Origin of the sequence: Glutamicibacter sp. HZAU (assembly GCF_004100365.1) — a bacterium.
Classification (GTDB): Bacteria; Actinomycetota; Actinomycetes; order Actinomycetales; family Micrococcaceae; genus Glutamicibacter; species Glutamicibacter nicotianae.
Genome location: NZ_SCKZ01000004.1, coordinates 233,719 through 291,389, shown reverse-complemented (window position 1 = coordinate 291,389; position 57,671 = coordinate 233,719). Strand labels below are relative to the sequence as shown.

The 57,671-nt window shown below is 61.7% G+C and carries 54 protein-coding genes (2 of these 54 only partly in view); 34 read left to right on the top strand and 20 right to left on the bottom strand.

Going from position 1 to position 57,671, the window contains the following annotated elements; genetic code table 11:
- Both EKH49_RS08110 and EKH49_RS08105 read right to left on the bottom strand, forming a co-directional pair.
- Positions 1-94 carry the beginning of a cell wall-binding repeat-containing protein gene (locus EKH49_RS08110; RefSeq protein WP_161567477.1) on the bottom strand. The gene continues 1,886 nt to the left of window position 1, outside the view, so only the first 94 of its 1,980 coding nucleotides appear in the window; its start codon is at positions 92-94; the stop codon falls past the left edge of the window.
- A gap of 365 nt (positions 95-459) precedes the next feature.
- Positions 460-1,695: an MFS transporter gene (locus tag EKH49_RS08105; RefSeq protein WP_236641084.1), complete on the bottom strand. Its 1,236-nt coding sequence runs from the start codon at positions 1,693-1,695 to the stop codon at positions 460-462.
- Positions 1,696-1,869: 174 nt separating this feature from the next.
- Here EKH49_RS08105 and ftsY point away from each other — a divergent pair, with 174 nt between their 5' ends.
- The 4 genes from ftsY to EKH49_RS08085 all read left to right on the top strand — a co-directional run bounded on the left by ftsY (position 1,870) and on the right by EKH49_RS08085 (position 8,128).
- A complete protein-coding gene (gene ftsY, locus EKH49_RS08100) occupies positions 1,870-3,051 on the top strand; it encodes a signal recognition particle-docking protein FtsY (RefSeq protein WP_128470420.1) in 1,182 nt (393 codons plus the stop codon).
- Between the two features lie 225 nt (positions 3,052-3,276).
- Positions 3,277-4,875 carry an SH3 domain-containing protein gene (locus EKH49_RS08095; RefSeq protein WP_128470419.1) on the top strand — a complete coding sequence of 533 codons (1,599 nt, stop codon included), beginning with the start codon at positions 3,277-3,279 and terminating at the stop codon, positions 4,873-4,875.
- Between the two features lie 53 nt (positions 4,876-4,928).
- A complete protein-coding gene (locus EKH49_RS08090; protein WP_128470418.1) occupies positions 4,929-5,576 on the top strand; it encodes a hypothetical protein in 648 nt (215 codons plus the stop codon).
- A gap of 419 nt (positions 5,577-5,995) precedes the next feature.
- Positions 5,996-8,128, top strand: a complete 2,133-nt coding sequence (locus tag EKH49_RS08085) for an acyltransferase family protein (RefSeq protein WP_128470417.1) — start codon at positions 5,996-5,998, stop codon at positions 8,126-8,128.
- Positions 8,129-8,705: 577 nt separating this feature from the next.
- Here EKH49_RS08085 and EKH49_RS16870 read toward each other — a convergent pair.
- The 3 genes from EKH49_RS16870 to EKH49_RS08070 all read right to left on the bottom strand — a co-directional run bounded on the left by EKH49_RS16870 (position 8,706) and on the right by EKH49_RS08070 (position 11,563).
- Positions 8,706-9,590, bottom strand: coding sequence for a hypothetical protein (locus EKH49_RS16870; RefSeq protein ID WP_236641083.1), 885 nt, complete (start codon positions 9,588-9,590; stop codon positions 8,706-8,708).
- Positions 9,591-10,018: 428 nt separating this feature from the next.
- The gene (locus EKH49_RS08075; RefSeq protein ID WP_128470415.1) at positions 10,019-10,732 is read right to left on the bottom strand and encodes a DUF6270 domain-containing protein; all 714 of its coding nucleotides are present in this window, start codon (positions 10,730-10,732) and stop codon (positions 10,019-10,021) included.
- 240 nt (positions 10,733-10,972) lie between these two features.
- A complete protein-coding gene (locus tag EKH49_RS08070) occupies positions 10,973-11,563 on the bottom strand; it encodes a DNA-3-methyladenine glycosylase (RefSeq protein WP_128470414.1) in 591 nt (196 codons plus the stop codon).
- 109 nt (positions 11,564-11,672) lie between these two features.
- Here EKH49_RS08070 and EKH49_RS08065 point away from each other — a divergent pair, with 109 nt between their 5' ends.
- From EKH49_RS08065 to EKH49_RS08050, 4 genes are all read left to right on the top strand, one after another.
- Positions 11,673-12,332: a hypothetical protein gene (locus EKH49_RS08065; RefSeq protein ID WP_128470413.1), complete on the top strand. Its 660-nt coding sequence runs from the start codon at positions 11,673-11,675 to the stop codon at positions 12,330-12,332.
- 261 nt (positions 12,333-12,593) lie between these two features.
- The gene (locus EKH49_RS08060) at positions 12,594-13,814 is read left to right on the top strand and encodes an ammonium transporter (RefSeq protein ID WP_128470480.1); all 1,221 of its coding nucleotides are present in this window, start codon (positions 12,594-12,596) and stop codon (positions 13,812-13,814) included.
- 232 nt (positions 13,815-14,046) lie between these two features.
- Positions 14,047-16,149, top strand: a complete 2,103-nt coding sequence (locus tag EKH49_RS08055) for a catalase (protein ID WP_128470412.1) — start codon at positions 14,047-14,049, stop codon at positions 16,147-16,149.
- Between the two features lie 133 nt (positions 16,150-16,282).
- The gene (locus EKH49_RS08050; RefSeq protein WP_128470411.1) at positions 16,283-17,413 is read left to right on the top strand and encodes a YihY/virulence factor BrkB family protein; all 1,131 of its coding nucleotides are present in this window, start codon (positions 16,283-16,285) and stop codon (positions 17,411-17,413) included.
- A gap of 394 nt (positions 17,414-17,807) precedes the next feature.
- Here the strand turns inward: EKH49_RS08050 and EKH49_RS08040 are convergent, their stop codons facing one another.
- Positions 17,808-17,999 carry a CsbD family protein gene (locus EKH49_RS08040; protein WP_038991459.1) on the bottom strand — a complete coding sequence of 64 codons (192 nt, stop codon included), beginning with the start codon at positions 17,997-17,999 and terminating at the stop codon, positions 17,808-17,810.
- A gap of 382 nt (positions 18,000-18,381) precedes the next feature.
- Between EKH49_RS08040 and EKH49_RS08035 the strand changes: the two genes are divergently transcribed.
- The 3 genes from EKH49_RS08035 to EKH49_RS08025 are packed head-to-tail and all read left to right on the top strand — an operon-like array spanning position 18,382 to position 21,534.
- Positions 18,382-19,443 carry an acyl-CoA dehydrogenase family protein gene (locus EKH49_RS08035; RefSeq protein WP_128470410.1) on the top strand — a complete coding sequence of 354 codons (1,062 nt, stop codon included), beginning with the start codon at positions 18,382-18,384 and terminating at the stop codon, positions 19,441-19,443.
- Positions 19,440-20,807 (top strand): bifunctional PIG-L family deacetylase/class I SAM-dependent methyltransferase, encoded by a 1,368-nt coding sequence (locus EKH49_RS08030; RefSeq protein WP_161567476.1) that lies wholly within the window; start codon positions 19,440-19,442, stop codon positions 20,805-20,807. The genes EKH49_RS08035 and EKH49_RS08030 overlap by 4 nt, the downstream gene beginning before the upstream one ends.
- On the top strand, positions 20,800-21,534 hold the full coding sequence (locus EKH49_RS08025; RefSeq protein ID WP_128470408.1) for a glycosyltransferase: 735 nt from the start codon (positions 20,800-20,802) through the stop codon (positions 21,532-21,534). The genes EKH49_RS08030 and EKH49_RS08025 overlap by 8 nt, the downstream gene beginning before the upstream one ends.
- Positions 21,535-21,638: 104 nt before the next feature.
- Here EKH49_RS08025 and EKH49_RS08020 read toward each other — a convergent pair whose 3' ends face one another.
- The 7 genes from EKH49_RS08020 to EKH49_RS07990 all read right to left on the bottom strand — a co-directional run bounded on the left by EKH49_RS08020 (position 21,639) and on the right by EKH49_RS07990 (position 26,842).
- On the bottom strand, positions 21,639-21,965 hold the full coding sequence (locus EKH49_RS08020; RefSeq protein ID WP_236641082.1) for a hypothetical protein: 327 nt from the start codon (positions 21,963-21,965) through the stop codon (positions 21,639-21,641).
- Between the two features lie 428 nt (positions 21,966-22,393).
- Positions 22,394-23,821, bottom strand: a complete 1,428-nt coding sequence (locus EKH49_RS08015; RefSeq protein WP_128470406.1) for a phytoene desaturase family protein — start codon at positions 23,819-23,821, stop codon at positions 22,394-22,396.
- Positions 23,818-24,348 (bottom strand): hypothetical protein, encoded by a 531-nt coding sequence (locus tag EKH49_RS08010; protein WP_128470405.1) that lies wholly within the window; start codon positions 24,346-24,348, stop codon positions 23,818-23,820. Before EKH49_RS08010 ends, EKH49_RS08015 begins: the two co-directional genes overlap by 4 nt.
- Before the next feature lie 121 nt (positions 24,349-24,469).
- Complete coding sequence (locus tag EKH49_RS08005) at positions 24,470-25,048, bottom strand: flavodoxin family protein (protein WP_330857421.1); 579 nt, start codon at positions 25,046-25,048, stop codon at positions 24,470-24,472.
- An 86-nt stretch (positions 25,049-25,134) separates the two neighbouring features.
- On the bottom strand, positions 25,135-25,770 hold the full coding sequence (locus tag EKH49_RS08000) for a cyclodeaminase/cyclohydrolase family protein (RefSeq protein ID WP_128470404.1): 636 nt from the start codon (positions 25,768-25,770) through the stop codon (positions 25,135-25,137).
- Positions 25,760-25,975, bottom strand: coding sequence for a DUF6480 family protein (locus EKH49_RS07995; RefSeq protein ID WP_128470403.1), 216 nt, complete (start codon positions 25,973-25,975; stop codon positions 25,760-25,762). Before EKH49_RS07995 ends, EKH49_RS08000 begins: the two co-directional genes overlap by 11 nt.
- A gap of 141 nt (positions 25,976-26,116) precedes the next feature.
- Entirely contained in the window at positions 26,117-26,842 is a 726-nt protein-coding gene (locus tag EKH49_RS07990) for an esterase/lipase family protein (RefSeq protein WP_128470402.1), read from the bottom strand.
- Positions 26,843-27,391: 549 nt separating this feature from the next.
- Here EKH49_RS07990 and EKH49_RS07985 point away from each other — a divergent pair.
- The 3 genes from EKH49_RS07985 (at position 27,392) to EKH49_RS07975 (ending at position 32,318) form a co-directional block, all read left to right on the top strand.
- Entirely contained in the window at positions 27,392-29,227 is a 1,836-nt protein-coding gene (locus EKH49_RS07985; protein WP_161567475.1) for a M23 family metallopeptidase, read from the top strand.
- Between the two features lie 193 nt (positions 29,228-29,420).
- Entirely contained in the window at positions 29,421-30,983 is a 1,563-nt protein-coding gene (gene ffh / locus EKH49_RS07980) for a signal recognition particle protein (protein WP_128470400.1), read from the top strand.
- Between the two features lie 141 nt (positions 30,984-31,124).
- Positions 31,125-32,318 (top strand): hypothetical protein, encoded by a 1,194-nt coding sequence (locus EKH49_RS07975; protein ID WP_128470399.1) that lies wholly within the window; start codon positions 31,125-31,127, stop codon positions 32,316-32,318.
- Positions 32,319-32,395: 77 nt separating this feature from the next.
- Here the strand turns inward: EKH49_RS07975 and EKH49_RS07970 are convergent, their stop codons facing one another.
- Together EKH49_RS07970 and EKH49_RS07965 are read right to left on the bottom strand one after the other, a co-directional pair.
- Positions 32,396-34,108: an AMP-binding protein gene (locus EKH49_RS07970; protein WP_128470398.1), complete on the bottom strand. Its 1,713-nt coding sequence runs from the start codon at positions 34,106-34,108 to the stop codon at positions 32,396-32,398.
- 356 nt (positions 34,109-34,464) lie between these two features.
- Entirely contained in the window at positions 34,465-36,171 is a 1,707-nt protein-coding gene (locus tag EKH49_RS07965; protein WP_128470397.1) for an AMP-binding protein, read from the bottom strand.
- A gap of 148 nt (positions 36,172-36,319) precedes the next feature.
- Here EKH49_RS07965 and EKH49_RS07960 point away from each other — a divergent pair, with 148 nt between their 5' ends.
- Positions 36,320-37,180 (top strand): carbohydrate kinase family protein, encoded by an 861-nt coding sequence (locus EKH49_RS07960; RefSeq protein WP_128470396.1) that lies wholly within the window; start codon positions 36,320-36,322, stop codon positions 37,178-37,180.
- A gap of 128 nt (positions 37,181-37,308) precedes the next feature.
- Entirely contained in the window at positions 37,309-38,178 is an 870-nt protein-coding gene (locus tag EKH49_RS07955) for a VOC family protein (protein WP_128470395.1), read from the top strand.
- A 74-nt stretch (positions 38,179-38,252) separates the two neighbouring features.
- Here EKH49_RS07955 and EKH49_RS07950 read toward each other — a convergent pair whose 3' ends face one another.
- From EKH49_RS07950 to EKH49_RS17055, 3 genes are all read right to left on the bottom strand, one after another.
- Positions 38,253-39,044: a CatB-related O-acetyltransferase gene (locus EKH49_RS07950; protein ID WP_128470394.1), complete on the bottom strand. Its 792-nt coding sequence runs from the start codon at positions 39,042-39,044 to the stop codon at positions 38,253-38,255.
- Positions 39,045-39,111: 67 nt separating this feature from the next.
- Positions 39,112-40,917 (bottom strand): glycosyltransferase, encoded by a 1,806-nt coding sequence (locus EKH49_RS07945; RefSeq protein ID WP_128470393.1) that lies wholly within the window; start codon positions 40,915-40,917, stop codon positions 39,112-39,114.
- Between the two features lie 124 nt (positions 40,918-41,041).
- Complete coding sequence (locus EKH49_RS17055) at positions 41,042-41,164, bottom strand: hypothetical protein (RefSeq protein ID WP_269088428.1); 123 nt, start codon at positions 41,162-41,164, stop codon at positions 41,042-41,044.
- A gap of 60 nt (positions 41,165-41,224) precedes the next feature.
- Here EKH49_RS17055 and EKH49_RS17050 point away from each other — a divergent pair, with 60 nt between their 5' ends.
- Positions 41,225-41,353, top strand: coding sequence for a hypothetical protein (locus EKH49_RS17050; protein ID WP_255209554.1), 129 nt, complete (start codon positions 41,225-41,227; stop codon positions 41,351-41,353).
- Between the two features lie 120 nt (positions 41,354-41,473).
- Here EKH49_RS17050 and EKH49_RS07940 read toward each other — a convergent pair whose 3' ends face one another.
- Complete coding sequence (locus EKH49_RS07940) at positions 41,474-41,956, bottom strand: hypothetical protein (protein ID WP_236641081.1); 483 nt, start codon at positions 41,954-41,956, stop codon at positions 41,474-41,476.
- Between EKH49_RS07940 and EKH49_RS07935 the strand changes: the two genes are divergently transcribed.
- Positions 41,922-42,320: an iron chelate uptake ABC transporter family permease subunit gene (locus EKH49_RS07935; protein WP_161567474.1), complete on the top strand. Its 399-nt coding sequence runs from the start codon at positions 41,922-41,924 to the stop codon at positions 42,318-42,320. The genes EKH49_RS07940 and EKH49_RS07935 overlap by 35 nt on opposite strands.
- A gap of 64 nt (positions 42,321-42,384) precedes the next feature.
- On the top strand, positions 42,385-44,121 hold the full coding sequence (locus EKH49_RS07930) for an HNH endonuclease signature motif containing protein (RefSeq protein ID WP_128470391.1): 1,737 nt from the start codon (positions 42,385-42,387) through the stop codon (positions 44,119-44,121).
- A gap of 47 nt (positions 44,122-44,168) precedes the next feature.
- Here EKH49_RS07930 and EKH49_RS07925 read toward each other — a convergent pair whose 3' ends face one another.
- Positions 44,169-44,798, bottom strand: coding sequence for a LysE family translocator (locus EKH49_RS07925; RefSeq protein ID WP_073706331.1), 630 nt, complete (start codon positions 44,796-44,798; stop codon positions 44,169-44,171).
- A 250-nt stretch (positions 44,799-45,048) separates the two neighbouring features.
- Here EKH49_RS07925 and rpsP point away from each other — a divergent pair, with 250 nt between their 5' ends.
- From rpsP to EKH49_RS07850, 15 genes are all read left to right on the top strand, one after another.
- Positions 45,049-45,459 carry a 30S ribosomal protein S16 gene (rpsP, locus tag EKH49_RS07920; RefSeq protein ID WP_038991489.1) on the top strand — a complete coding sequence of 137 codons (411 nt, stop codon included), beginning with the start codon at positions 45,049-45,051 and terminating at the stop codon, positions 45,457-45,459.
- 2 nt (positions 45,460-45,461) lie between these two features.
- Entirely contained in the window at positions 45,462-45,704 is a 243-nt protein-coding gene (locus EKH49_RS07915; protein ID WP_038991490.1) for an RNA-binding protein, read from the top strand.
- Between the two features lie 154 nt (positions 45,705-45,858).
- A complete protein-coding gene (rimM, locus tag EKH49_RS07910; RefSeq protein WP_128470390.1) occupies positions 45,859-46,401 on the top strand; it encodes a ribosome maturation factor RimM in 543 nt (180 codons plus the stop codon).
- A 3-nt stretch (positions 46,402-46,404) separates the two neighbouring features.
- Positions 46,405-47,229, top strand: coding sequence for a tRNA (guanosine(37)-N1)-methyltransferase TrmD (gene trmD, locus EKH49_RS07905; RefSeq protein WP_128470389.1), 825 nt, complete (start codon positions 46,405-46,407; stop codon positions 47,227-47,229).
- A 250-nt stretch (positions 47,230-47,479) separates the two neighbouring features.
- Positions 47,480-47,839 carry a 50S ribosomal protein L19 gene (gene rplS / locus EKH49_RS07900; protein ID WP_038991493.1) on the top strand — a complete coding sequence of 120 codons (360 nt, stop codon included), beginning with the start codon at positions 47,480-47,482 and terminating at the stop codon, positions 47,837-47,839.
- 13 nt (positions 47,840-47,852) lie between these two features.
- The gene (gene lepB / locus EKH49_RS07895) at positions 47,853-48,500 is read left to right on the top strand and encodes a signal peptidase I (protein ID WP_128470388.1); all 648 of its coding nucleotides are present in this window, start codon (positions 47,853-47,855) and stop codon (positions 48,498-48,500) included.
- A 424-nt stretch (positions 48,501-48,924) separates the two neighbouring features.
- Positions 48,925-51,144, top strand: a complete 2,220-nt coding sequence (locus EKH49_RS07890) for an LPXTG cell wall anchor domain-containing protein (protein WP_128470387.1) — start codon at positions 48,925-48,927, stop codon at positions 51,142-51,144.
- 347 nt (positions 51,145-51,491) lie between these two features.
- Positions 51,492-51,905 carry a hypothetical protein gene (locus tag EKH49_RS07885; RefSeq protein ID WP_128470386.1) on the top strand — a complete coding sequence of 138 codons (414 nt, stop codon included), beginning with the start codon at positions 51,492-51,494 and terminating at the stop codon, positions 51,903-51,905.
- Between the two features lie 164 nt (positions 51,906-52,069).
- Positions 52,070-52,774 (top strand): signal peptidase I, encoded by a 705-nt coding sequence (gene lepB, locus EKH49_RS07880; protein ID WP_236641080.1) that lies wholly within the window; start codon positions 52,070-52,072, stop codon positions 52,772-52,774.
- An 11-nt stretch (positions 52,775-52,785) separates the two neighbouring features.
- Entirely contained in the window at positions 52,786-53,511 is a 726-nt protein-coding gene (locus EKH49_RS07875) for a ribonuclease HII (protein WP_128470384.1), read from the top strand.
- Positions 53,511-53,831: a DUF2469 domain-containing protein gene (locus tag EKH49_RS07870; RefSeq protein ID WP_128470383.1), complete on the top strand. Its 321-nt coding sequence runs from the start codon at positions 53,511-53,513 to the stop codon at positions 53,829-53,831. Before EKH49_RS07875 ends, EKH49_RS07870 begins: the two co-directional genes overlap by 1 nt.
- Before the next feature lie 161 nt (positions 53,832-53,992).
- Positions 53,993-54,355: a YraN family protein gene (locus EKH49_RS07865; protein WP_128470382.1), complete on the top strand. Its 363-nt coding sequence runs from the start codon at positions 53,993-53,995 to the stop codon at positions 54,353-54,355.
- The gene (locus tag EKH49_RS07860) at positions 54,352-55,905 is read left to right on the top strand and encodes a YifB family Mg chelatase-like AAA ATPase (RefSeq protein WP_128470381.1); all 1,554 of its coding nucleotides are present in this window, start codon (positions 54,352-54,354) and stop codon (positions 55,903-55,905) included. The genes EKH49_RS07865 and EKH49_RS07860 overlap by 4 nt, the downstream gene beginning before the upstream one ends.
- Before the next feature lie 8 nt (positions 55,906-55,913).
- Positions 55,914-57,158, top strand: coding sequence for a DNA-processing protein DprA (gene dprA, locus EKH49_RS07855; RefSeq protein WP_128470380.1), 1,245 nt, complete (start codon positions 55,914-55,916; stop codon positions 57,156-57,158).
- A gap of 33 nt (positions 57,159-57,191) precedes the next feature.
- Positions 57,192-57,671, top strand: the 5' end (the start) of a protein-coding gene (locus EKH49_RS07850; RefSeq protein WP_128470379.1) for a tyrosine recombinase XerC. The gene runs 516 nt beyond the window's last position; 480 of the gene's 996 nt are visible here — the first part of the coding sequence; it begins with the start codon at positions 57,192-57,194; its stop codon lies beyond the right edge, outside the window.

Below are 57,671 nucleotides of genomic sequence, written 5' to 3'. Positions count from 1 at the left end.
CACGCTCTTTGTTGGAAAGATCTTCACCCTTGGCCAGTGACTTGGAGATTTCCTCAGCAGCTGGCGTGGCCGCCACAGCAGATGTGCTCTGCATTGGCGCCGTGGACTCAGCAACGTTGGTGCCGGTCCCGGGGGTCTCCGGCGCATCAGATGGCGCAGAAGACGGTTCCGGCGCGTCTGTCGCGGTAGCCGTGGCAGCGGGAGACTGGCTTGCTTGAGCGGAGGGTTCTTCCGCTGGCGCAGCGAAACCCGGACCAGCAGAAAGCGGGATGGAAAGTGCGGCTACGACCGCAATGGATAGGGCTTTGGATCGTCGTGTCCGGAGTGCCGGCATGGATTCCCCTGAAAAATTGAGTGCAAGTGACATGGCAAAAGCCTTTGCCAGTATATCTACCCGATGTTTTCCGGCAAGATTCCGGGAATTAATATCAGCGTGAAGAACAGTGGAAACCAAGTTCCCTATTCAGCCAATTTCACCGGCTTTATGGTTTTCGGAACCAGAAGCCACGCAATCACCCCGACCAAGCCAACCACTGCCGAAATATTGAATGCCAATTGGAAACTGATCATATCCGCCATGGCACCGGCCAGCAGTGGACCGATAATTGAGCCGAGATCGGTGCACATCTGGAAACCGGCCAGGGCCTTGCCGCCGTTGCGTCCAGAACCAATCACGTCAGCCACGGATGCCTGCTGCGCTGGGCCAAGCAGCCCACCGCCAAGACCAGCCAGCACTGAGAAGACGATGAAGCCAACCAGGGACGTCGAATAGCCTATGGCGCCAATGGACAAGAGCAGGATGCTCATCCCGAGGACAATAGGAATCTTGCGGCCAATGCTATCGGTCAGGCGGCCGGAGAACATCAGCGCGCAACCGTTGCCGATGGCAAACACCGTCATGGAAATCCCGGCAGCAGTGGCGCCCATGCCTTGGCCGAAGACGGCCAAGGTGAAGAGCGGGATCATGCTGTTGCGTACGCCGAATGCCAACCAGCCGTAGCTGAATCCGGAAAACAACGCCGCGCGGTAGGCAGGGGAGCCCAACGCCTCACGTGTGGTCACTACCTCGATGTCTGTTTTCTTTGAACGCGGATTGGCGGCATCTGCATCCAGTTCACGGCGGCGGCCTAACGCCATGTAGACCACGCCCGCGGCAATCACCAAGGCGGTTCCATAGATCAGGAAGGGAACTCGCATGCCCAGCGGGGCGAGGAGGGTTCCAAGAACCGGGCCAAAGACATTGCCCAAGAGGAAGGAGCCGGCGTACAAGCCGGAGATGCGTCCGCGGGATTTTTCCGGAGCCAGGCGTGCAATCAGCGCCATGGCCGAAATGGTGAACATGGTTGAGCCGAATCCGCCCACACCGCGGGCAATCAACAGCTGGGTGTAGTCCTGCACCACCGCGCAGAGCAACGTGGATACCGCGACCAGCAGCACACCGGTGACGTAGATTCTTGGCTCGCCCAGCTTGCCTACCAGCACTCCGGCTACCGGTGCGAAAATCAAGCGGGTAAAGGCAAAAATGCTGACGATGATCGTGGCAGCCGCATTGCCGACATCAAAGCTCACCGCATACTGGGGCAGGATCGGGGCGATGAGCCCGAAACCCAGGGCGATGATGAAAGCCGCTACCAGCAGCACGCCAATCTCCTGGGGGATCGGCGGCCTGGTGGTACGGGTGGTTTTCAATGCCATGTCTATTGGAGAGATGGTTCTGCCGCCAAGCGGGAGCAACCGTCAGCCTTTCTGGAACGACGTGTAGGGCAAATCAGCCCACCTGCCAGTCTAGCCCGGATGCCAAATACGCTTTCGCTGGTGCTGAGTGCCACATGATCCATAAATCGTTGGAGATATGAGACGATTTAAAGCGTGTCTGATTCGCTTATATTAACCATCATCATTGTCGCGGTTGTTGCCGTGGTGGCCATTGGCGTCATTGCCTTCGTCACCAAGGGCCGCAAGCCCAAGACTCCGTATACGTCAGAGCGCGATGCAGACGATTTGCCAACCGGCCAGAGCGCTGAGGGCGATACTGGTGCCGCAGCGGGCACTGCCGGAGCAAGCGATGCGCCCATCGCAGTCCAGGAACCTGCCGCACCGGCTGCACCACAGCTCGATGTTCCTGAACCAGTGCAGGGCCGCCTGGCCCGCCTGCGTGCGCGACTGACCAAGTCCAACAACATGTTCTCCAAGGGCCTGCTGGCCCTGCTCAGCCAAGACTCGATTGACGAGGATGTCTGGGAAGAGATTGAAGAGAACCTGCTGATGGCAGACCTGGGTACCGAACCTGCCCTTGAGCTTGTCGACGCGCTGCGCGAACGAGTGAAGATTGAAGGCAGCAAGGACCCGGCCCGGGTCAAGGCCATGCTCCGCGAGGAACTGCTCAAGCTGGTCGACCCGAGCTTGGACCGCAGCTACCTGCCTGAACCGCACCCGGACCGCCCGAGCGTCATCATGGTTGTCGGTGTCAACGGCGTAGGCAAGACCACCACCATCGGCAAGATGGCCCGAGTTCTCGTCGCTGAAGACAAGGACGTCCTGCTGGGCGCGGCTGACACCTTCCGCGCTGCCGCTGCAGAGCAGCTTGCCACCTGGGGTGACCGTGTGGGCGTGCCAACCGTTCGCTCGGAGATTGACGGTGCCGACCCGGCATCCGTTGCCTTTGAAGCTGTTTCCGCCGGCATTGACCAGGAAGTCGACATTGTCATGATCGATACCGCCGGACGCTTGCAGAACAAGGTCGGCCTGATGGACGAGCTGGGCAAGATCAAGCGCGTGGTCGAGAAGAAGGCCACCATTGACGAAGTACTGCTGGTCCTCGACGCGACTACCGGCCAGAACGGCCTGCAGCAGGCCAAGGTCTTCTCCGAGGTCGTCAACGTTTCGGGCATCGTGCTGACCAAACTCGATGGCACCGCAAAGGGTGGCATCGTCGTGGCTATCCAGCGCCAGCTTGGCGTTCCGGTAAAGCTCGTCGGCTTGGGCGAGGGCCCGGACGACCTTGCTCCATTCAACCCCGAAGATTTCGTGGACGCACTGCTCGAGGGCTAATCGCCTAAACGAAAATTCCATATCTTCCAGGTCTCCCCGCTACTTAATATGGCGGGGAGATCTCGTTTAAATGAATTTTTGCCATCGATGCAAAAATTAAAGATACATATGTTGTACTAATGCTGTTGAAGTCCTACTCTTGAAGGCATATGCGCATGCGTTAAATGGTGCTTTCAACCAAGAATGTATGCATGAAGCTTTCGCAGGGGACCGAGGGGCTATCACATGGCGCACTCATACAGTAAGGTTTTGCGCGCATGCGCTATCTTGGCAACAGCTGCCGCAGTGTGTGCCGCTCCAATGGCACCGGCTGGAGCAGATGAATCATCGAGCATTGTGCTTGCAGGTAGCCGTGATGTTGGTGCTGCCCGGGCATACCAAGACGCCAAAGATGCTCCGCCGTCCAAGTACATAAAAAAGGTCCACGAGACCCGTACAACCGCCAATCTGAACTTGCGTTCCAAGGCGAGCACCAGCTCAAAATCCTACGGTGTCATGCCCAAGGGGACCGCAGTAGACCCTACAGGGAAAAAGTCGGGAACTTGGACGCAGGTTGTTTGGAAGAGGAAGACTGGTTGGGCTTCTTCCAAATACCTAAAGACGGCAACGTACACTGAGGACAACTCGGTTCGGTATATCAAAGGCTATACGCGAATCTATGCTGATGCGGACTACAACCGCAGCGTAGGCCATGTCCAATTCAGAACCAAAGTCACTCTGCTGGATATCAAAGGCTCATGGTCCCAAATCAAGTCAGCTTCCTACTACGGTTGGGTTCCATCCAGCTATGTCGCCAAGGAGCAACCGGCGAAACAGTACCGGTACGTCCAAAAGAGCGGACCCATCTACTCCCACTACGACAAATCCAAGTCAAGAACTGTCGGCCGAATTCGACACGGCGCGAAGTACGAGTACCGGCGTTGGGACAGCAAGAATCGGCGAGACGAAATTCTCGTCGGAGGGAAATGGGTATGGACGTCGATGACCAATCGACCCTATGTCGCGCCGCAGTACCGGTACGCGCAGAAAGACGGAGCCACCTACAGCTCTGCCAGTAAATCCACCTCAAAAAAGGTCGGCAAGATTGCCCGAGGCACGAAAGCGCGGTGGGCAGCCTGGGACAGCAAGAACCGCCGTGACGAGGTTCTGCTCAATGGCCGATGGATTTGGACCGACGTGACGAACCGGAATAAGCCGAAGGGGTACACGCCAAAAGTCGTGGCGGTGCAACCGTACTCGCGATTTGCTTCGCAAAATGCTCCCTTCCGCAAGAGTCCTCGCAGCAACCCCTATGACACGTCGATTCTGACCCTCCGCGATGGCGACAAAGTCACCGTCACAGGCAAGGCGGAAGGAGGTTGGGTCAGAGTCAAGTACGGCAAGCACACCGGTTACGTCATCGAGAAGAACGATCTTCGCAAGGATGGCCCATATTCTGTTGCCGTTTACGGCACACTGCGCACCGGGCAATCGGCGTACAACCTCATGTCCGGATATCAGCAGAAGGCTATGAACCAGCGTTTCGCCAAATCATCGCTGTACCAGATGTGGAATCCCAACTGGACATTCCTGACCAATGGATCGGGAACAGTTGTGAATGAGCAGTTCCAATACTCAAGATCCAAAGGGCCTGCAATGATGAAGAAACTCGATATCTACGAGAGTCAGCTGAAGTACAACGGCAAGCCGATCTATACCCGTCAAAGGGTGAGCATGGTTGATGGTTCACAATCGTGGACCTATAAGACGCACAGGGAATCGGAACAGCTCGTGAAGCGCTCGGGGCGGTACATCGGCTCCGGCGACTTCCTGAAGCGCTCCTGAACAGAACCGTCATCGTGCCGTCCGCGAATCGGCACCTAGCGAAAGGCTTCGACATGGAGAAGAAGCAGAAGTTGGTTGCTATCGGCACTGGCGCCTTGGTAGTGCTTGGGGCGGCAGTTGCGGTATCGATCGTTACAAATTCCCAGCCATCACCCGCGGCCAATGCAACTGGAAATCTTGAAGACAGGATTGGCGATGTAGCTGCCGCTGATCCGCAAACCGGAGACAAGGTCTACGTGGATTCGGAATACCAGGTAGTCAAGGAACTAGGTGAACCGGGCAAGCTCACGGTCGAAGGAGAAAAGACTCCGACTTTTGAGATCACTGTCAACAAAGTCCAGACGCTTGATAGCTGTACCTTGCGAGGTTTCGGAGACAAGATCACTCCGGAGAACGGAACCTTCCTGCTTCTTGACGTCTCGGCCACCCTGGCGGCGTCAGCCTCCGAGGCAGTGGATGAAGAGCTCGCCATCATGCCCCTGGATGCCTCGGTCTTCGGAGTCTCGCCTGGCGAAAACAGGAACGTCAACTATGACGTCAGCACTACAGCATCCTATTCTTGCGAACTCGAAAATGCCCTTGATATAGCCGTGGGAGCGGGGAACACGATCGAGGGCCAGGTGATGCTTGATTCGCCGTACAGCTCCGGACAAGTTGTTTATGACCCGGAGAAGACCGGCGGATGGACTTGGTCGTATTAGGCAGCTGGACTTTTTGACCGCAGGGTTGAGCTCCGACAGTGATCGGAACTCGACCCTGCGGTCTTCTCGTTTCCACGTGGATTGTGCATCCTGCCCGGTGACGGCAACCACCGCTGAAGTCTTGCCACGAATCCATGGTGGTGATCATCACATTGCGTGATGCTCTGGTTGGCGCCCATTTCCGGATCCTGGTCGCAATAAGTGCTTGTCAGTTGGTAAAATCTTCTTTTTCATTGCGTGGCAAGCATGGTGCTACCGAGGTATAGGTGACCGGCGCTACAGAAAACGTCCAGATTTCTTGGGTAAAGATATCTGCTGGGGAAGTGTGTCCCTTCAACCTGTACGCACTGCATGCACGGTACTCCTGTTGCTTCCGGATGCCCGTGCGGCCAGACCACCGGTAAAGGATCCATCCAGAAGTGTCGTCGAATCAAGACCTGCCCATGCCATCCAAGCAGGACCCGAAGCCCAAGGCTTTCCGCATGGACATCCAGGGCCTGCGTGCCATCGCCGTGGGTGTCGTGGTGCTCTACCACTTCTGGGGGCACTATCTACCCGGAGGGTTCGTCGGCGTCGACGTGTTCTTTGTGATCTCGGGATTCCTGATTACTTCGCATCTGCTGACCAAACCACCGAAGAACTTCGCTGACGTGGCCAAGTTCTGGATGCGACGGGTCAAGCGTCTCATCCCGGCCTCCTTCTTGGTGATCCTGGCCAGCGTCCTGGGCATTTGGCTTTTCGCACCGTCGACAGTCTGGCAAGACTGGGGACTGCAAGCCATGGCAGCGACGTTCTATTTCCAGAACTGGTACCTGGCGCTGACCAAGGTCGATTACCTGGCCGAAGGCGAAGCACCAAGCCCCTTCCAGCATTTCTGGTCCCTGTCTGCCGAAGAGCAGTTCTATTTCGTCTGGCCAATCATGATCGGCCTGCTGATCTTTGCCGCCATCAAGTTCGGCCTCAAACCGGCGACCATCGCGTTGGCCGGCATCAGTGCAGTCTTCTTGCTCTCCTTCGGATACTCGCTGTACGCGACAGCAACTGAACCGGGCAGCGCATACTTCTCAACCTTTACCCGAGTTTGGGAGTTCTCCGCCGGCGCATTGGTAGCGGCATTGGGCGCGCGTGCGCATTCGGCAAAGAATGACGTGATGAGCCTGATCGGGGCGTGGGGCGGTGTCCTGGCCATCGCATTCAGCGCATTGGCTTTCACCGGCGAGATGCCGTTCCCTGGATACATTGCTGCGATTCCGGTATTCGGCACCGCGCTGATCCTGCTCTGCCATTCGACGCATAAGTACTCGCCCAACGCATTCTTGAGCAGCAAACTGTTCCAATTCTTCGGGGATAATTCATACGCCATATATCTGTGGCACTGGCCGCTGCTGATTCTGATGCCGTTCATGGTGGAAGACTTCAAATGGCCCCAGAAGATCATTGCCTTGGTCCTCACCCTGGTTCTAGCGGTATTGACGCAGAAACTGGTCGAGGTCCGATTCCGCAAGTTCATTGACTCCTCCGCGCTGCTCACGGCTCCACGTTTCCTGGCCACTGGAAGTCTTGTCTTGGCTTTGGTGGCGGGTGCCTTCTACCTCAACACCGAACGCATCATCAACGATGCCCAAGACGTCGACAAGGCATTGGCGCAGGTCGAAAAGGAACTGGGTGAAGACTGCTTTGGCGCCGCATCATTCAGCGATTCGTGTGGCGAGTCGGTGAATACCGAAACTGCCTACCAGCCGGTGGCCCCGGCACCAGTCGTCGCGAAGACTGACAAGCCGGTCGTCTACAAGGATGACTGCTTCGCCAGCCAGGCTGCCAACTACAAGGACCGCCCGGTCTGCAGCTACGGCGATGGAAAAATCAAGGTTGCGCTGGTTGGAAACTCGCACGCTGGCCAGTGGATTCCCGCACTGGAACCTATGGCCAAGAAAAATGGCTGGACCATTGACACCTATCTCGCAAGCCGCTGTGCCGTCATGGGCGAGCCTCAGGTCTTCGCTTCCGAGGCAACTGAAAAGGGATGCGCTGATTTTGGCGGATGGGTCACCAAGCAGATCGAGAAGGAAGACTACGACCTGGTGATCAGTTCCAACCGCCAGTCCTTGCCGGTCTCCGGATACGAAATGGAGAACACAGCAGAGCCTGCCCAGAAGGCCTACGAAAAAATTCTGGAAGAGTGGGCTGGTACGGGTGCCGCTGTGGCGGTCATCAGGGATACTGCCTTCCCCGGAGAGACCGTGGACAATGTCCCAGACTGTGTGGCTTCCAATGCTGGAGAGTTCATCGACTGCAGCGGCGAAGCAAAGCAGTGGATACCGATGGACCCGCAGGCCGATGCCGTGAACGCGCTTGATAATCCGAACATCATCGACGTCGACATGAATGACCAGCTGTGCGAGGACGGCCGTTGCTTTGCAGTGGTTGGCGGCATCGTGGCCTATTGGGACCACTCGCATCTGACCGAAACTTTTGCGGGATCCTTGTCGCCGACCCTGGAATCCCGCCTGAAGAAGGCGCTGGATTCCAAGGAATTGTTCCATTCTAAGTGAGGAATACGCTTGATGGCTATCGCCTCCACACCAATGAGGTGGGGCGATAGCCATCACATCAAACTATGATTGTAAATGGAGGAATCTTGAAGAAACATTCATGAATCATCCACTTTCGGCCTGCAGAAGCGTTTGAAGGTACCTCTATTCCAGCGAGATGGTACCGCTCTCCCCAGCGAACTCGATTTGCGTCGCTGATGACATCGCAAGTCGTTTCGCCGAGGGAACCCTGTCGCAATGGTCGCACACAGCATGTTTCCGAGCTCTGTGTGGGCAGGCCCGAAGCGTGTTCCCACGCGCTGCCGTTGCGAGGGGCTGGGCCCAGCCCACGCGCCGCAGTAGGTTGATTGAATCTTCACGTCTGGGATCTGGAAGCACACCTGCTGAACAGCCCGGAAAACGGCGTGAAGTTGTCGGCCTGATCCGTGGTGGCGTTCATCAGACCGCCGGTAGTACCAGCAACGCGTAATCGGAGTACCCGATCGGAGGAAAGGGGCGGTGCCCAGTAGTCGGAACAGCCGTATCAACTGGCCTTATTCGGCACGGCCCATAGTCGACGGGAGTTTCACCGTACTCGTCACGACCAGATATGTTGTTTTGCAAGGAGCAAGTGCTCTTCGAATTCCTCTGGTCGTGGTGGGCCGTGTCCCTTCACCGAATCAACGATTACAGATTTGTACGAACCGGCTTCTCTAATTCCTTCTCTTTCAAGGAGTTCCATGGTCATTTTGAACGGTTCATAATGTTCGCGGACGTGGAAGGGGTCGTTCAAATTCTGGAAGTGGTAGATTCTATTAGCTGTCTCTGTTTCCTTGTAAATTACCGAAAGGTCTTCGCGTTCGGAAAACCTGCGACGAAAATCGGACATGGAAATTCTCGGAGGGTCGAATGGTCCATCTAATAGTTGGCGAACTAGACGGCCATGGTATTTAGAGACTCGCGTTTGCGGGGAAAAAGCAAAGACCCCGGAACCAGGCATTGCTGCCGAGAGCCTCATGGCTGCGAAGCCGCCTGCCGATCCGCCGATGAAAAGGACCTTTTTGGCGCCAACCTGAGATTTCACTTTCTGGATCACGTCAATTATGTGCTTTGTCGGATCCACTTGGCTATTTCCAAGGTACCACCCGATTCCGACACTGTCTGAATGAGGAAGAATGGGGTCCGCGAACGCTATGTAGGCGTCCTCTGATTGTAACGAGGTTCGCACGCGGTCAAAACGGGGTAAACGGTCTCTTTGGCGATTAACTGCTCCATGAAGTACGACACGCAAGGTGTCCGACTTACGTAATCCGACGTACCAATCCAGTATCCCTAGCCCGGGGATTGTAAATTGGTGTCTGCCATTTCTCTGAATGCCTGAAAATCTTAGAAACGTCGAGGAGCGTTGTCTGTAGATTGGCACGCGGTAGAGGGGATCAGTGCCGACTTTTTTAGGCCATTCGGGTAATTCGGTGCCAGTCATATGGTTGTCCTGTTCTACCTGTGAATACGTGTGAAAATTAGTACAAATCTAACATGTTGAAATTTGGCAACAAATCTTAGTCCGCGAGTATTGCGTTTTACTAATGGTGAGGATTAGTGAGCTGAGCTCGCAATATCCTGTTGTCTTTGCGCTGAGTCCACGTGGTGGCGTCCGCTGTTTTCATAAGTCTGCAAAGCGATGCCCCTGCCCAATGTTCATTAATACATGAAAACGACATTGCTGATCGTTATTGACGAGGTAAATAGACCGATCGGTTGTAGGCCAGCCTTCAAGTCTTATGGTAACTGTGAAATAGTCCTCTAGTTCGATTCCTGCGGTAACCGAACGATATTCGGATCAATGCTGATAGTTCGAAGTACGAATATACAAACTTTGGATCGCGGCATTCTGAGTGCATTTCAGAAGAGTCATAGAATAGCAGAAATAGTCTCAAGTTGAGCCTTGTAAGTTTGCGAAGCGTAGTGGAAATATGCCGGTCCCCATTTGTGATTCGGGTCCGCAATTACAAGTTCTTGACTAATCCGCGCGACTTTGATACCAGCGTCTTCGGCTAATGTCCAATACTTCTCCACATTCGAGTTAAACCAGTCTGCAGTCATAGGCGAGCGCGATCGGAACAAATTACCATTAGTGTCGTGTGTAGCCCATGGTGTGGCATTAATGACTACTTTCTCCTTTAGACCATTTTGCTCCAGCAATCTAACAAACTTTCCGAGGGCCCAGCTCCAAAGTCGTAAGTGATGCGTCGTTCCGAATTCGTAGGTCCCCCCAGACGGGGCAGTCCCAGGAGTCTTTTTAATTCCGTTTCGGGTTACGAATCCACCCGAACGGACTTTAGTCACGCCTACTCGTTCGATCATTAGATCCCAGACAAGTAGATTGGTGTTCTTGGCATTTCTACGAATTTGCGATGGCAGATTACCGACTATGTCTCCAGCGAGCATTCGCTTTTGAAACGCCCCAGCATCATGTGGGATCACAAATTCTTGCGGATCAGCGGGCATGAAGGCGCTGATAAGAGATTGGCGTGCCACGTAAGTGAGTAGTTCGAAATCGTAATCCTGATAGTACTCAACGGCATCTCGACTGGTACATCCACCATAAATAAACACCCGGGTCATATCAGATGACCTTAGTCGATTGTTTTGCTGAACAGAAAATAGGAAGGAATTTTCGGTCCGAATCGATGTCTCTAGTCCGTGCACTCGGCTTAGGCCGCTCCTTTCAAATGCCAGAATCGTCGGTTTCAGGGCTTTTCGCATGTATATGTACTCGTTGAAGCCATACGAAGAGGCGAAATTCGATGGGTTGAAAAAATTTTGGACTGTTACTCCTAATTTGAAAAAGTCATATGACACCACTTAGAAAGTGGAACCGCCTGGTTCGTAGGGGAGCCTGAACGGCCAGGGAAACCGCGGTCCGGTGCGGATCTCTGCCGGAGCGCTGGGCGCGGCGTGGATAGCAAATGAGGGAGAGAACAGGTCCGATCCATCGTGCGCCAATCTCGTGAGTCCCAGCGCGGCGGCCAAGTTCCCCGGTCCGCGGGCCAACTGGACTTCTGGGATGCGATTGCGCGCGTAGCGGGCTGGGCGTTTCTCCAGCCGGCGGGCCATTGCCAGTTCTGTCCCAGACGTAATTGCGCCTGAGCGTATCAGCACCCCGGACGCAATGCCCGGCGGCGAGCAAACGAAATTCAGGGCATAGTGCATGCCGTAGCTGAAATAAACATATGCATGTCCGGGGTCCAGGAACATGGATGCGTTGCGCTCGGTTTTCCGATCTTTCGAGTGGCTGCCGGGATCATAGGGGCCACCGGTGCCCAACCCCATGTATGCCTCGGTTTCCGTGATGCGCACGCTGACCGTTCCTTCGGCGGAATCCACCGTGAGCACTGCCCCGAGCAATTGCGGTGCAACGCTGAGCGCATCGGGCAAGAAGAAAGTGCGGTCCATATCTCCAGTGTGCCTGCTGAAGCCAAATTGTCCCCGGCGCATGCCACGATTCTTATTACTTGGAACTTGGGGGTTCAAGTAACTCGCACTCGTGAAATGGAGGTGGACCATGAAAAAGTCCATTCTGACGGCATTTGCACTTGCCGGAATTCTCTCGCTGGCCGCTTGCGGCGTCTCCACGGAAGATTTCGAGGCCGCGCAGGCCTCAAGCTCGGCCATGGCCGCTGAAGTAGAAACACTTCAAGCTCAGCTGACCGAAACTGAATCGCAATTGGCCTTGGCCCAGGACGAAGCTGCAGAGCTTCGCGCGGCCGAAGAAGAACGCGTCGCTGCCGAAGAAGCCGAGAAAGCCCGCAAGGCCAAGGAGAAGAAGGAGAAGGAAGCCGCGGCCAAGGCAGAGAAAGCCAAGGCCAACAAGGCCCGGAAAATCACCAAGCGCGAATTGGCGCAGATCGTGAAGAAGCCGGACGCGCACATCGACGAGAACGTGATCGTCTACGGGCAGGTCACGCAGTTCGACTCCGCGACCGGTCCCTGCACCTTCCGCGCTGATCTCAGCCACGCGCACGTCGGCAAATACGACTACGAGCACAATTCGATGTTCACCGCCGGCGACGGCCTGGTGGATTGCAAGGTGCTTGATGACATCGTGGCCGAGGATATCGTGCAAATCACCGCGACGGTTACCGGTTCGCTGAGCTACGACACCACCATCGGCGGCTCCACGACGGTGCCGAAGTTCCAGGACGTGAAGATCAAGCGCCTGTAGCCGCACGCGGCGTCAGCGCAACCAGTCCGGCATCGGCAGAAAGCATTTTCTGCCGATGCCGGGCTGCCCGTTTTAACCGGCTGCCAGCAAAACCGTGAACTGTTCGAAACGGCATGGAAACATTGCCGAGAAGCAACCGTTACCCCCGGCAAAAACTTGATACACAGCCGAAACGAAGCAGCGAGCATTCGGAAACATCGGGTTAGTTCAATAGTCATATCACCACCGATACACCGAATAACTTGAGGGGACGTGATCCAGATGGAGTTGGATGTTGCCAGCTTATGGATCCTGATAGCTGCCGCGCTCGTACTGCTGATGACACCGGCACTGGGACTTTTCTACGGCGGCATGACTCGCGCCACCGGAGTCGTGAACATGATGCTGATGAGCTTCTCCGCCGCGGCGATCACAGCAGTCGTCTGGGTGCTGTGGGGCTACTCGTTCTCCGCCGGAGAACCAGCCATCGCCGGGATTGTCGGCAACCCGATCAGCGACTTCGCCATGCACAACACCGAGCAGTCTGAGCTGCTCGCCGCCGGATTCGCCGGAACCTTCGCCATGATCTCCGTGGCCATCATCTCCGGAGCCATCGCCGACCGTGCGCGCTTCGCACCGTGGCTGTTCTTCGTGCCGCTGTGGGTCACCCTGGTCTACGCACCGGTGGCCTTCTGGGTCTGGGGCGGCGGCCTGCTCTCCGCCGACGGCTTCCTGGGCAGCATCTTCGGCGAGGCCATCGACTTCGCCGGCGGCGCAGTGGTCCACACCAACGCAGGTATCGCGGCCCTGGTCCTGGCCCTGAAGCTCGGCCAGCGCCACAACTTCCACGACCGTCCGCAGCCGCACAACACCCCGCTGGTGATGCTCGGTGCAGGCCTGCTGTGGTTCGGCTGGTTCGGCTTCAATGCCGGGGCGGCAACCACCGTCGAGCAGGCAGGGCTCATCTGGGTCAACACCCTGGCAGCTCCGGGTGCCGCAGTCCTTGGCTGGATCCTGGTCGAGAAGCTGCGCGGCTCGCGCCCCAGCTCGGTGGGCGTTGCCTCCGGCCTGGTGGCCGGCCTGGTAGCCATCACCCCATCCTGCGCCGACGTTGCCCCATGGGCCGCCATGCTGCTGGGCGTGCTGGCCGGAGCCGGTGCCGCCTGGGCCGTGAACCTGAAGTGGAAGCTCGGCTACGACGACTCGCTGGATGTTGTCGGCGTGCACCTGGTCGCCGGCCTGATCGGCACCCTGTTCCTCGGCTTCTTCGCACTGCCGACCGAGGAAAGCGCCGGCGGCCTGTTCTACGGCGGCGGAGTAGCCCAGCTGATCGCCCAGACTGCCACCCTGATCGTGGTCATGGTCTTCTCCGCGGTGATGACCTGGGTCATCGCAACGGCTATTGGAAAGTTCAGTCCATGGCGTGTCACGGCAGATATCGAGATTGCCGGGATCGACGAGGCTGAACACAACGAAAATGGATACCAGCTGGTTTCCAAGTAAGGAGTGGAATCTGGAAAATAACGCAGTACAAGCACGAGGGGCTGGACGTTTCTGAAACGTCCGACAAGACCGCCGGTGGGCCATGCAGCCACCGGCGGTCTTGGCATTTGCCGGTGCGCCAGCTGGCACATGTGCAAACCATGGGAATCAGCTTGCCCGGTGGCATCGGCACCGAGAAGGACCTTAGCGTGGCACTGACCAGCCGTTCATTCCTGCGAATAAGGAGAGTGCCATGACCAGCGAACCACAACAGCCATCAGCTCACGGGCAAAAGCCGGTGCTGTCCGGCCCCGGACAGGACAGCGAGTACCTGACCACGACCCAGGGCGCTGAAGTCAACGACACCGATCACTCGCTGAAAGCCGGCGAGCGGGGCCCCACCCTGCTGCAGGACCACCACCTGCGCGAGAAGATCATGCATTTCGATCACGAGCGGATTCCCGAGCGCGTTGTCCATGCGCGCGGTGCCGGCGCCCACGGCACATTCACCAGCTACGGCAATGCCGGCAAGCTGTGCCGTGCCGACTTCCTCAAGCCCGGACGCCAGACCCGGGTCTTCGTCCGCTTCTCCACCGTGGTCGGATCCCGCGGTTCCATGGACACCGCCCGCGATACCCGCGGCTTCGCCACGAAGTTCTACACCAACGAAGGCATCTTCGACCTGGTGGGCAACAACATCCCGGTGTTCTTCATCCAGGACGGGATCAAGTTCCCGGACCTCGTCCACGCCGCGAAGCCGCATCCCGATACGGAGATCCCGCAGGCGCAATCCGCCCACGACACCTTCTGGGATTTCGTCTCCCTGCATACCCCTGCCCAAGCGCATGTGATGTGGCAGATGAGCGACCGGGCGATACCCCGCTCGCTGCGCATGATGGAAGGCTTCGGCGTGCACACCTTCCGCATGGTCAACGAGGAGGGCGCTTCCTCCCTGGTGAAGTTCCATTGGAAGCCCAAGCTCGGGGTCCACTCGCTGGTCTGGGAGGAGTCCCAGCTGGCCGCCGGCGCGGATCCTGACTTCCACCGCCGCGATCTGGCCGAAGCCATCGATGCCGGGGCCTTGCCGGAATGGGAACTGGGCGTGCAGATCTTCCCCGATGACGGTTCGGCGGAATTCGAAGGAATCGATTTGCTCGATCCGACAAAATTCGTCCCCGAAGAGCTGGCCCCGGTGCAGCCGCTGGGCAAGATGGTGCTGGAACGTAACCCGGAGAACTATTTCGCGCAGACCGAGCAGGTGGCATTCCATCCCGGGCATCTGGTTCCCGGCATAGACATCAGCGACGACCCGCTGCTGCAGGCACGGCTTTTCTCCTACCTGGACACCCAGCTCACCCGCTTGGGCGGACCGAACTTCGCGCAGATCCCGGTCAATTCTCCGGATTCGCCGGTCAACGACATGTTCCGCGACGGATTGCACCAGCACCGCGTACCCGAGGGCATCGCCCCGTACAAGCCGAATTCGCTGGATGGCGGCTGCCCCTACATGTCCCAGGTGGTTTCCGGCCAGCAGCCGCCGCTGGACTTCCCGCAGCCAATTGATTCCGCCAAGAAGGTGCGTTCGGAGCCTGCCAGCTTCTCGGACCACTACAGCCAGGCCCGCTTGTTCTACATCAGCCTTTCGGCCGTTGAGCGCGCCCATGTGCAGCAGGCCTACTCCTTCGAGCTGGGCAAGTGCACCGATGCGGCGGTGCGCCAGCGGCAGGTGGAATGCCTGGCGAAGATCGATACCGAGCTGGCATCCGGTGTCGCCCAGGCACTGGGACTGCCGGCGCCGACGGTGCAGCCGCTGGGCCAGCCGGTGGCCAGCCCGTCGCTGTCGCAGATCGGCAACACCTGGCCGGTGGACGGGCGCAAGGTCGGGGTGGTGTTCAACAGCGGCAACCACCAGCACGTGCCGGCAATTGCCAAGGCCCTACGAGAGCGGGGGATGTCCCCGTTGCTCGTTTCGGCCTCCGGCGGCGAGGCGGCTCCGGGCCTGCCCATTGACCGCACCTACCTGACGGCGCGCTCCATCGAATTCGATGCGCTGGTGCTGATCGGCCCGCTGCCGCCAGCCCCGGATGCCGCGGTTTCCCTGGATGCCAAGGCCGGCGCCTCGGGAACCGGCGGGGTTCCCATCGACCCGCGGGTGGCGTTGCTGGTCGCTGAAGCCTACCGGCACAACAAGGCCATCATCACCTTGTCCGGGCTCTCCGACGGCCTGCTGCCAGCAATGGGCCTGGAGGATGACGCGCCGGGCATCGCCCTGGTCGAGATTCCGGCGGTTGCCGAGAGCGCGGAGCAGCTGCTTTCCACCCACCGCGCGTGGGAGCGCTTCCCAGTCGCCGAGTAGCAGCACGGCCAAGCTGCAACGGCGTGCGGCGCGGCAGGCTCAGGGTTCGCCGCGCCTGCCGCGCCGCCCTTGGCCTTCCCGCGTGGCCGGTGGCAACCAACTGGCACAGAGATCTGATGAGGAGAGTAGCAAGATGCCTTCAGGAACCGATAGCAATGACGAGAAGGGGCACGTGGCCGATACCGTTGCCAAAGCCCGGCACGCACCTGGACCGGATGCCGAGTCCAAGCCGGAATCCCCGCCGGACATGCACGCGCAGTCGTGGAAATACGCGGCCAAGCGCTCCATCAGCGAATTCTCCCGGAAGAAATGCACGGATATGGCGGCGTCGCTGACCTACTTCGCGATGCTCTCCCTGTTCCCGGCGCTGCTCGCGGTGGTCTCCCTGCTCGGAGTCGCCGGCCAGGCGGAAAACATGACCCGCAACATCCTCTCGCTGCTTGGGGAACTGGCCAGCCTGGAAGTCGTGGAAACCCTGAGGCAACCCATCGAGCAGCTGGCTTCGGCCCCGTCGGCAGGCCTCGCCCTGTTTGCCGGCCTGCTCGGTGCGTTGTGGAGCGCCTCGGGCTACGTCGGGGCGTTCGGCCGCGCCATGAACCAGATCTACGAGGTGGCCGAAGGCCGGCCGTTCTACAAGCTGCGCCCGCTGATGCTGCTGCTGACACTGGTGCTACTTGTTGCCACCAGCGTGCTGGGGCTGCTGCTGATTGTCTCCGGTCCGCTGGCGCAGGCGATTGGCGACGTCTTCGGGCTCGGCGAGCGCGCAGTGCTGGTCTGGAACATCGCCAAATGGCCGGTGATCGTGCTGTGCGCGATTGTGCTGGTTGCCGTGCTGTACTACGGGGCTCCCAATGTGAAGCAGCCGAAGTTCCGCTGGATCAGCCTCGGTTCGGCCATTGCGCTGTTCGTGCTCGCGGTGGCGACCGTGGGCTTCTTCTTCTACGTTTCGAACTTCGGGAACTACAACAAGACCTACGGGGCCATTGGCGGGGTCATCGTGCTGCTGCTGTGGCTGTGGATTGCCAACCTCGCGCTGCTGTTCGGCGCGGTCTTCGACGCGGAAGCCGAGCGCGGGCGCCAGCTGCAGGCGGGGATTGCCGCTGAGCGCTCGGTGCAGCTTCCGCCACGGGATACCAAGGCCAGCGTGAAGCAGGAGGAAAAAGAAGAGCAGGACATCAGCGACGGACGGCAGTTGCGTTTCGCCAGCGAGCTGCGCGCCGAGGAGCAATCGGATCCTCAGTCCAGGCGGAACCCGGGAAGCTGAGCACCGGCCGCACACCACGAGCGTGTACAACGGCCGGATCATCCCCAAGGCAAAGGTGTCCATCAGGTGGGTGCCGGTCGGCGGGCGCGCCGAGGTGGTGCTCGATGTGGCCAAGCAGCAGGTCCTGTGGAATGCCCCCGTGGAAACCTTCGCCGAATACCAGGAGAACCCCGGCGGGGCAGCAAGCCTGGTGGCCGGTTGGGCCAAGCAGGAGCTCACCGGGAAGCCGGCGGAGCCTGGCGGATCGAGCAGTGTCGGCGGGCAGGACCTTATGGATGGCGCTACGGCCGCTGTTCCTGGATTTCGGAGCAGCGGCCGTAGCGCTATTCAAGTTATCTGGCACAGAGCTGTGCCCCATGAATTCGCATTCATGGGGCACAGCTGGTTGCGCTGCTTAGGACAGGTCGTCCTTGACATCCTTGGCGGCGTCCTTGACGTGTTCGCCTGCCTGCTTGGCCTTGGCAGCGGCCTGGTCCTTCACGCCTTCGGCCTGCAGCTGCTCATTGTTGGTGGCATCGCCGATGGCTTCCTTGGCCTTGCCAGATGCTTCCTGAGCCTTGTTCTGGATCTTGTCTCCAATTCCCATGATTCTTACCTCCTGTGTGGATCTGGTGTACTGACAATTTGAACTCTAGGGCAGATTGCAAATCGGGGACCTGAAGCTGGGAATTTCCTTGTGGCGTACTTTGCAGATCATCACAGAGCCGCCTTCAGCGTGACGAATTCCGCAAGCTCTCTCGATGTTGTGCCTTGGGCCCTTGGTGCGATTGCCGGTGCGTCCCTGAACCATCCGCGTTGCGTTGCCAGGTTTGGCCAGCTGATCCGCAGCATCCCCGGATTCTTCCCGCGGAACACTTCAGGGGTGGGACTGTGGTTATTTGCGGTTATCAGGAGCCATTCAGCTGAGCCAAGCACGCAATGGACCTGACTTACACTTGTCAAAAGTTCCGACCAAGGAAAGAGGGCTGATGGACCAGAAGCCGGTGTCATTCAGTACGGGCGAACCACGATATGCAACCCGCAATGGCGAGCCGTGGTGGGGTGCCGAGCAAGCGGTGCGTGATGCCGCCGTGCGCTGCGAAGGCAACCCGGACGGGATGCTGCGCGTGCTGGAAGGCTCGGGGGAAGATCCTCCGGTCCCTGCCGCTGGCCAGACGCAGCGGCTCTGGGAGCTGCTGGCGTCCGTGGCCGCCACCGACCTGGTTGCGGCCAGGACGCTGGAACCGCATCTGGATGCAGCCGGAATCCTGAGCCAGGCGGGCATGCCGTGGCAAGCAGGTACCTCCTGGGGCGTCTTCGCCGCGCAGTCGCCCACCACCGCTCTGGAAGCTGTCCGCGAGTCCGGCGGAGGCTGGGTGCTGAACGGCACCAAGCCCTGGTGCTCCTTGGCCGCCGCGCTGACGCATGCATTGGTCACCGCCCGAACACCGGAGGGGAACCGGCTGTTCATGGTTTCCCTGCGCCACCCCTGCGTTGAACCTGCAACAGGTGGCTGGATCAGCCGAGGCATGGCCCAGCTGCCCAGCGGTTCCGTGGACTTCACCGGAGTGCCGGCCCAACCAGTGCAAGACGCCGGCTGGTACCTGTCCCGCCCGGGGTTCGCCGTTGGCGGCGTCGGTGTTGCCGCCTGCTGGTTCGGGGGAGCGGTGGGAATCTACCGCCATCTGCTGCGCAGCGCCCAAGCGCGCACCCCGGATCAGCTGGCCCTGGCCTGGCTCGGCGAAGCAGACCGCTTGCTCGCCGGTTCCGCCGCGCTATTGGAACATGCAGCCGGGCTGGCTGATGACGGAGAATTGGATGCCATTGCCGCCTATCGGATCCGCGGCCAGGTGGCCTGGGCCTGCACGCGCATCTTGCAGCTCAGCGGCGAGTCCACCGGGCCGGGACCGCTGACCGCCGATGAGGAGCATGCGCGGCGCGCAGCAGACCTGGGCATCTACCTTCGCCAGCACCACGCTGCCCGCGATGACGCGGCCCTGGGCCAGCTGCTTGCGGACCGCGCCGGGAAGGAAGGCAGGAGCACATGGTGAGCTTCACGCATCAGGACCAGGGAACAGCTGCAAGCTGCTGGCAGCAGGCCGGGCTTGGGCGAATCGCCGCACTGGACCCGGAGGACCTCTTCCGCGAAATATCATCGGTGATTGTCCTGGCCGCCCACCCGGACGACGAGACGCTGGGAGCCGGAGGACTGATCCGCATGGCGCTCTGCCGGGGGATCGATGTCCACGTGATCGTCTGCAGCTTCGGCGAAGCCTCCCACCCGCACTCCGCAACCCACACCGCCGCCCAGCTGGCCTCGCTGCGCAAGGAGGAGCTGGCCGAGGCGATGGGCACGCTGCGCGTGCAAGGACCGCAGGCAGGGACGCTGCACCTGCACTGCCTGGGCTTGGGCGACGGGAAACTTGAAACTCAGCAAGCACGGATCCGCGCGGCCTTGGAGCAGCACGCCGCCCAAGGCTGCCTGATCGCCAGCACCTACCGCGCAGACGGGCACCCCGATCACGAAATCCTGTCCCTGATCGCCGCGGACTGCGCCCTGGCGCACAATGCATGCCACCTGGAATTCCCCATCTGGTTCTGGCATTGGGCGCAACCGGACAGCCAGCGCAGCTTCAAGCACTGGCACCGGTTGGCCCTGGACGAATCCAGCGCCCAGGCCAAGGCCCGCGCCTTGGACGCCCACCGATCCCAGACCCGGCCGTTGTCCGCACTGCCCGGGGACGAAGTCCTGCTCGGGGAAAGCTTCCTGCAGCACTTTTCCCAGGGCGCAGAGATCTTCCGCGCCACCTGGCCCGGCCACAGGGACGCCGCGTCCGCTCCGGCAGTATTCGACGAGCTCTACGGGGAGCGCGAGGATCCGTGGGAATACCGCAGCAGCCGCTATGAGCGGCGCAAGCAGCAGATCCTGCTCGCCTGCCTGCCCCAGGAAAGGTATGCGGCGGTGATGGAGCTGGGCTGCTCCATCGGGGTGCAGAGCGCCGAACTGGCCCGCCGCAGCACGCGCCTGCTGGCGGTCGATGCCAGCGCCACCGCGTTGGCCCAGGCGAGGCGGGCCGTGGCCGGAATGGACCACGTCGAATTGCTGCAGGCCACCGTGCCCCGGCAATTTCCGCAACTGGAGCCGGGCAGCTTGCAGCTGGTGGTGCTCAGCGAGATGGGATACTTCCTGGCAGCCGACGAACTGGAGCAGGTGCTCGCCGCCAGCGCTGCCGCACTTCAAGCCGGCGGAGAGTTGGTGCTCTGCCATTGGCTGCATCCCATCGACGGCTGGCCGCTGGACGGGGAAGAAGTCCATCGCATGGCGGGCCAGCTGCGGTGGGAGCGCATCGTGGAGCATCGCGAAGCCGATTTCCTGCTTGAAATACTGCGCAAGCCAGCTGGTGCCCATGGGTAGGCAGCTGGCGGCCATGGCGGTCATCATCCCGGCCCGCGACGAGGAAGAACGCCTGGGCCGTTGTCTGGATTCGGTGCGCGTAGCCATGGACCGCCTGGCGCGTGCCCGCCCGCAGATCCAGGCCAGGGCCATCGTGGTTGCCGACAGCTGCACGGACGGCACGGCGCAGATCGCCGGGCGGCATGCCATCGAGGATTGTCGGATCAGCGTGCAGCAGGTCGGCTTCGGCAATGTCGGTGCGAGCCGGGCCGCCGGAGCACGCCATGCCCTTGATCTCCTCGCAACGGCCAGCGACCCGGGCGCCATCTGGCTGGCCAGCACCGACGCGGATACCTGCGTCCCAGAGCATTGGCTTCAGGGCTTTGCCCGCCTGCATAGCCACGGGGCAGATGCGGTAGCGGGAACCGTGGAACCGGACCGCAGCGAACTCGATGAGCACATCTTCGCCCTATGGCAGCAGGAATACCAGCCGGTGGAGGGGCATGGCCATATCCACGGCGCGAACTTCGGCGTGTGCGCTGCCGCCTATCTGGCTGTCGGAGGCTTCGAGCCGCTGGCGGCCCGGGAGGATGTGGCACTGGTGGAAGCCTTGCGCCAAGCCGGCTACCGGGTCCAGGCCACGGCCCGGCTGCAGGCAACCACCTCTGGGCGCCTGCGCGGCCGGCTGGGCGAAGGCTTCGCGGACTATCTGGCAGCGCTGGAACACCGGATGCTCAACACCGGCTAGCATCCAGCAAGCAGCCCTGGTCCCTGGCATGGAAACAGCCCCCTGGTGAACTGCGCGGTGCGCAGATTACCAGGGGGCTGTGCCAGTGGCAGCGTTGCCAGCTGTCATGAGCTGCTGCCGGACTCCTGTGCGGCGTACCTGTGTACTGGCGCATTCGCGTCGAAATGGGGCACCGCGTGGGCGACCGCACTGTACTGCCAATACTTCACCCGGAATGCTGCCATGCCGCTGTGCTCGGCCTGCGCGAACAAATCCTTGATCGTGCTGCGTGGCGCGCTGGCCGGAACCACTTCCAAGACTGGAGAAGGCTCGGAAATGTGCAAGAATTTCAGCTCCCCGGTCTGCTTTCCAAGCATCGCGACCAGCACCGGCCGCTTGTGCACTGACACGAGGCCCATGACATCGTCGAGCGATTCCTCAGGCTGCGTCATGACCACTGGCATTCCCTGGGTCCAGCCATAATTGCCCAAATGTCTTCTGCCCTCGCGTGATCCCAGCAACTCAGCAACGCGCACCGCAGTCTGGGATCTGACTAGCCTTCCTGGCATGTGAACTACCCTCCACTTCTAGACGATACTTCTCACTTCAACTATGCAGTTTTCCGGCCCCTGAGGCGGCGGCATGGCCTTCAGTGACGCTGCCGACCATACGCCAAGCGGTGGGGGACTTGGTATGAAATTATCATTGGCCCACCAAGTTCTTGTGAACCCGTCTCGATTCTGAGGAAATTCCCAGACTTTATTTTTTACTAGTCAAAAGCCTTATTGCAGGAATTGGCTTGGGCTGCGCGGGCTCGGTTCGCCCATGTAGTTGCATGCCGCTGATCCATCGCCGGCAACCAAGGAAGCTGATTATCGGCTCAGGTGCGCCCAAGCTCGCGCAGTGCCCGATGCGCCGCATGCCAGCCGGCCATGCCATGCACCCCGCCACCCGGCGGCGTGGAAGAGGAGCACAGGTACAGTCCCGGAACGCCGAGGGAATAGGGATTGGGCGAAGCGGAGGGGCGGAAGAATTGCTGGGTGCCGGACAGTGATCCGCCGCCGATATCGCCGCCGACCAGGTTGGGATCCCAAGCCTGCAGCTGTGCCGGGGAAGTGTTCACCCGCTGCACGATCCGGTCCCTGAAGCCCGGCGCGAACCGCTCGATCTGCGCATCGATGAGCGCACCGGCATCCCCGGCATAGCCCTGGGGCACGTGGGCGTAGGACCAGATGACGTGGCGGCCGGCCGGGGCGCGCGAGGCATCGGCGCTCGAAGGCTGGACCACCATCACGAAGGGGCGGTCGGGCATTTTCCCGGAGGCGACCTGGTGCTCGGCGGCGGCCAGCTCGGCGGCATCGCCGATCACATGCACGGTGCCAGCCCGTGCGGTGCGCGCATCCTGCCAGGGGATCGGGCCATCGAGCAGGTAGTCCACCTTGTAGGCGGCGGTGCCGTAGCGCCAGCGTTCGAACCGGCGGCGCAGGCGTGGCGGAAGCTGTCCGCCGGCGATCTGCAGCACCTGGCGGGGCGTGGCATCCAGGAAGGTGAGCTCGGCAGCGGGAAGCTGGGCGAGGCTGGTGATCTGGTGCCCGGTGTGGATCTGCACGCCCAGCCCATCGAGCACCCGCAGCAGCGCGTCGATGATGCTGCCGGTGCCGCCGTGCGCCACCGGCCACCCCCAGGACTGGCCCAGGGCACCGAAAAGCACGCCGAATCCCGAGGTGAACGGGTGGGCGAGCGGCAGCATGGAATGCGCGCTGGAGCCGGCGAAGAGCGCCGCGGCCTGCCGGGTGCGGAATGCCGTTGAGGCGAGGAGCTTCGCCGGCGGCAGCGAGCGCAGCCCGAAGCGCGCCATCAGCACCGGATGCGGCGGGATGCCCAGCAGCGGGCTGGTGGCGTTCTCCAGGATCGCCTGCGGATTGCGCACCAGCGGCCCATGCAGCAGCCGCCAGATCTTCCGGTCGGCGGGGAACTGCCTGCTGGTGGCGTCCATGCTCTGGTGCAGGAAGACCGAGGGGCCGTCGTCCAGCGGGTGGGCCAGCGGGTAATCGTGGAAATCCCATTGCAGGCCATGGCCGGCCAGGTCGAAATGCGCGAATGCCGGGCTGCCGTAGGCGAAGGGGTGGGCGGCAGCCCCCAAATCCACAACGGTGCCCTCGCCCAGCGTGCTGCCGGAGGCCGCCGCGCCGCCCGGATGGGCATTGCGCTCGAAGACCTGGACATCGAAACCGTTCTGCGCAAGCACTGCCGCGGCGACCAGCCCATTCGGTCCGGCCCCGACGACATTCGCCTTCCCATTGCTCATCGGCGACGTTCCTCCTGGTTCTCGTGTTCTTGCGGGGCGAAACGCTCGGGCCAGGTCTCATCGCTCAGCGCCTTGAGCTGGCTGATCTGCGACTCGGCACGATGCGACAGGTCCTGCAGCAGCGCCTGGTCCAGGCGCGGATCGTGGGGCAGCATCAGCAGCAGCGTCTGCCACATGCGCAATTTGGCATTAAGCAGTCCGGTGAGCACATCGAGCTGCACCTGCGCGGCGGCCAGCTTGCGCATCCGCAGCGGATTGAACGGGTTGACATGCCCGGCGAGCTTGGCCACCGGGCCCAGGAGGCGGGCCAGCGGCCGCTGCCTGCATCCCAGCCGGTCCATGATCCGCTTCAGATCCTCCTGGTCGGCCTCCACCTGCCGGTGCAGCGACTCGAAGCGGTCGGCATACGCCGTGCCCGCCCAGGTGTGGTGCGCCGCCTTGAAATGGTTCAGCCCCGATTCGGAACCCAGCAGGTGCTCTCCCAAGTACCTGTGCAGGGTCATCTGGTCGATGGTGTTGTGCGGCATCGTGCCCGTCCTTAGATCTCGAAAGCGGTTGCAGTCTTCTGCTGGCTCGAACGCTAGGGCACCGGCCTCCGCAGGCCAATGGCGCACCACTGATCTGCAGGCTGCACCCAGCCTTCGGCGGCTAGCCGGCAGGGCAGGGACTGGCCTTGAGCAGCCGTGCCAGATGGGCCGCGTTGCGGATGGCAATGCCCGTGGCAATGGCTGTGCTCTCAGGGGACTGCTGCAGATCCTGGCAGTCGGTGGTGTGCATGGCCTGCCCCACCCAGCAGGTCGAGCCCCGGGCCACCAGGGTGAACCCGGCATCGGCCAGGCCCTGGCCCAGATCCGCGATCACGTGGTGCGCGCCGTCCTCATTGCCCACCACTGCCACCAGGCCGACCTTGCCGAAGAGGATCGGGCGGCCCTGCTCGTCGGTTTCCGACAGCTCGGCATCGAGCCGCTCCAGCACCCGCTGGGCCAGGCTTGAGGGGTGGTCCACCCGGATCGGGGTGGACAGCACCAGGGTGTCCGCGGCCAGCAGCGTCTGCCGGATCGGTGGCCACTGGTCGGACTCTTCCATGTCCTTGAGCACTCCGGGCTTCACATTGAAATCGGAAATGCGCAGGATCTCGGAGGGCACCAGGTGCTCCCTGGAATCGGCCGCCACCTGCCGGGCCAGCAAATCGCTGCTGGAGGCCTTGGGCGAGGGGAAAGGGTGCATACCAGGATCAGAGCTTTGATCGGTGTCCGGCCATGATCATGATTCCTTCCCTTCGTGTCTTGCCATGGGCAGTGCTGGGAGCCGGATCAGCGCTTGATGCGCGCATCGATGCGCGCGGCCAGCTCTGCTGCATTTCGCATCGCCCGGTCCAGCGATGCTGCGGTATCCCATAACCCGGCGTGCTTGACCTGCGACGGGCCGGAAGCCAACTGGAAAAGGTCATAGCGCAGATTGCTGCTGGCAGCCTTCAGCACTGCGCTCAGCATGCCCAGGGTAGTGGCGACATCGGCCACCAGTTGCGGCTTGGCTTGCTGCGAGAGCCAGCGCAGGTCATCCAGAGCGGTCATGGCCAGCGCACCGAGTGCGGCAGAGGATTTCGCGGCCTGCAAGCAGGCCTGTGCAAGGCGGCGGTCGCGCTGCTCCGAGGCCGGTTGCGCGTAGGCTACCCCGAACTCCGCGGAAGCCCGCGCATCACGGTCTGCCATGGCCAGCGCGTTGAGCCGCAGCTGCTTGGCCTGTGCCAGCAGGCCGGTGAGTTCGGACTGTGCGGTCGCCGAAGCCGATGCGTAGCCGCCGGACATTGACATCAGCGCGGCGGCGGCTGCGAGCATCAGCGCCGCCGCGGCTCCGCCGCCCGGGTTCCCGTCCGATTCAGCCAGCTCCTCCAGCCAGCGTCCAATGCGTGCATCGCTGATTGGACGCTGCGCCAGGCTATTCGCCATGCCCCTGGTCTTGGCTCGTCGAACCTTCACCGGGCGGGGTCTCGCCCGGTGGTACCGAACCTCCCGGTTCCAGCCCGGTAATCAGTTGCTCTTCTGGATCGGGGTTGGATGTGGCCGCGGCCTCGCGGTTGGCTGAATACGCATCGCCGTGTGCATCGTCGCGTTCGCCATCGTCCTGCGGCGCGGAGAATTCCTGCGGGTTCATCGGGTGCTCCTGTCTGCATGATTGCTGGAGGTGAGAGTCCAGCCCGTGTTCGCTCACGCAAGACAGCGCTCAGCGGCCGGTTCAACAGCCAGGAGCAATTCACACCGAACGCTCGGATTGCGGTGCGTTGCCTGCCGGGGATCAGCCGGCCGAAGGCGATTCATGCCCCAGGTGCTTGAGCACTGCTGCATGCAGGCGCGCATCGGACAGCAACCGGAAATGCCCCAGCGTGGGCAGCTTGATATTGGTGGCTCCGGCCAAGTCGCAGCCGCCGGGGATGTGCGGGTCGAAGCTGCTGTAGATGGAGATGATCCGCGAATTCACGCTCAAGTTGGCCGAGAGCTCGAGCAGCCCCTGGTCATTGGGGGACAGGGCCCGCAGGGAGCGGATCGGAGCATAGCGTGCATAGCGTGAACCGGAGAAAGGAGTGCCGATGGCGATCATCCGGTTGATCCGGTAGCCCTGCAGCGAGGCGGCCATGAGGTACTTGCCGATCAGTCCGCCCTTGCTGTGCGCCACCAGCACCGCACCGTCCAGCTGCTCCTTGGCCAGGTAGCGGGAAACTGCCTCGGACATCTCCGGCACGGTGCCGTGGTTGAAGCCGAGCTGAGGGATCACATGCACCGGGTGGCCGGCTTGGTGCAGCGCCTTGGCCACCGGGAGCATGAATTTCCATGATTCCCAGATTCCCGGAATCAGCACCACCGGTTCGGCCTCCGGGTCGCTGACCGTGCGCAGCTGGTCAGCCGGCGTGCACGGCAGCAGCGAACGCAGCTGCCCGGCGCCAGCATAGAGATAATCTTGCAGCCATGCGCAGGACAGCACTGCCCACCGGGACAACCTGCCGGCCAGGGTGCTGGTCTCCATCGTGGATCCTCCGTTTTTCACCGCGCTGCGGGGACCGGTTGCCCCGCGGTCCGTCCTCACAGCATTATCAGCACATCAGCACGGTTCAGGCAGGAAGCGACATTGCCCGCCCAGGGATTTCCGGGTTTCCGGCGGCCGAGCAGTTGTCGCCAATGCGCCGTATCGAGGCAGGAATCCCGGGTGGAATCGGCGCTCGCCGGAAGACGAGCAGGCATCGGAACCGCAACGATTTGATGCCGGATTTCCGGGGTCGCGGCACGGCTGGGATGGTGCCGCGGGAGAACGGCGTTCCGCAGAACCATCCCCGCCGTTGCAAAAGCCTTCAACTAGCCATGGATTATTCATTGGGCTAGGGCTATTCTGAGGTTCTGTTGAGTAATTGCAGTTTTGGGGGACTGGCAAGTTATGAAACGACAACATCATGGTTTAAGCAGATCTATGCCGCGCGGAGTCTTGGGGATCAGCCGCCGGTGGCCGTATGGGTCACTGGCTATTGCTGCGGCATTTGGCCTGAGCAGTGCATTGGCGTGGCCCGGTGCGGCCGGTGCCATGCCTGCCAGAGCCGAATCAAGCACCGTGGCCTTCAGTGCGCAATCCCAGCTGCTGCTCGGTAGCGACGTCGTCACTGTGCCGGACATGTCCGAAGTGGCCGGCATAGAAATCACCGGCCTGAAATCTGGCAATGAGAAGGTCGGCGAGTTCGAGCCTGGCCCGGTGGCGCAGGTGGCACAGGTGGCACAGCTGGCACAGGTTGCCGAACATCGAGCTTCTATGACGGCAACGTCGAGTTCGGGGGTAACAGTGCCGCCCGCACCGATTGCCGCGTCCCAAGAGATCCGGACGGCCATGCTGCGCACCGGCCTGCTGCTGGAGTACCCGGTGGCCACCCGACAAATCTCCAGTGCGTTCGGCTGGAGAGCCAACCCGACAGGTGCCGGGCACCAAATCCACATCGGCCAGGATTATCCCATCGCCTGCGGCTCGCCTGTTCGGGCGAGCGAGTCCGGCAGAGTGATTGTGGCCGGTTGGGCGGGCCATTCCGGCCAACGGGTCACCATCGGCCATGGGCAACGGGTGCAGACCGGATACAGCCACAATTCGCTGCTGCTGGTAAGCGTTGGCGAATTCGTGGTCCAAGGCCAAGTCATTGCGTTGTCCGGGACAACGGGCAATTCCACTGGGTGCCATGTGCATTTCGAAGTCATCGTCAATGGGCAGTGGCAGAATCCGAGCAACTACCTGCCGATGGCCGGCGGGCAACGGCGAGCGGTACTTGCATCCGGGCCATTTGCGGTGGACGCCGGCAGTGCCCTGCGCCAGCAATCGGTTGCGGGAGCATTTGGGCATTCTTCCGGGACCTCAAGCAACCGCGGCTCAGCAGGCGAAGAAAGCCCAACTCGTGTGAAGCATTACCAGGCTGACCCGGTGCAGCCATCTGCCGTGGGCAACCAGAAAAAGGCCAAGATGGCCAAGCCTAGGAATCAGCCGAAAAAGGATCACTCGAAAGCCAGCCCGTCTCCACGAACCACGCAGTCGGCACCGCAGCCGAGCAAGGCGCCTAAGCCGCCGAAGAAGCTGGGAACCGAACGCCCGAAGGCCCAACCAACGCCTTCGCCAACGCAAACTCCTGTTCCAGCTGAGCCAAGTGCGCCAATGGCAGCGCCGACGCCAAGCACTGGACCAGTGGAGCAACCCAGCGCTTCCGCATCACCTACCGCGACACCCACCGAGTCGACGATGCCTTCGACATCACCTACCGCCTCGGAGTCTCCAGCTCCGGAGAATCCAACAGAGGAAGTGGAATCCTCCCAGCCACCTCCATCGGCCGAGCCGACCCTAGCTCCTGAACCGAGCCCGGACTCGGGTATCGAACCGCAGCAGGAGAAAGACACGGGAAACCCGGACACCTCGGACCATGAGGAGGAAACCGAACCCACGGCCGGGACAGAGAAGATCATCGGTGTAGCTCAGCCGAAGATCGTGGACATGCAGGCAGAGAAGCACCAGAAGGCTCCACCTGTAGCCAAGGAGCTGGCGCCGGCCAAGCCTGCTGCTCCAGAGAAGAAGAGCGCAAAGAAGCCAGCGGCTGAAAAGCCCAGGCCGGCAGTCGCGGACAAGCCGAAGGCGGCTGTTCCGGCGAAGAAGAAGGCGCCAGCGCCGGTCGCGGCGGTTCCGCAACCTCAGCCGAAGCCAAAGCTGCAGCCGAAATCGAAGCCAATGCCAAACCCTCCAGTTGCGGCGTCGGCTGTGCAGAAAGCTGCACCAGCAGCGGCCAAGTCGAACCCGAAGGCCGCGGTTCCTGCACCGGCTGAAGCTGCCGCCCCAGCCAAGGTGCCGCAGCCGCCGGCAGGCACCGCGCCTGCTGCCAGCGAGGCAAAGCCGTAGCCCTTGGCTCCCGGCACCCGAAGCTGCTCCCGTCCTTTCGGAGGGGAGCAGCTTCGGCGTTGCGCCATAGGCTGCTGGTGAAACGCTGCACAGCTGGTTAGTCCGGCGCACGATTATTGATATTCTTGGGAGTTGAGTCCTGTGCGATTTTCCAATGCGCACCACAAGACCTATCGAAAGAAGTGCCCGGCACGTGTTTAATTCACTTTCCGATCGCCTGACAGAAACCTTCAAGAACCTGCGCGGCAAGGGCCGCCTGAGCGAAGCGGATATCGACGGTACCGTACGCGAGATCCGCCGCGCCCTGCTTGACGCCGACGTCGCCGTGCCGGTGGTTCGCGGCTTCGTGGCCCAGGTGAAGGAACGTGCCCTGGGTGCCGAGGTCTCCGAGTCGCTGAACCCGGGCCAGCAGGTCGTCAAGATCGTCAACGAGGAGCTCGTGGGCATCCTCGGCGGGGAAACCCGCCGGCTGAACCTGGCCAAGAACCCTCCCACGGTGATCATGCTCGCCGGCCTGCAGGGTGCCGGCAAGACCACCCTGGCCGGCAAGCTGGCCAAGCACCTGAAGGCCGAAGGCCACACCCCGATGCTGGTGGCCTGCGACCTGCAGCGCCCCAACGCGGTCAAGCAGCTGCAGATCAACGGCGAACGCGCCGGCGTGCCGGTCTACGCACCGCACCCGGGCGTCTCCTCCGAATTCGACACCCCGACCGGCGACCCGGTAGCAGTGGCCCGCGACGGCGTGGCCGAAGCCAAGGCCAAGCTGCACGACATCGTGATTGTCGATACCGCCGGCCGCCTGGGCGTGGACACCGAGATGATGGCCCAGGCAGCGAACATCCGCGCAGCCATCAACCCGGATGAAGTGCTCTTCGTCATTGACGCGATGATCGGCCAGGACGCGGTCAACACCGCCCAGGCCTTCCACGAGGGCGTGGACTTCACCGGCGTGGTCCTCTCCAAGCTCGATGGCGACGCCCGCGGCGGTGCCGCCCTGTCGGTGGCCTCGGTGACCGGCAAGCCGGTCATGTTCGCCTCCACCGGCGAGAACCTGGACGACTTCGAGATCTTCCACCCGGACCGCATGGCTTCGCGCATCCTGGACATGGGCGATGTGCTCACCCTGATCGAGCAGGCCGAGAAGAACTGGGACAAGGGCGAAGCCGAGCGCATGGCGAAGAAGTTCGCCGACCAGGAAGACTTCACCCTGGACGACTTCCTCGCCCAGATGGCCCAGATCAAGAAGATGGGCTCGATGAAGAAGCTGCTGGGCATGATGCCCGGCGCGCAGATCTCCCGCCAGCAGCTCGAGCAGTTCGACGAGCGCCAGATCGACCGCGTGGAGGCCATCGTCCGTTCGATGACCCCGCATGAGCGCGTGGCCCCGAAGATCATCAACGGCTCTCGCCGCGCACGCATCGCCAAGGGCTCGGGCGTCTCGGTCTCCGAGGTGAACCAGATGCTGGAGCGCTTCGGCGAAGCGCAGAAGATGATGAAGAAGATGGCTGCCGGCGGCGGCATCCCGGGCATGCCGGGTGCCGGCAAGGGCGCAGCCCGCAAGGCGAAGGCCAAGGGCAAGGGCAAGAAGCAGAAGTACGGCAATCCGGCCAAGGCCGCGCAGGCCGAGCTGGAGGCCAAGAACAAGAAGGCCGCAGCCCCGAGCGGCGCCTCCTTCGGCGCAGGCGCCAACCAGGACTTCGATCCGTCGAGCCTGAACCTGCCAGCGGGCTTCGAGAAGTACCTGGGCAAGAAGTAGGCCCTGATTCCCTGTACAGGGAAGTGACCGCGCCATGGGAACTGGAACCAGTTCCCATGGCGCGGTTTTCCTTTGCGGACCACAGCGCCACCTATGATTGATAGATAACGACAATCCCACCCGCGAAAGGGGTCCGCCTCCGTGGATTCAACCGAGTTCAACTACCTCAACCTGGAGTTCATCTTCATGGGCGACAAGCCTGATGCGGCGGCGCTGATCCGCACCGCGCTGGCCGACCGGCGCCTGCTCGGATTCATCGGCGGGGCAGTTGAACGCGAGCATTCCACCGAAGTGATGGCCGAAGTGGCCACGGTGAGCGAAGCCCGCGATGCGGTGCTCTACCGCATCGATGCCAAGGGCAAGTTGCGCGAGGGCTCGCGCGTGACCAAGCTGGTCCACGAGCTGAAGAACTCCACCGGTGCCGACTACGTGCTGGTGGACGGGGACGAGATCGACGGGCCGAACCCGGATGAGGAGCTGCTCGGCGACTACGGCACTTCCAGCGAGCTGCTGCACGGTCCGAAGCTCAAGGGCTCCGAGCTGGTGCTCGCGGCAGGCTTCGAGACGAACGAGATCACCGTGTGGGAGCACGGCACCGGGCTGATGGCCATGCCCAAGGAACCGGTCTATGCCCCGAGCATCGGGCGTTCAAACCGCCCGTACCTGTCCCTGGACCGTACCGGCAATGTCATCACCGCAACCATCGAAGCCAAGGGGCCGCGGCTGGAGCTGTTCGGCTCCTCGATGTCCATGACGGTGGACCTGGAACGCACCGTCATCCTGGAGCCGGAAGCGGGCAGCCCGGCAGCGGTGCGCCTCGAAGAGCTGGATCACCTGCTCCATGGCTGGGATGAGACGGAAATGGAACTCATCGAGCAGCTGGTCGAGGATCCTGCCCACCGCGCGGAGGCGCAGCAGCTGGCCCGCGGCAGCAGGGATTTGAAGGATCTCAAGCGCCTGCTGACGCTGCTGGGCTTCGATGCGCGCAGCGTCGACTACCTCACCGGACGTCCGCTGCCCGAGGAACGCCGGGTCATCACCACCGGCGGCCCGTACAAGACCATCAAGTCGGCCCTGGCCGAGCAGGAGCGCGAAGCCAAGGGCCTGGAACGGCTGCTCTACCGGCACAACTGGAACCCCAAGGCGCTGATCGGTTCAAGCGCAGCGGTGCTGGCATCCGGTGCGGCAGTGCACCTGGTGCTGGCCAAGAGCGAACGCTTCGGGTGGCTGCCCAAGCCGGCGCACCAGCTGCTGATGCTGGCCTGGTATGCCGATGGCGCTTTCTACCTGGGCAAAGGCATTGTTGACGCGCTGAAAGCCAAGCGCAGCCGCTAGCCAATCGCAGCAAACCAAAGGCCAGCCCGGCAGGAAGCGAAAATGCTTCCTGCCGGGCTGGCCTTTGCCGCAAAGTCCTAGCCGCGGTCCTTCAGTTCAGGGAAATCGGTATCCCGGTACTCTCCGCTGACGGTGGTGCCGGCCGCATGCCGTTCCTCCTCGGCCAGGCGCAGTTCCACGCGGCGGATCTTGCCCGAGATGGTCTTGGGCAGGGTGGTGAATTCCAGCCGGCGGATCCGCTTGTAGGGGGCCAGCTGCTCGCGGCAGAAGCCGAGGATGTCCTTGGCCACCTCGGCGGACGGCTCCAGGTTGCCGGCCAGCACCACGAAGGCCTTGGGCACCGAGAGCTTCAGCGGATCAGGAGAGGGCACCACGGCCGCCTCGGCCACCGCAGGATGCTCCAGCAGCACCGACTCCAGCTCGAACGGGCTGAGCTTGTAGTCGCTGGATTTGAAGATGTCATCGGCGCGGCCCACATAGGTCAGCACGCCCTCCTCATCGCGTTCGGCGATATCGCCGGTGTGGTAGACGCCGCCCTGCATCGCTTCGGCAGTCTTCTCCTCATCGGCGAAGTAGCCCTTCATTAAGCCTGCCGGAGCCGGATCGAGGCGCAGGCAGATTTCCCCGATTTCAGCCAGCTGCCCGGTGGTCGGGTTGCGCAGTTCCACCGCGTAGCCCGGCATCGGGCGGCCCATCGCGCCGACCTTCACCTCGGTGCCCGGCGAATTGGCGATCTGCACCGTGGTTTCGGTCTGCCCGTAGCCATCGCGGATCACCTGGCCCCAGGCCTTGCGCACCTGGTCGATGACCTCTGCATTCAAGGGCTCGCCTGCGGAGACCAGCTTGCGCGGGGGAGTCTTCAGGGTGCCCAGGTCCGCCTGGATCAAATAGCGCCAGACGGTGGGCGGGGCGCAGAAGCTGGTGACCTTCTCCACCGCCATCTGGTTCATCAGCGCCAGCGGATCAAAGCGCTCGTAGTTGTAGACGAACACCGTCGCCTCGGCGATCCACGGGCCGAAGAAGTTCGACCAGGCGTGCTTGCCCCACCCGGGGGATGCCACATTCAGGTGCACGTCGCCTGGTTCCAGGCCGATCCAGAACATCGTTGCCAGGTGGCCCACCGTGTACGAGGTGTGGGTGTGCTGCACCAGCTTGGCCAGCGAGGTGGTTCCCGAGGTGAAGTAGAGCAGCATGTTCTCATCGGCCAGCGTCGGGGAGTCCAGGCTGAATTCGGCCGGCGCATCGTGGGACTTGCCGTAGTCCAAGGTGCCTTCGCTGGCTTCGCCGCGCACCTGGACGATCCGGTAGCCCCCGGGGACCGTGTCGAATTTGGCGACCTGGTCATGGCTGGTGATCACCCAGTTCGCGTTGCCGCGCTCGATGCGGTCGGCCAGATCCGCGCTGACCAGCTGCGTGGTCGACGGGATGATCACTGCACCGAGCTTCATGCCCGCCAGCATCACCTCCCACAGGGCCACCTCGTTGCCCAGCATGACGATGATGGTGTCGCCGCGTTGCAGGCCCTCATCCGAGAGCCAGCGGGCCACCTGGGTGGAGCGGCGCGAGAGCTCGGCCCAGCTGTAGCGCGCGGAGCTGCCATCGGGTTCGGTGAGGATCAGTGCCGGTTCATTGGCCCGCGCCGGGTCCTTGGCCACCTGGTCGAACCAGTCGTAGGCGAAGTTGAAATCGTTGAATTCCGGCCAGGAGAACTCGGCCCGGGCCCGGTCGTAGTCATCGCGTGCTGCCAGCAGCAGATCGCGTGCTGCCCGGAACTTGCCGGTATTGCTCATTAGAGTCCTTTGCATGATGGGCGCCAGCGCCCAAAGAGAATTCTTCGGTCTTCTGGAATCAATATACTTCAGTGCCCAGTTCTGACGAATTGTTGCGACATCATGCGCGGTAAGAGTGTTGAAGTTCGCAAATTTTGCCCAACAAATTCCATCGCAGGCATACATAGTGCCTGAATGAAGAAGTTCTGCGAACTTTGCGGTGGCGCTTGCCGCCTTGTGCCGACAGGCGGTGGTTGTCATTGGCTGGCCTCGGCGCAGACGTGCAGCCAGTATCCGCAAGGTGCATTGGCGGCAAGGAAAAATCCAGAGCGCCTGCCTAAGCCAAGTTCGGAAAGCGCCCTGGATGCTTGGGGTGACTACCCCTTGAGCTTCGTGAAGTCGGTATCCCGGTATTCGGTGCCAGTTGGGGTATCGCCGGTGTGCCGCCGTTCTTCTGCCTGGCGCAGTTCCACGCGGCGGATCTTGCCCGAGATGGTCTTGGGCAGATCGGCGAATTCAAGGCGGCGGATGCGCTTGAAGGCCGAGAGGTGCTCGCGGCAGTAGGCGAGGATCGACTCGGCCAATTCCGGGCCCGGCTCATGCCCGCCGGAGGCGACGATGTAGGCCTTGGGCACGGTCAGCCGCAGCTCATCGGGTGCCGGCACCACCGCCGCTTCGGCCACGCCGGGGTGCTCGATCAGCACCGATTCCAGCTCGAAGGGGCTGATCTTGTAGTCGCTGGACTTGAATACGTCATCGGCACGCCCGACGTAGGTCAGCACGCCGCGCTCGTCCCGCTCGGCGATATCCCCGGTGTGGTACACGCCGTCCCGGAAGACCTCATTGGTCTTTTCCTCGTTCTCGAAGTAGCCCTTCATCAGGCCCAGCGGACGCGGGGTGGTGACCAGGCAGATTTCGCCCACTTCGCCTTCCGCGCCGGTGGCCGGATCGCGCAGCACCACCTCGTAGCCGGGCATCGGCCGGCCCATCGCGCCGATGGTGATCGGCTCGCCTGGCGGATTGGCGATCTGCACCGTGGTCTCGGTCTGCCCGAACCCGTCGCGGATCACCTGTCCCCAGGCCTTGCTGACCTGGTCGATGACTTCGGCATTGAGCGGCTCGCCGGCGGAGACCAGTTTCTGCGGGGGATTGGCCAGCGCGCCCAAATTGGCTTGGATCAGCAGGCGCCACACAGTGGGCGGCGCGCAGAAGCTGGTCACCTTTTCGGCGTCCATCTGGTTCATCAGCGCGATCGGGTCAAAGCGGTCATAGTTATAGAGGAAAACAGTCGCCTCGGCGATCCATGGCGCAAACAGGTTGGACCACGCATGTTTTGCCCAGCCCGGCGAAGCGACATTCAGGTGCACGTCTCCTGGTTCCAGGCCGATCCAGAACATGGTGCTCAAGTGCCCCACCGGGTAGGACGTATGGGTGTGCTCAACCAGCTTGGCCTTGGATGTGGTGCCAGAGGTGAAGTAGCGCAAGAGCGTTTCATCGGCGCGCGTGGGGGAATCGAGCTGGAAACTGGCCTCGGCCTGGTGGGACTTCGCGTAGTCGAGATTTTCTTCTGGCACGCTGCCGCCGATCTGGATCAGCGTGTACTCGCCGGGTACCGAGGCGAACTTCTGGATCTCGGCCTCGTTGGTGATCACCCATTGGATGCGGCCGCGATCGATCCGGTCGGCCAGGTCCGTGGGCGTCAGCTGCGTGGTGCACGGGATCAGGATGGCGCCGAGCTTGATTCCGGCGAGCATCGACTCCCAGAGCTCAACCTGGTTGCCGAGCATGATGGCAATGGAGTCCGAGCGGTTCACGCCCTGGTCGGCGAGCCAGCGGGCCACTTGGGTGGAGCGCTCGGAGAGCTCGGCCCAGGTGCGCCTGATGGAGCTGCCGTCTCGTTCGGTGATGATCAGCGCCGGCTGATCCGCCCGCTGCGGATCCTTGGCAACCTGGTCAAACCAGTCAAAGCCGAAATTGAACTCACTGAACTGAGGCCAGCTGAACTCGGCCCGTGCCTGCTGGTAATCGTTGCGCAATTCCAGGAGCCGATCTCGGGCAGCTCTGAATTCATCGGTAACGCTCACAACTAACCTTCCCTCGCGTGGACAATGGCGCCCCGTCGATAGAGTGAGGCGGATCACTGGCCAATATACTTGGAAGTCCAAGGGTTTGAAAGCGTTGTTGCCGACCGAAGTCTTGAATCACCTGAGGCTGGGGGTATTGAATTAGTACATGAGCCAGCAGCCCAAGGTACTTGTCTGTGGTCCATCCAGCTGGAATCAGCTGGTTGAGCTTGACCACCTGCCCGAACCCCGCCCCCAGCAACTCCTCGCGAACAGCGCATGGCGTACCGTCGGTGGCACTTCTGCGGGCAAGGCGCTGCACTTGAGTTCGCTGGATGTCGACACCGAGCTCTTTACCCAGGTGGGCGACGATGAATCCGGGCGTGCGCTGCGACGTGCGCTCTTGGGCGCTGGCATCAACCTGCAGGTGATGCCCAGCGCGAGCACCGAGCAGCATGTTAACCTCATGGCTGGCGGCCAGCGAGTCTCGGTCTATCTTGCCACGCCGTCCACTCCCGCGGATGCGGATGTCGAAGCCGTTTGCGCCGCGGTGCGCGAAGCCGATCTGGCGGTGATTGATCTGGGCGAGTTGGGGTTGCGGGTCATTGAGCGATTGCGTGGGCCGGCCGTGCCACTGTGGGTCGACCTGCATGACTTTGATGGCTTTACCTCGTTCCATCAGCCATTTTTGGGCGCGGCTTCTGTGGTTTTCATGAACGATGATGCCACCAGTGACCCGTGGGAGCTGCTGGCCGGTTGCCTGCGCCGCGGCCCCGGTCTGGGCATTTGCACGCTGGGGGAGCAGGGCGCGGTGGCCATGGATCGCCAGGGCCGGCGTTGGGAAGTGGCCGCGCCAAAGGTCGAGGTGGTCGATACCAATGGTGCCGGAGATGCCTTCATGGCGGGATTCTTGGCGGCCCGGCTGCGCGGCGCGCCAGTGCAGGCGTCGATGGAGGCGGCTGCCAGCAGTGCGGCGGCAGCGCTATCGAGCAGGCATCTGCACCCGAAGCTCGCCCAGTTGCCAGCCTAGCGGAAGCGGTGCACCCGATGCGTTCAATGGCGTGATCACCGGAACACCAGAATTTACTTGAAACATCAAGTAAATTGGAGTAGGGTGATAGCCAACAGGAAGTCCTGATCGGAAAGAAGGCGCTGGAGATGACCATGCTCAAAGAAGACAAGCTCGCCGCAACCACCCATATGAACGCCGTGCAACTGAAGGTCGGCGACATGAAGGTCATGAGCGAGTACTACCAGCAGGCATTGGGACTGGCTGTTTTGGATGAAACCGCGGAAGGCACCCGCCTGGGCCGCGGTACCCAGGAACTGGTCAACCTGCAGAACGCGCCGGGCCTGCAGCTGCCGTCGCGCAACGAGGCGGGGCTCTTCCATACCGCACTGCTCTTCGGCACCAAGGCAGATCTGGCAGCCACCGTGCTCTCGGCGGCCCAGTTCGACCAGAGCCGCTTCGTGGGCAGCTCGGATCACCTGGTCTCCGAAGCCTTCTACTTCACCGATCCGGAAGGCAACGGCATCGAGCTGTACTGGGACCGTCCGCGCGATACCTGGAGCTGGAGTGGCGGCGAGGTGGCCATGGATACCATCTACCTGGATCCGAACAAGTTCCTCAATGAGCACCTGAATGAGCAGGCCATCACCGGACAGCGCCAGACCGCCGCCGATATCGGGCACGTGCACCTGCAGGTTGGCGACGTCGCCACCGCCCGCCAGTTCTACGTCAACACCCTGGGCTTCGACGAGACCACCACGCTGGGCAACCAGGCGCTGTTCGTCTCCGCCGGCGGATACCACCACCACATGGCCATGAATGTGTGGAACTCGCGCGGCGCCGGACCGCGCAAGGACACCCTGGGCCTGGGCGAGGTGCTGATCAACGTCCCGACCGAAGACGAGGTGGGCAAGCTGGCCGAACGGCTGGCCTTCGCCAAGGTGGAGAACCACCATACCGGCGCCGAGCTGCGTTTCAAGGACCCATGGAACAACGAGCTGCGCGTGGCAGTGGGCTGATCCAGACTCCGGCCCGACAGCTTAATTGCCCCGGGCGCCCGCCAATTCGGCGAGCGCCCGGGGCATTCCCATGTTCAGTTGCTTGCGGATTGCACCGAATCCAGGTGCTCGGCAATGTGCCGGGCGGTCAGCGGCTGGGTTTCGAAGGGCCGCAGCATTCCGGCCGCTGCCCGTTCAAGCACCTGCTCGGCGAAGGCCGCAGGGTCCGACACCTGCAGCGGCGTGAGATCCTCCGGGGCGTACCGCCACCATTGGGAGGTCTTCAGCGCTTCGGTGGTCTGGGCATCGAAGCGGTCGCGGATCTTCTTCGCCGGCAGCCCGCCCACCACGGTGAATGGCGCCACGTCCTTGGTGATTACCGAATTCGAGGCGATGACCGCGCCATCGCCAATCGATACCCCATGGCCCAGGGTGACCTTCTCGCCGATCCACACGTCGTTGCCGATGGTGATCTTCCCCGGCGTGTAGCCGTACTTCGCCGTGCCCAGTTCCACGCCGCGATCGGCGCAGTAGGTCTGCATCAGCAGCCGCTGGTTGTAGAACACCGGGCTGGTCGAAGCCCACTCCAAAGGGTGCTTGGCACCCATGACCGACAGGCCCTTGGCGATCGAGGTGAAGCGCCCGACGCTGATGGCCTTGTTGAGCTTCGAATGCGTATAGGAGAACGCTCCCATGCGCGGCAGGGCTGTTCCGCTGGTGCCCCAGAAGGTGGTGTAGGGATCCAAGGCGAGGTCTTCCTCGTAGCTGACCCAGGCATCGGGATTGTAGGTGCTTCCGGTGTCCTCGAAATCCTTCATGCCAGGAACCGTCATGAGGATCCGGTGGCTCTTGAGCAGCGGCCGCAGCTGGGACATCTTGATTCGCATGCGATCGAGTTTATCGAAGCGGGCTTGGAGAACTGTCCATGGGCGCGGAGCACGCGCTGGATGCCGGCTACTGCTCGGGGCGGAAGGAGAGGTTCTTCTGCGTGGTGAAGTAAGGCAGGATCATCGATTCGGGCAGGCCCAGGCGCTTCATTCGAGCGTCCTTGCCCACCCGCAGCCGCAGGTTCACATCCACTGCCGTGTCCTGCTCCGGGATCTCGCCCAGCAGCTGGGGATCCACATCGAAGAAGGCCAGTTCTCCCTCCACGCCGGTGCTGGGCACCGAGGCGAGCTCTTCCTTGCTGCCGCGGTTGACGAAGACCAGCTCGAAAACGGCATCGGCTGGCAGGCCATCGAGGTCCGCATGATGCTCCACCTTCACCTGCAATCCCTGGCCCTCGGGGAATTCGACGCCGCGCAGCCGCGCATCGAAATACGGAACATCGCTGGTTGCGGCCTTCTTCTTGAACAGCTTGGCGATGGACACGGTTTCCTCCCAGAGCGAGACGAGATCGCGAGACTGGTACTCGCGGGCAAAAGTGCGGGCTTGCTGCGACATCCTCGCGGCCAGCGCAGGGTCATCCATGAGCTGCTCGACGCGGTCCGCCATCAGCTGGATGTCCCCATGGGGGACCAAAAAGCCGTTGTCCCCATCGGTGATGCTGTCGGCAGGGCCGAAGTTGATGTCGAAGGACACCGGAATGCATCCCTGCGCCTGGGCTTCGAGGATCACCAGGGCCTGGCCCTCGTTGGTCGAGGTGAACAGCTGGGCCAGGCAGGAGGCGAAGCGGCGGGGGAGCTGATCGGAGAAGCCGTGGAAGACCACCTGCTCGCCCAAGCCCAGCTCGGCGGCCCGCGATTCCAGCGCGTCGCGCTCGCTGCCCTCGCCCACGATGTGCAAGGTGGGGCGCTTGCCGCGGCGCGACAGCTCATGGACGACATCCAGTGCGGCGGCCACATTCTTGTTGGGGGTCAGCGAACCGGCGACGATCAAATCCGTGGCACCGCGTTCGGGTTCCGGCGGCTGGAGAATCGAAGGCTTCAGCGGATTGGGAATGACGAACGCCGAGTCCGGATTCCCGAAGCGCTCGACATAGGCCTGGCGCTGCGCGCGGGTCAGGAAGACGAACGCATCCCAGTTGGCGCGTTCCTCGATGATCGGGCCGTGGCCCTTGGAAAGCTTGCCGGTGGCCAAATCCTGCCCCTTGGCCACATGAATGCTGTGGAAGGCGAACACCTTGGGCACATGCACGGTTTTCCACGACGCCAGCATGGCCGCGGTGAATTTGCTGTCGATGACCACCAGGGAATCCGGGTGGTCGACGATCTGCGAAAGCCAATAGCGGTAGAACGATGCAGCGCTGTTGAAACGCGCCACCAGCATTCCGGTGCGGTCGAACGCCTCGACGATGCGGCGGTGCTTGCCGTCATGGAATTTCGTATCGGTCAGGAAGACGGTGCCGTCGTTGCGGAAGTAGGCGGTCTGCCTGACCTCGCCCTCCGGACCGGCCACGCTGTGCTCGCAGAACACGCCGGTCCCGCCGGGATGGCGAACGGAATCACTGAGGGTGAAGTCCTGGTGCGCGGGTTCCGCTTTCCTGCCCGGGATACTGTCCTGCGGCTGCAGGTCGTGCTCGGCCAGGTGGATGTAGGGGTTGAGCACCTGGACCTTGGGCGAGAGCTTGCCGCGTTCCACGAGCTCTTCGGCGATCTGCGGAATCTGCGCATTCGGGGCGAAGGTGATCACTGCCGCCGAGCCATGGCGCTCGGCGAAAGCCGCCGCGCGCTGGGTGCAGACTGTGGTCATCCCGCCGAATTCGCGCTCCAGTTTCCACGTCACCATATAGGCGTGAAGATGCTGTTTCTTGAATACCACGGTGAAGGATCCTCAGGTTGACCACAGGAAAGTTAATTTCACACGAGAACAGGAAGTACCTCGCGCCAGGTTTCAGCCTACGCGGTGAAGCTAGGCGGGCGCTGGGAATGCGCCGTTGTGCCGGTCACATCGCGTCATTTGCGCAGCGGGCAGGGTGCTCGCCGGATGCGCCGGAATAATGGGAAGAATCGCCCAGCTGGCAGTATCCCTTGCCCTTCTGGGCGAAACTTCCTATGGTCGTGGTCATGGGGTACTCTCCCCGCATTTGTTGGAGGCGCAGCGCGTCTCCGGTAAAGGACGGCACGTCATGTCGAGCAAATCCCCGCGCAAGGGCGAAGCGAAAAAACCAGGCAAGAGCATCAAGGAGAAGCGCGCTGAGAAGCGGCTGAAGCACGCGGAGAGCGCTGTCGATCCGGTGCGCAAGGCCGCCAGATAACCACTGATTGAGCCCGGCACCTTTCGGGGCCGCTAGTTAACAGCATCGAGTCCCTGCCTACGGCGAATGACGCCGGGCAGGGACTCGATTCTCTTTAATGGTTGGAGCTGCTCGCGGCCGCTATGGCAGCTGCGGGTCGACCTCGAAGTGCTCGGCCACCTGGGTGATGACCTCACCGGCGCCCTGCAGCGAAACCGAGGAGAGGAAGATCGAGTCGTCAACCGGCATGACCTCGCCCTCCAGCTTCTCCCACAGCGGGTTGGAGGTGAACTTCTTCTCCTGGGCGCGCGATGCGTCACCCTCGGCACCTTCCGGCGCCCAGGTGGACTGGAAGATCACTTCGGCGTCGGCCTTCAGGATTTCTTCCGGCGAGAGCGGAACAAAAATCGATTCGGTGGTGTCCGGCGCGTCCTTCGGGCGCGGGATGCCCATGTCGACCATGATCTCGCCGATGAACGAATCGGTAGCGTACAGGCGCGCGGTGTCCTCGCCGGCGAAGCGCACCAGCGAATAGTTGGTTTCCGGCTTCTTCGCCAGGATTTCCTTGCCTACCGCGGCGGCGGTGATCGTGCTGGGACTGGTGGCCGCGGCGCTGCTGCGCAACCAGCGCGAGGTGCTGGCACTGGATTCGGACACCTCCCGCGCACTGGGCATGCACCTGGGCCGCGACCGGGTGCTGATGCTGGGCATCGCCTCGCTGCTGGCCATCGCCGCGACCGTGATCGCCGGGCCGCTGGCCTTCGTCGCGCTGGCCAGCGGGCACGCCGCCCGGCTGGTGGCCCGCGGCACCATCCCGCCGGTGCAGCATGCGGCGCTGATCGGGGCGATCTTCGTGCTGCTGGCCGACTTGCTCGCGGCCCGCGCGTTCCCGGTGATCCTGCCCGCCGGGGTGGCTACCGCGGTGATTGGCGCCCCGTACTTGATCTTCCTGGTGATCCGCCAGTCCAAGGTCCGCCAGCGCGGATAGCAGCTTATCCACATTTCGCGGCATCGGCCCGGCCAGCGCATTTGGACGGGGCGATGCTGGGTCCATGGGAATCCACCAGCTAGCCGCAGCGACCCAGATCCTGCGCGAAGCCATCAACGGGGCTCTGCCGCGCCAAGCGGCCGGAGTGCTCCTGGAGCTGATGGCTTCCTGCCTCGCGCTGCTGGCCAAGCTGTCTGCCGCTCTGCGTGAGAGCGATGACCCGCGGGTGGCGGCCGCCCATGCCCGGCTGGTTGAACTGCTCTACCGCTACACCTTGCGCGAGCAGCTGCGCAGCGCCATCCACCTCGAATCAACCGGCGCCCACCTGCTGGAAGACGACGAGCTGGCGGCCGTCGCGGATTCAACAGCCAATTTGGCCCGGCCGGCCCGACAGCACTCGGGCCGCGCCCAATACCAGAACACCGGCGACTTCCTGGCCGGGTGGCTGGGGCTCAATGCCCACGAAGGGCAGCATCGGGTCAGCGACGCCCACCTGCTCATCGCCCGCCGGCTGATGGATGGCAGCACCGCTGCGCCGCGCTTCGCCCAGCTGGCCAAGCTCTACGCCGAGGCCCCCGCACTGGATCCGCGGATGGTGGCCCGCGCTGCCCGGGCCCTGGACAAGTTCGAGCCGGCAGACACCAGCTTCCAAGGCCAGCCGCTGCAGCCCACCGCATGCAACGCGCAGGGGCAGCTGCTCGAAGAACAAGCCGCCGAGCTGCTGCAGGAACCAGATCGCGCCACCCGCGAAACCAAGCTGTCGGCCATGCTGAGCGCTGAACGCAAGGCCCGCACGCAGACACGGAACCCGCAACCGGGCATCTATCCGCGGGGCACCGTCGGGGACTGCGACAAGTACGAGCTGCTGATCGGCGGAACCCAGCGCGAGGAATTCCGCTCCACCCTGGCCCAGGCGGACAATCCGCGCACCACCGCAGGCAAGGCCGCCCGCGCGGCCGGGGCCGCCCCAGACGCAGCGCCAGGCCAACAGGCTAACGTCGCGGACGAGCCAGCCAGCGACGACTTGTTCAGCAGCAGCGAGCCTCCGCCACCCTGGGCCCAAGCAGAACAAGAAGAACACGAAGAGCACTGCGAGTCTGAGGACCACGAGGACGCAGAGTCCAACTCTGCGGCGTGGCAATCAGGCACCCAAGACGCTCAAGGAACTGAGCGCACTGAAGGCACTGAAAGCACTGAAGGCACTAGGGATTCCGCCTTGCTTGGCGATGGGGACGTGCCCGTGCCTCAGCGGAGGCTCAATGCACTATTGGCCGCGCTGAAGCAGCGTTCGACAGGGTCGCCAGCCAAGGGCATCACGCCAAGGATCGGCATCCACATCCAATTGAACGACCTGCAGGATCTGGGTGATCCAGCCAAGCTGGGAGCCACCACAGATCATGGGTTGAAACTCGATTCCGTGGATACCGCCCAGCTGATCTGCCAGGGTGAAATCTACCGGGTGGTGTTCGGGCCCGATGGCCAGCCGCTGGATGTGGGGCGCAAGGAACGCTTCTTCACGGAAGCGATGAAACGCGCGATCTTCGCCCGCGACCGCGGATGCATTGTCCCGGGATGCAGCGCACCACCGGAAATGCTCGAATACCACCACAACAATTGGTGGGAGCGAGGCGGGTGCACCTCGACGCGCAACGGCAGCTGCCTGTGCCGGCGGCACCACCATGCCGTCCATGCCGGGTTGCTGTCCGTGGTTACGGTCGGGGGACTGGCGCACATCCTGCTGCCCAAGCACCTGGATCCGCTGCAAATGCCGCGAAGAAACAGTGTCCCGGTAGCCGCCTGAGCACGCCGAATGCCCAGCTGCGCCGCCACGGCGGCTGGTGCACGAGGTTACGGCCGCGAGAGCGCGACCTTCAGCCCGAAGCCGATCAGTACCGTCCCGGTAATCCGGTCCATCCAGGACACCGCCTTGGCTGAGCTCAGCCAGCGTCCAGCGATCCGTACTCCGAATACCAGAATGGCGGCCCACATCAGGGTGAGGGCAACATGCACGGCGGACAGGCCGACGCCCATGAGTAGGGCATTGCTGCCGGCAGGGGTGAATTGCGGGATGGCCGCGATATAGAAAACGCCGATCTTCGGGTTCAGCACGTTGGTGACCAGACCGGTCAGGTAGGTTCGAATGCCGCTTTGCGGGACCGGGATTTCGGTGCTCGGCAGCTGCTTCTTGCGCAGGCTCCGGTAGATCATCTGCCCGCCCAGGAAGACCAGGTAGGCAGCGCCGGCGTAAGTGAGGATCTGGTACGCCAGCGCCGACGCGGCCAGAATTGCCGATGCTCCGGCGGCCGCGGCCACGCCCCAGACGAAGACACCGGTGCAAATCCCCAGCCCGGCCAGCATGGCCTCGCCGCGCCCTCGGGTGATCGCCGAACGAAGGATCAACGCAGTATCGACACCCGGAATCAGGGTCATCAAGGCGGCAACGGCGCTAAAGGCCAGCAAAGCGGAAGTGACGGTCATAGAATTAATACTAGGAGCTTCAAATCAGCGTGGCCTCCGGGGTGAGCAAGCTCATGATCATTGCCCGACTCGCTGCCCCAGATGGAGTTGGCCAGCCAGCCTGCTCTCTGGCATAATTGCAGGGTACTCGATTCGCAGTGGCCCCTCTCTCCGCTACGAATCCTGTCCTTTTAGAGTCCAACCAGTAAGGCCTGCCCCACAGGTGCCAAAAATTGGATTCGACCATGTTGAGAAACAGGAGACCACAAAAGTGGCCGTAAAGATTCGTCTGAAGCGCTTCGGCAAGATGCGCGCACCTTTCTACCGCGTTGTCGTCATGGACTCGCGCGCCAAGCGCGATGGCCGTGCCATCGAGGAGATCGGCAAGTACCACCCAACCGAGAACCCATCGGTTATCGAGATCGATTCGGATCGTGCACAGTACTGGCTGTCCGTTGGCGCACAGCCAACCGAGCAGGTACACGCACTGCTGAAGGTCACCGGTGACTGGCAGAAGTTCAAGGGCATCGATGGCCAGGAAGGCACCTACAAGGTTGCCGAGCCTAAGCCAGCATTCGTTGCTCCTGAAAAGGGTTCCGTGATCCTGCCAGAGGCAATCACCAAGAAGGCTGAGAAGCCAGCTGCTGAAGAGGCAGAGGCCGAAGCAACCGAGGCTGAGTAACAGTGCTCGTTGACGCGCTAGACCACCTGGTACGCGGGGTTGTCGAGGAACCGGAAGACGTCAAGGTTGCCTTGAAGTCCACCCGCCGCGGCGACCTGCTCGAAGTTCGTGTGAATCCTGAGGATCTCGGTCGTGTGATCGGACGCCAGGGACGCACCGCGCGAGCACTGCGCACCGTGATGGCAGCGTTGGCCAAGGAGCCGGTACGTGTCGATGTAATCGACACCGACCGTCGCCGAGGCTGAACAACTTAGAAGTCTGACTTGTAAGTTGGCTTCGAAACGAAAGGAGTTTCCGTCCTGAGAAGTGACGGGAACTCCTTTTCGTGTTTACCCTAGAATTTCCAATCCAGTCTCCCGGCGCACGCCACGGAACTTAGTGCAGAAAGAGCAGCAGACTATGCGATTGCAGGTTGCCCGCATCGGCAAGCCCCACGGCATCCGTGGTGAAGTCACCGTCCAGGTCATGACCGACAACCCGGAAGAGCGCTTCACCGCTGGCGAAGAATTCATCGTCGTCGACGGCCCGATCAAGACCTTGACCATCAAGAATGCCCGCTGGAACAAGACCATCCTGTTGCTCGCCTTCGAGGAAATCGCCGACCGCAACCAGGCGGAAACCCTGCGTGGCGCACGCCTGGAAATCGAGGTCTCGGACGAGCCCGAAGACGACTCGGAAGAATGGTACGAGCATGAACTGCTGGATCTGAAGGTCATGCTCGATGGCGAGCAGGTCGGCGTCATCACCGCGCTGCGCACCAATCCAGCCCAGGATCTGCTGGTCTTCGAAGACGCTGACGGCGAGGAAATCTACCTGCCGTTCGTCGACGAGTTCGTGCCGGAGATCGACCCGGAAGCCGGCATCGTGGTCATCACCCCGCCGGCAGGGCTGCTGACCCTGAACAGCGATGAAGAAGGCAGCGAAGAAGAGGGAACAAAGTAAGCCATGCGTCTGGACGTCATCTCGATTTTCCCTGAGTACCTGCAGCCGCTTTCGCTGTCGCTGATCGGACGCGCCGCGCAAGACGGCATCCTGGATCTGAATGTCACCAACCTGCGCGACTTCACCGCCGACAAGCACCGCAAGGTCGACGACACCCCCTACGGCGGCGGTGCCGGCATGGTGATGATGCCCGAGCCGTGGGGACAGGCCCTTGACTCGGTACGCCCGGCCGATGCGCAAGGCCCTAAGCCGACGTTGATCGTACCATCGCCTGCAGGCACCGTCTTCAACCAGCAAATGGCCTACGACCTTGCCGAAGAAGAGCACCTGGTCTTCGCCTGCGGCCGCTACGAGGGCATTGACGAACGCGTCATCGAGTACGCCCACGAGAACTTCAACGTCATCCCGGTATCCATCGGCGATTACGTGCTCAACGGGGGAGAGGTCGCTGTGATGGTGATGGTGGAAGCCATCGCCCGGCTGATCCCCGGTGTCATCGGCAACCCGGAATCCCTGGTGGAAGAATCCCACTCGGATGTCCTGCTGGAATACCCGGTGTACACCAAGCCGGCCTCTTGGCGAGGCCGCGATGTCCCGGAGGTGCTGCTCGGCGGCAACCACCAGCGTGTGGGACGGTTCCGCCGAGATGAGCAGATTAAGCGCACCGCTGCGCGCCGCCCCGATCTGATCATGCAGCTGGATCCCGAGAGCCTGAACCGGAAAGACCGCGATGCCCTGTGGCACAACGGATTTGCGCTCGTTGACGGTGCCATTACCCCCAAGGCCGAACTGGACTGGGCCACCGGCGCCGGAACCGAGAACGACTAAGAGGGCAAAATCACTGCAAAGCCATTTCGGGCAGACTCGCGTCGGCTTCGCTGATACGGCATAATTGTTTCTTGGTGTGTTTTTGTTCGACTCCTGCCGCAGGGGGAAGTTCGAGCCATAGAAGACCGCCGCATCGATTGCTAGGGGCAATCGATGGTACAACGTTCCGGGGATTTCACTGGTTTCAACCGGTGTCGGGCCCCGCTACGAGGATTCGGTGACCTGCGGCATTGATCCTAGGAGATGCACCATGCATATTCTTGACTCTGTTGACGCAGCCTCGCTGCGCTCCGACGTTCCAGCCTTCGGCCCAGGCGACACCTTGAAGGTGCACGTCAACATCATCGAAGGTAAGAACTCCCGTGTTCAGGTCTTCCAGGGCTACGTCCTTGGCCGCCAGGGCCGCGGTATTGGCGAGACCTTCACCGTTCGCAAGGTTTCCTTCGGCACCGGTGTTGAGCGTACCTTCCCAGTTCACTCCCCAATCATCGACAAGATTGAGGTCGTGACCAAGGGCGACGTGCGTCGTGCAAAGCTGTACTACATGCGCGATCGCCACGGCAAGGCTGCTCGCATCCGCGAGAAGCGCGACTTCGGCGCAAAGAAGTAATCTGCGTTCTTCCATGAACCGGATTGCACGCACCGAGCGGGCAACAATGAAGCGCCAGGCCTTTTCATGGGTCTGGCGCTTCGCTGTACTCGCGGTTATTCTCGGCCTGCTGGCCACCATTCTTCTTCGCGCCACGGTGATCGATGTCTTCCGTATCGATTCCAACTCGATGGAGCCTACGCTCAACCCTGGCCAAAGCATCTCCGTGGACCGCCGCGCCTACTTGGATTCCGAACCGCAGCGCGGAGACATCATCGTTTTCGATGGCCGCGGCTCGTTCCTCCCGTACGCCAAGGCCAGTTTTGCTGATGATCTGCTCTCGGCGTTCAGCCTCGCAGGAAGCAACAACAAGTACGTCAAGCGCGTTATCGGCGTTGGGGGAGACACCGTGGAATGCTGCAGCGCTGATGGGCGGCTGCTCGTTAACGGCGAACCCGTAGACGAGCCGTACATCTTCGCCGGGGATGCTCCGAGTGAACAGGAATTTTCCGTAGAAGTGCCGGAAGGCCGTTTGTGGGTCATGGGCGATCACCGGTCCACGTCCAAGGATTCGCGTTCGTTGCTGGGTGCCAGCGGCGGCGGGACGATCAGTGTTGAACGGGTTACCGGCAAGGCCGCAGAGGTAATTTGGCCTCTCGATCAGCGTTCGGAAATCCGGTGACACGCCGTAACAACTAGCAAATTCGCTTGCGCCAGATGGGTAGAACTACCCATCTGGCGCATTTTTTCTATGAACATGTAATTAATTTGGTTCGAATTTCACGGCCTAAGAGTTCCTGTGTAATCGGTGTGCAAATTGTGCGGCAACTTTCAGGATCTACCAAGCTGACTAGGGCTTAGAAAGAGTATTCCAATCTTAAACCAAGGCTACTGGCTCGTAATTTGTGACCCAAGCCGTTTCGGCCGAAGGTATTTGACTAGGTAAAACGTAACTCTGAGTTTGTATTTTTGTTGGATTCGAAGCTTGAAAAGCTGTGCGGGAACAAAGTATTGTTTCATTTTGGTAACAACACCTGTGCTTACGCGTGCGCCCTTAGGTAAGGGGAAACGCAAGCACTCGCACCATAAATCTGGGAGAAGCGTTAATGCCACATCCAAAAAAGAAGACTGCGCAACGCGGCATCGTTGCAGCAGCCGCGACCGCTTTGGTGGTCGGTTCGAGCTTCATGCCTGCAGCGGCAGCGCCGACGGTTTCCGAATCGCCGACTGCTTCCACTCCGTCTAGCGAGAAGCCATCGCCGAGCGCCAGCGCTGTCGATACCGAAGGTCTCGACAAGGCTATCGAACGAGACCTCGACAAGTCGGTTGAGGAGTACGTCAAGGACGGGGAAACCAGCGACGCTGTTTCCAAGGTTCGCGACGAACTGAACGAAAAGGGCGTGGAAGCCACTGCCTCGGTGAAGGACGGCAAGGCCGAAATCACCGTCGGCAAGGACGACGCCGACAAGGCGAAGAAGATCATCGCTGAAACCGCTACTCCAGCACCTACCACGTTGGAAATTAAGGTCCTCGATGCTGAGGTCAAGACTCCACGACAGGTCTACAAGGAACTGGCGAAGACCGTCGCACCGAAGGAAATGAAGCGCATTACCGCGATTCTGAACACCGGCGACGGCCTGAAGATCTATGCCGAAGGCTTTGAGAAGAAGGAAGCCAAGGCGCTCGAATCCCAGGCCGCTGAGCTCTCGGCCGAGAATCTGACCATCGAGGAATTCGTCAGCCAGGCCAGGTATGTCGAAGGCGAGGAAGGCTCCGGCGTTGCCGAGATTTCCGCGGCGGAAGATGTCTACGGCGCAATGGGCTACGCCATGGACCAGTCGGGCCAGCTTTCTGAGTCGACCACGGTTTGCTCGATGGGCTTCAATGCCTGGAACTCGGCCGGTGAAGATGCAGTCATCTCCGCAGGCCACTGCTCCCAGGATGGAACCACTACTATCCTTGGCCTGGCAGAGCAATCGGCAGTCAATGTGTTCGATGGAGTCGGTGCGAAACTGGGCACCTTTGGCTTCAACCAGTTCGGTGGTCCGGGCAACTCCGGATTCACCATCGAAGAGCTGAACTCCATGACTGACGAGGAGTTCGCGAACCTGGAGCCGGGCACCGATATCTCGGTGATCGACGACATCAACCCTGAGCTGAACCTGCATCCTGCGGTTTCACAGTGGCCAGAAGGCCAGGATGAGCGCGACAAGGTACTGAACGTTACCGGCGTGTCCAAGGCCGTCATCGGGTCTGAGGCTTGCTCCGCTGGCCGCACCACCGGCTGGAGCTGCTCGGAAATTTACGGCGAAGGCGTATTCTTCGTCTACGGTATGGACAACACCCTGCGTTCGGTCTGGGGCTACGCCGCAGAGAACCCGGGTCAGAACGTGCTGGACCAGGGCGACTCCGGTGGACCGGTGCTCGTCGGCAGCAAGGCCGTGGGCATCAACTCCGCCAACTCGGGCGGCGAGGACGGAATCGAGAACACCGCAGACGACGTCGCGATGTACACCTCGCTGGACGATGTCTTCAAGAAGGGCTACATCGACGGCTACCAGGTGAAGTTCTTCGTGAACGCCCCTGCACTGTCCGTGGAGAACGGCACCGAGGTTGAGGCTGGCGATACCATCACCGGCACCGTCAAGAACGCCGCCAGCGGCACCAAGGTCAACATCATCGTTGACGGCAAGGTTGTCGATACCGTGACTGTGGATGCCGAAGGCAACTTCAGCTTCAGCGCACCGGAGACGGCGGGCGAGTACTCGTTCACCCTGCAGGCCAAGAACGGATTCAACACCTCTGAGCGGGTCAACGCCAACGTCGTGATCGTTGCTGCGCCGACCCCAACTCCGACTCCGACGCCGACCCCAACCCCAACGCCGACTCCAACCGAGACTCCGACTGACGAGCCAACTGAGACTCCGACTGACGAGCCAACTGAGACTCCGACTGACGAGCCAACTGAGACTCCGACTGACGAGCCAACCGAAGAACCTTCGGAGACGCCATCGACCTCGCCTTCCGAGGACCCGACTGATGAGCCAACCGAAGAGCCTTCCGAGAGCACCTCGCCATCGCCTTCCGAGGATGAATCCGACGAGCCATCGACCTCGCCTTCCGCTTCGGAAGATGAGGAGCAGTCGGAAGCTCCTAAGGACGACGAGCCAAGCAAGTCTGCAACTCCAAAGGAAACTCCTAAGAAGGAAGATCCATTGGCAGACACCGGTTCGAGCAGCGTTCCGCTGATCGCCGCTGGTGGTGCAATGGCTCTGGCCGGTGCAGCATTCCTGCTGTTCCGCCGCAGCGCACGCCGTCACGGCTAAGGGATTCTTGACCCACGGGAATAGATCCTGCTGAAAGTGCCCCGCTACTTTGGAACAAGTAGCGGGGCATTTTTACTTGGCACACATGTAGCTCCTTGGTTGCTCTACGAATCTGGCACTAGCCTGAAAGCTAAGATCGTTGCGGCAACGTGAATACCACCGAGGTGTAAATTATGAATTCGAACGCTAGAACTTCACGCACGCCAATCATGCTGGCATCTACCGCCGCCATGGCTGCACTATTGCTTACCGGCTGCGGCCAGGGAACCGATCCAGGCACACAGCCCTCGGCAAGCGCTACGGCATCGGAATCCTTGCAGCAAACAGACAATTCAAGTGAGAATGCCGTGGATCAAGACGCACTGCTCCAAACCAATGACCAGCTTTCCGAAGCATTGGGTGATGACTACGTCCAAGGCTGGATCAAGGATGGGAAGCTGAACGTTTCAACTACCAACGAAGAACAGCTTTCCACCATTGAAGAAGCCGGGGCCGTCGGGCACCTGGTCCAGTTCAGCAGCGAAGAACTCCGCTCGGCAATCTCCGAAATCATGAAGTGGCAAAGCAAGCAGGAAAACCCGGTGCGCAACGCCATCCATGCCTACACGCTGAATCCTGAGACCGGGGGAATCACCTTGTCGGTGGACAAGAGCCAGCTCGAAGCTGTTGAAAAGCTGATCGAGGATGAGAAGCCCATCGGCGAAATCCCTGTGGACTATAAGGAGAGTGGCGGCATCATGACGCCGGCAGCCACGCAGTAGCCAGGCTCCGCTTTGGCGGAACGCACCAACGGCCAGTCCCTTCGCCGGGGCTGGCCGTTGGCGCGTTCCGAAGCAACTGGCCGTAGCCGTGCAATGATACGTTGCGCCTGATTCGGCACGTAAGATGGGGATAACACGCGACAATGGAAGGCACTAATCGAATCGTGAGTGCAGCATCAGCAGAGACTCCTCAAAGCCGGGGTCCACTTTACAAACTATGGCGCTTCGTTCGCGAGATTGTCATCATTATCGCGATCGCGCTGATGCTCTCATTCGTGATCAAGACCTTCTTCTTCCGTGCCTACTACATTCCATCCGGCTCCATGGAGCATACTCTCGAGGTCGACGACAGGATTTTCGCCAACCTCATGGTTCCCGGTCCATTCGAACTGGAACGCGGAGATGTCGTCGTATTCCGCGATGACCAGGAGTGGCTGCCGCCGCTGACCGAGTACCCCACCGCATTCCAGAACGTGCTTTCCTTTGTCGGCGTGCTTCCCGCGGCCGACGAGCAGTACCTGGTCAAGCGCATCATCGGCATGCCCGGTGACACCGTTGAATGCTGCACCGCAGAAGGCGCCATCACCATCAACGGAGAGCCCATCGACGAGCCGTACATCTACGACGGGGACAGCCCGTCGGATATGGAATTCAAGGTGACCGTCCCGGAAGGAAAGCTCTGGGTGATGGGCGATCACCGTGCAGCCAGCGCGGATTCCCGCTTCCATGCAGATCGCCAAGGCGGATTCGTCGATATCGAATCCGTCCAAGGCCGCGCTTCGGTGATCTCTTGGCCTACTTCTCGCTGGGGCACCATCGATTCCCATGAAGAAGTCTTCGCCAATGTCCCGAACGCAGTGGCTGAGTAGCGTACATGCACATGGCTGATTCCAAGAGCAAGGCAACCACACTCGAGCACGAGCGTGCCCTGGCCGCCAAGCATGGCGTCCGCTACATCGCTGCCGTCGATGAGGTGGGACGCGGCGCGCTAGCTGGTCCGATTACCGTAGGAATGACTGTGATCGATATCCAGCAGGTCAACGAATTCCCTGAACTGCGCGATTCCAAGCTCCTGAGCCCGGAAACCCGGATGTCGCTGGTCGACCCAGTGCGCCAATGGGCGGTCGGCTACGGCGTGGGGCATGCTTCGGCAGCTGAAATCGATGAGCTCGGTGTCACCGGTGCCCTGCGCCTGGCCGGAACGCGGGCCATGGCGCAGTGCGCCGTCCAGCCTGAAGCGGCCCTGCTGGATGGCAGCTACGACTGGCTGACAGCCCCTGAACCGGACTTGTTCGATATCCTGGCCGACGACCGCGAGCCCGTGGGCCTGCACATCCCGGTGGCTACCATCGTGAAGGGCGACATGACCTGCCAGGCTATCGCCGGCGCGTCCATCCTGGCCAAGGTCGAACGCGACGGCATCATGATTGGGCTGGCCACCGAGCATCCGCACTTCGGTTGGGAGATCAACAAGGGCTATGCCACCGCCGCGCATCGCGCCGCGATTGTCCTCCAGGGTCCCTGCGATTACCACCGAAAGAGCTGGAACTTGACTTCGGGTGCTGATCAGGCCCAAGGTGAAGCCACGACAAAGAAAGCAAAGTGATGGCTGCCGACGACCTGGAAAACTACGAGTCCGACATGGAACTGCAGCTGTACCGCGAGTACAAGACCGTGGTGGGGCTGTTCAATTACGTGGTCGAGACCGAACGCCGCTTCTACCTGGCCAACGAGGTAGACGTGAAGACCCTGTCCAATGCCGGGGAAGTGTACTTCGAGCTGAACCTCACCGACGCGTGGGTTTGGGACATCTACCGCCAAGGCCGCTTCGTGAAGTCCGTCAAGGTGCTGACATTCAAGGACGTCAACGTCGAAGAACTCAACCCCGACGAGTTCCAGATTCCCAAAGACGGACTGGGCAACTAGCTCAAACCGCACAGTCATGCGATCGCCGGCCCTGTTTCCGGAACAGGGCCGGCTTTCTCGTTGGCAACGCGATATCCACATTTCGCGGCCAGTGCTGTTGCCGTGGCTTATGAATCTCCGACGATGTTTCCAGAACGGATCATAGACATCGAGGAGCAAACATGCAGACCGAGAAGCAACGGCTAGGTGCCGACGGGGAACGAGCCGCCGCAGCATTTCTCACCGGGCAGCGCTACGAAATCCTTGACCGCAATTGGCGATGCCCGGCAGGGGAGCTGGATCTGGTGGCGCGGGCCGGCAACGGCCAGATTGTCGCCGTCGAGGTCAAAACGCGGTCCTCGCAACGTCTCGGTTCCGGCTTCGACGCGATCACCCCGGCCAAGTTCCGCCGGCTCAACAAGCTGCTTCTCTTCTGGGCCCAATCCCATCGCCTGTTTCTCGCCGAACTTCGCGTGGACGTCGTCGAGGTATACGCGACGGTGAGCGGATTCGACTGCCACCTGCATGAAAATGTGCACTCATGAGTACCGCACGAACCAGTGCTGTGGCCCTGCACGGGGTCAGCGCTTCCTTGGTGGAAGTCGAAGCCGACCTTGGCAACGGCATCCCGGGATTCGTCCTGCTGGGTTTGCCCGATGCATCCTTGAGCGAAGCCCGTGAACGGATCAAGGCAGCGGCACGGAATTCAGGGATCCCGCTGGCCAACCGGAAGCTGACGGTCAATCTCTCGCCGGCCACGCTGCCGAAATACGGGTCGGCTTTTGATCTTGCCATCGTCGTTGCCGCCTTGGCCGCTGATCAGCAACTGCTCGCTTCACCAGGCACCCTGTACATGGCAGAACTTGGCTTGGATGGCACCTTGAGACCGGTTCCTGGTGTGCTGCCAGCGGTGCAGCTGGCTCGCGCCCATGGCTTTGACCAGGTGATTGTGGCCGAGGAGAACGGCGCGGAAGCCAGGCTGGTGGGTGGCGTTGAGGTCATCGCGCGGCGCCACCTCGGGCAGGTGCTCGCCTACTGCGGAGCGGCGAAGGACCAGATAACCACCTACCTGCGCCACCGGCCACCGCAACCACCTGACGAAGCTGGCGGGAATGCCGCCGGTGCTGCTGAGGACGTGGATCTGGGTTTGGTCAACGGACAACAGGAAGCACGGCTTGCGCTGGAATTGGCAGCAGCCGGGGGACACCACCTGATCATGGTTGGACCGGCCGGCGCCGGAAAAACCATGCTGGCCAAATGCCTGCCGACAATCATGCCGCCCTTGGATGAGCTCCAGGCTCTCGAAGCCACCGCGGTGCATTCGATCACCCGGGGAGGTGCCGGGGAACTGGACGAGTTGCAACGCACGCCGCCTTTCGTCGCACCGCACCACACGGCATCTCGCTCGGCTTTGATTGGCGGTGGAACAGCACAACTGATTCCCGGTGCCATTACCCGCGCCCACCACGGCATCCTGTTCCTCGACGAGGCAGCGCAATTCCATACTGGGGTACTCGATGCGCTGCGCCAACCAATCGAGGAAGGCTATATCAACCTCGCACGGATCCGAGGACACCAGCGTCTGCCTGCCCGTTTCCAACTCATCATGGCCTCCAACCCGTGTCCCTGCGGAAAGAACTTCGGAACCGGTACCGGGTGCACCTGCACTCCCATGGCTCGCCGGCGCTACTTCGCCCGGCTCTCCGGACCGATTCTCGACCGTGTCGATCTGCAGGTCAGAGTCAACCCGGTTCCGCAAGCCCAGCTTCTGAACTCGGCACCGAACGAATCCAGTGCTCAGGTTCGTGAACGAGTTATCGGCACCCGCGCACGCAGCCAGGCTCGGCTGGGAAAGTTCTCAATTGCCTGCAACGCGCAGATTCCAACACAAGTCCTCAAAAACGAGCTGGACTATCCGGCCAAGACGCGGGCGGCGCTTGAGCAGCTTGCCACGCGTCGCGGGCTCTCTGCCCGGGCCATCCACCGCCTCTTGCGGGTTGCGTGGACTGTGGCAGATCAGCAGGAACACACAGCACCGACCGCGGATGATTTGGCCATCGCCGGCCATCTCCGCCAGAACTTGGAAAGCAGCTAGGTAAAGCCATGACTTCCAGTAATACGAACACTGCCGGGGGATGGGTGGCCCCAAGCTCCCAAGAGCGTCTGGTCTACGCGCACCTGAACCAGCTCATAGAGCCCAACGACTACGTGGCCACGGCCTTGCTGGAACTCATGAGCCCACAGGAATTGCTGCGCTTGATCCAGCGAGAGGATTTCTATCCGTCCGCGCTCAAGCTTCCGGTTGACGGAATCCTGGGATTCCACCCTGCAGGGGATTCCGCGCAAGACCTGAAAGTGGCGCTGACCCGATGGCGGAAACGCCTGTCGTTGAGCAACCCGGTGGGCGCGCTGGATGCCGCCGCTCGGGTTGGTGGAGGACTGCTGATCCCCACCGATGCCGCCTGGCCACGTCAGCTAGCCGACCTGAATCTCGGGTGTCCGTTGTGCTTGTGGTGGCGATCGGCAAACCCCCAGCTGCTTGAAGGCCAAGAGCTGGCCAGCAACGTTTCCATTGTCGGCTCACGTGACGCCAGCGACTACGGTGATCAAGTCACCTTCGATCTTGGCAGAACATTGGCTTTGAGTGGGTACACCGTTGTCTCGGGCGGAGCCTACGGCATTGATGCCAGCGCGCACCGGGCAGCGCTGAGTGTGGAGGATTGGCAGTACCCGGGTCCGCCGACGATCACCGTTATGGCTGGTGGCATCGATAGGCTCTACCCTTCGGGCAACAGCAATCTGCTGAACCAGATTATTGCCCGCGGCGTGCTGATCTCCGAGGTGCCGCCCGGAACCACATCCGCTCGCTTCCGCTTCCTGAATCGCAATCGGCTGATCGCCGCATTGAGCAGGCTCGTCATCATCAGCGAGGCCCGCCACCGTTCCGGTGCACTGAACACCGCCAGCCATGCGGTCGAGCTCGGACGCGATGTTGCTGCTGTTCCCGGCAGTGTTTTCGCACCCAACTCGGCAGGATGCCATCGCTTGATTGCGGAGGGCAGTGCGGCATTGCTCGCCAGTCCGCAACACGCACTGGGCCTGCTCGGCCAGCACCGCCAAACAGAGTCGCCTAGCTCAGAGGCCCAGCAGCGCCCGACTGACAACCTGAGCAGGGACGAAGGCATGGTCTACGACACGATGTCCTTTTCCAAAGGAATGCTGGTCGATGAAATCTCGGCCCGCAGTGGCGTGCCGCTGATCACGACGCTCCGGGCCATCAACCGGTTGGAGTCGCTGGACATGGCCGCTACAGATGGCCTGACCTGGAAGTTGGTGCGCCAGAACTAGCCGGTGACCCAGCTGGGGGTATTCTCAATAGTGATGAAGCAAGAACCAACGACGCACACCAGCACTGCTCTGTCGGCAAAGTTCGCCGAGCCGGTTGAGGATTACCTGGAATACCTGCAACGCGAACGCGGCCGAAGCGCTAATACTCTGCGAGCCTACGACGTGGACTTGCGCAACCTTGGCGAGTACCTGCAGCACCACGCCCAGGATCCGAGCCTCAAGCAGATTACGGTCGACATGCTCCGCGATTGGTTGGCCCAGCTTCACGAAGCGCAGGTGTCCCGCACTACCCTGGCCCGGCGGATCTCCGCGGTGAAGAACTTCTTCGCATGGGCATTGAAGCACCAATTGATCGACACCGACCCCGCACTGCGGCTGGCCGCGCCAAAGAAGGAGCGGCGGCTTCCGCACGTTTTGCAGCCAAGCCAGATCGATCGCCTGCTCTCCGGAAAAACTGAGGCGCCTGCTGGCGCAGTCGATAGCGAAAGCGCAGCGGAATCAGGCCCAGATGCC

Coding starts and splice junctions, on each gene's coding strand:
- EKH49_RS08105 (WP_236641084.1), bottom strand. CDS start 1,695: ATGGCATTGAAAACCACCCGTACCACCAGGCCGCCGATCCCCCAGGAG.
- EKH49_RS08095 (WP_128470419.1), top strand. CDS start 3,277: ATGGCGCACTCATACAGTAAGGTTTTGCGCGCATGCGCTATCTTGGCA.
- EKH49_RS08090 (WP_128470418.1), top strand. CDS start 4,929: ATGGAGAAGAAGCAGAAGTTGGTTGCTATCGGCACTGGCGCCTTGGTA.
- EKH49_RS16870 (WP_236641083.1), bottom strand. CDS start 9,590: ATGACTGGCACCGAATTACCCGAATGGCCTAAAAAAGTCGGCACTGAT.
- EKH49_RS08075 (WP_128470415.1), bottom strand. CDS start 10,732: ATGACCCGGGTGTTTATTTATGGTGGATGTACCAGTCGAGATGCCGTT.
- EKH49_RS08070 (WP_128470414.1), bottom strand. CDS start 11,563: ATGGACCGCACTTTCTTCTTGCCCGATGCGCTCAGCGTTGCACCGCAA.
- EKH49_RS08065 (WP_128470413.1), top strand. CDS start 11,673: ATGAAAAAGTCCATTCTGACGGCATTTGCACTTGCCGGAATTCTCTCG.
- EKH49_RS08060 (WP_128470480.1), top strand. CDS start 12,594: ATGGAGTTGGATGTTGCCAGCTTATGGATCCTGATAGCTGCCGCGCTC.
- EKH49_RS08055 (WP_128470412.1), top strand. CDS start 14,047: ATGACCAGCGAACCACAACAGCCATCAGCTCACGGGCAAAAGCCGGTG.
- EKH49_RS08050 (WP_128470411.1), top strand. CDS start 16,283: ATGCCTTCAGGAACCGATAGCAATGACGAGAAGGGGCACGTGGCCGAT.
- EKH49_RS08040 (WP_038991459.1), bottom strand. CDS start 17,999: ATGGGAATTGGAGACAAGATCCAGAACAAGGCTCAGGAAGCATCTGGC.
- EKH49_RS08035 (WP_128470410.1), top strand. CDS start 18,382: ATGGACCAGAAGCCGGTGTCATTCAGTACGGGCGAACCACGATATGCA.
- EKH49_RS08025 (WP_128470408.1), top strand. CDS start 20,800: ATGGGTAGGCAGCTGGCGGCCATGGCGGTCATCATCCCGGCCCGCGAC.
- EKH49_RS08020 (WP_236641082.1), bottom strand. CDS start 21,965: ATGACGCAGCCTGAGGAATCGCTCGACGATGTCATGGGCCTCGTGTCA.
- EKH49_RS08015 (WP_128470406.1), bottom strand. CDS start 23,821: ATGAGCAATGGGAAGGCGAATGTCGTCGGGGCCGGACCGAATGGGCTG.
- EKH49_RS08010 (WP_128470405.1), bottom strand. CDS start 24,348: ATGCCGCACAACACCATCGACCAGATGACCCTGCACAGGTACTTGGGA.
- EKH49_RS08005 (WP_330857421.1), bottom strand. CDS start 25,048: ATGCACCCTTTCCCCTCGCCCAAGGCCTCCAGCAGCGATTTGCTGGCC.
- EKH49_RS08000 (WP_128470404.1), bottom strand. CDS start 25,770: ATGGCGAATAGCCTGGCGCAGCGTCCAATCAGCGATGCACGCATTGGA.
- EKH49_RS07995 (WP_128470403.1), bottom strand. CDS start 25,975: ATGAACCCGCAGGAATTCTCCGCGCCGCAGGACGATGGCGAACGCGAC.
- EKH49_RS07990 (WP_128470402.1), bottom strand. CDS start 26,842: ATGGAGACCAGCACCCTGGCCGGCAGGTTGTCCCGGTGGGCAGTGCTG.
- EKH49_RS07985 (WP_161567475.1), top strand. CDS start 27,392: ATGCCTGCCAGAGCCGAATCAAGCACCGTGGCCTTCAGTGCGCAATCC.
- EKH49_RS07970 (WP_128470398.1), bottom strand. CDS start 34,108: ATGAGCAATACCGGCAAGTTCCGGGCAGCACGCGATCTGCTGCTGGCA.
- EKH49_RS07960 (WP_128470396.1), top strand. CDS start 36,320: ATGAGCCAGCAGCCCAAGGTACTTGTCTGTGGTCCATCCAGCTGGAAT.
- EKH49_RS07955 (WP_128470395.1), top strand. CDS start 37,309: ATGACCATGCTCAAAGAAGACAAGCTCGCCGCAACCACCCATATGAAC.
- EKH49_RS07950 (WP_128470394.1), bottom strand. CDS start 39,044: ATGCGAATCAAGATGTCCCAGCTGCGGCCGCTGCTCAAGAGCCACCGG.
- EKH49_RS17055 (WP_269088428.1), bottom strand. CDS start 41,164: ATGACCACGACCATAGGAAGTTTCGCCCAGAAGGGCAAGGGATACTGC.
- EKH49_RS17050 (WP_255209554.1), top strand. CDS start 41,225: ATGTCGAGCAAATCCCCGCGCAAGGGCGAAGCGAAAAAACCAGGCAAG.
- EKH49_RS07930 (WP_128470391.1), top strand. CDS start 42,385: ATGGGAATCCACCAGCTAGCCGCAGCGACCCAGATCCTGCGCGAAGCC.
- EKH49_RS07925 (WP_073706331.1), bottom strand. CDS start 44,798: ATGACCGTCACTTCCGCTTTGCTGGCCTTTAGCGCCGTTGCCGCCTTG.
- rimM (WP_128470390.1), top strand. CDS start 45,859: ATGCGATTGCAGGTTGCCCGCATCGGCAAGCCCCACGGCATCCGTGGT.
- trmD (WP_128470389.1), top strand. CDS start 46,405: ATGCGTCTGGACGTCATCTCGATTTTCCCTGAGTACCTGCAGCCGCTT.
- rplS (WP_038991493.1), top strand. CDS start 47,480: ATGCATATTCTTGACTCTGTTGACGCAGCCTCGCTGCGCTCCGACGTT.
- lepB (WP_128470388.1), top strand. CDS start 47,853: ATGAACCGGATTGCACGCACCGAGCGGGCAACAATGAAGCGCCAGGCC.
- EKH49_RS07890 (WP_128470387.1), top strand. CDS start 48,925: ATGCCACATCCAAAAAAGAAGACTGCGCAACGCGGCATCGTTGCAGCA.
- EKH49_RS07875 (WP_128470384.1), top strand. CDS start 52,786: ATGGCTGATTCCAAGAGCAAGGCAACCACACTCGAGCACGAGCGTGCC.
- EKH49_RS07870 (WP_128470383.1), top strand. CDS start 53,511: ATGGCTGCCGACGACCTGGAAAACTACGAGTCCGACATGGAACTGCAG.
- EKH49_RS07865 (WP_128470382.1), top strand. CDS start 53,993: ATGCAGACCGAGAAGCAACGGCTAGGTGCCGACGGGGAACGAGCCGCC.
- EKH49_RS07860 (WP_128470381.1), top strand. CDS start 54,352: ATGAGTACCGCACGAACCAGTGCTGTGGCCCTGCACGGGGTCAGCGCT.
- dprA (WP_128470380.1), top strand. CDS start 55,914: ATGACTTCCAGTAATACGAACACTGCCGGGGGATGGGTGGCCCCAAGC.